Annotated in this window: 60 protein-coding genes (2 of these 60 cut by a window edge); 43 read left to right on the top strand and 17 right to left on the bottom strand. The window is 64.7% G+C overall.

Annotated features, from left to right (window positions below):
* The 5 genes in view from RD110_RS10895 to RD110_RS10875 are tightly spaced (each overlapping or abutting the next) and all read right to left on the bottom strand, a layout consistent with a single transcriptional unit that may run on beyond the window.
* On the bottom strand, positions 1-436 hold the 5' portion of the coding sequence (locus tag RD110_RS10895; RefSeq protein ID WP_076199353.1) for a hypothetical protein. The gene continues 356 nt to the left of window position 1, outside the view; only the first 436 of its 792 coding nucleotides appear in the window; it begins with the start codon at positions 434-436; its stop codon lies beyond the left edge, outside the window.
* Positions 436-1,359 (bottom strand): phosphoadenosine phosphosulfate reductase family protein, encoded by a 924-nt coding sequence (locus tag RD110_RS10890; RefSeq protein ID WP_076199351.1) that lies wholly within the window; start codon positions 1,357-1,359, stop codon positions 436-438. The genes RD110_RS10895 and RD110_RS10890 overlap by 1 nt, the downstream gene beginning before the upstream one ends.
* Positions 1,356-1,601: a hypothetical protein gene (locus RD110_RS10885; RefSeq protein ID WP_076199349.1), complete on the bottom strand. Its 246-nt coding sequence runs from the start codon at positions 1,599-1,601 to the stop codon at positions 1,356-1,358. The genes RD110_RS10890 and RD110_RS10885 overlap by 4 nt, the downstream gene beginning before the upstream one ends.
* The gene (locus RD110_RS10880) at positions 1,598-1,870 is read right to left on the bottom strand and encodes a hypothetical protein (protein ID WP_076199347.1); all 273 of its coding nucleotides are present in this window, start codon (positions 1,868-1,870) and stop codon (positions 1,598-1,600) included. The genes RD110_RS10885 and RD110_RS10880 overlap by 4 nt, the downstream gene beginning before the upstream one ends.
* Positions 1,870-2,244 (bottom strand): hypothetical protein, encoded by a 375-nt coding sequence (locus RD110_RS10875; protein WP_076199345.1) that lies wholly within the window; start codon positions 2,242-2,244, stop codon positions 1,870-1,872. Before RD110_RS10875 ends, RD110_RS10880 begins: the two co-directional genes overlap by 1 nt.
* A gap of 106 nt (positions 2,245-2,350) precedes the next feature.
* Here RD110_RS10875 and RD110_RS28540 point away from each other — a divergent pair, with 106 nt between their 5' ends.
* The 18 genes from RD110_RS28540 to RD110_RS27875 all read left to right on the top strand — a co-directional run bounded on the left by RD110_RS28540 (position 2,351) and on the right by RD110_RS27875 (position 11,795).
* Positions 2,351-3,709 (top strand): helix-turn-helix domain-containing protein, encoded by a 1,359-nt coding sequence (locus tag RD110_RS28540; RefSeq protein WP_239467215.1) that lies wholly within the window; start codon positions 2,351-2,353, stop codon positions 3,707-3,709.
* A gap of 1 nt (position 3,710) precedes the next feature.
* Positions 3,711-3,962 (top strand): hypothetical protein, encoded by a 252-nt coding sequence (locus tag RD110_RS10860; RefSeq protein WP_076199339.1) that lies wholly within the window; start codon positions 3,711-3,713, stop codon positions 3,960-3,962.
* A complete protein-coding gene (locus tag RD110_RS10855) occupies positions 3,959-4,312 on the top strand; it encodes a hypothetical protein (protein WP_157900140.1) in 354 nt (117 codons plus the stop codon). Before RD110_RS10860 ends, RD110_RS10855 begins: the two co-directional genes overlap by 4 nt.
* A 478-nt stretch (positions 4,313-4,790) precedes the next feature.
* Positions 4,791-5,096, top strand: coding sequence for a hypothetical protein (locus tag RD110_RS10845; protein WP_157900139.1), 306 nt, complete (start codon positions 4,791-4,793; stop codon positions 5,094-5,096).
* 24 nt (positions 5,097-5,120) lie between these two features.
* Positions 5,121-5,345 carry a hypothetical protein gene (locus RD110_RS10840; protein ID WP_157900138.1) on the top strand — a complete coding sequence of 75 codons (225 nt, stop codon included), beginning with the start codon at positions 5,121-5,123 and terminating at the stop codon, positions 5,343-5,345.
* 24 nt (positions 5,346-5,369) lie between these two features.
* Positions 5,370-6,698: a pentapeptide repeat-containing protein gene (locus tag RD110_RS10835; protein WP_076199329.1), complete on the top strand. Its 1,329-nt coding sequence runs from the start codon at positions 5,370-5,372 to the stop codon at positions 6,696-6,698.
* Between the two features lie 44 nt (positions 6,699-6,742).
* A complete protein-coding gene (locus RD110_RS27890) occupies positions 6,743-6,925 on the top strand; it encodes a hypothetical protein (RefSeq protein ID WP_157900137.1) in 183 nt (60 codons plus the stop codon).
* Positions 6,922-7,239, top strand: a complete 318-nt coding sequence (locus RD110_RS10830) for a hypothetical protein (RefSeq protein WP_076199327.1) — start codon at positions 6,922-6,924, stop codon at positions 7,237-7,239. Before RD110_RS27890 ends, RD110_RS10830 begins: the two co-directional genes overlap by 4 nt.
* Positions 7,236-7,421 (top strand): hypothetical protein, encoded by a 186-nt coding sequence (locus RD110_RS27885; RefSeq protein ID WP_157900136.1) that lies wholly within the window; start codon positions 7,236-7,238, stop codon positions 7,419-7,421. Before RD110_RS10830 ends, RD110_RS27885 begins: the two co-directional genes overlap by 4 nt.
* Before the next feature lie 152 nt (positions 7,422-7,573).
* On the top strand, positions 7,574-8,125 hold the full coding sequence (locus RD110_RS10825) for an ERF family protein (RefSeq protein WP_157900135.1): 552 nt from the start codon (positions 7,574-7,576) through the stop codon (positions 8,123-8,125).
* A complete protein-coding gene (locus RD110_RS10820) occupies positions 8,122-8,559 on the top strand; it encodes a single-stranded DNA-binding protein (RefSeq protein WP_076199323.1) in 438 nt (145 codons plus the stop codon). The genes RD110_RS10825 and RD110_RS10820 overlap by 4 nt, the downstream gene beginning before the upstream one ends.
* 9 nt (positions 8,560-8,568) lie before the next feature.
* Positions 8,569-9,069 (top strand): siphovirus Gp157 family protein, encoded by a 501-nt coding sequence (locus RD110_RS10815; protein ID WP_076199321.1) that lies wholly within the window; start codon positions 8,569-8,571, stop codon positions 9,067-9,069.
* Positions 9,070-9,172: 103 nt separating this feature from the next.
* Entirely contained in the window at positions 9,173-9,445 is a 273-nt protein-coding gene (locus tag RD110_RS10810) for a hypothetical protein (protein ID WP_157900134.1), read from the top strand.
* A gap of 23 nt (positions 9,446-9,468) precedes the next feature.
* Entirely contained in the window at positions 9,469-10,140 is a 672-nt protein-coding gene (locus RD110_RS10805) for a hypothetical protein (RefSeq protein WP_076199317.1), read from the top strand.
* Between the two features lie 244 nt (positions 10,141-10,384).
* A complete protein-coding gene (locus RD110_RS10800) occupies positions 10,385-10,912 on the top strand; it encodes a hypothetical protein (protein ID WP_076199315.1) in 528 nt (175 codons plus the stop codon).
* Positions 10,909-11,259 (top strand): helix-turn-helix domain-containing protein, encoded by a 351-nt coding sequence (locus RD110_RS10795; protein ID WP_157900133.1) that lies wholly within the window; start codon positions 10,909-10,911, stop codon positions 11,257-11,259. Before RD110_RS10800 ends, RD110_RS10795 begins: the two co-directional genes overlap by 4 nt.
* Before the next feature lie 60 nt (positions 11,260-11,319).
* Positions 11,320-11,580 carry a hypothetical protein gene (locus RD110_RS27880; protein WP_157900132.1) on the top strand — a complete coding sequence of 87 codons (261 nt, stop codon included), beginning with the start codon at positions 11,320-11,322 and terminating at the stop codon, positions 11,578-11,580.
* On the top strand, positions 11,577-11,795 hold the full coding sequence (locus tag RD110_RS27875) for a hypothetical protein (RefSeq protein ID WP_157900131.1): 219 nt from the start codon (positions 11,577-11,579) through the stop codon (positions 11,793-11,795). Before RD110_RS27880 ends, RD110_RS27875 begins: the two co-directional genes overlap by 4 nt.
* Before the next feature lie 3 nt (positions 11,796-11,798).
* Here RD110_RS27875 and RD110_RS10790 read toward each other — a convergent pair whose 3' ends face one another.
* On the bottom strand, positions 11,799-14,075 hold the full coding sequence (locus tag RD110_RS10790) for a DNA internalization-related competence protein ComEC/Rec2 (protein ID WP_076199311.1): 2,277 nt from the start codon (positions 14,073-14,075) through the stop codon (positions 11,799-11,801).
* A gap of 117 nt (positions 14,076-14,192) precedes the next feature.
* On the opposite strand from RD110_RS10790, the gene RD110_RS10785 reads away from it, so the two are divergent.
* The 8 genes from RD110_RS10785 to RD110_RS10750 all read left to right on the top strand — a co-directional run bounded on the left by RD110_RS10785 (position 14,193) and on the right by RD110_RS10750 (position 24,083).
* A complete protein-coding gene (locus RD110_RS10785) occupies positions 14,193-17,771 on the top strand; it encodes a transglutaminase family protein (protein ID WP_076199309.1) in 3,579 nt (1,192 codons plus the stop codon).
* Between the two features lie 168 nt (positions 17,772-17,939).
* Positions 17,940-20,561 (top strand): circularly permuted type 2 ATP-grasp protein, encoded by a 2,622-nt coding sequence (locus RD110_RS10780; protein WP_076199307.1) that lies wholly within the window; start codon positions 17,940-17,942, stop codon positions 20,559-20,561.
* Positions 20,562-20,566: 5 nt separating this feature from the next.
* The gene (locus tag RD110_RS10775) at positions 20,567-21,565 is read left to right on the top strand and encodes a transglutaminase family protein (RefSeq protein WP_076199305.1); all 999 of its coding nucleotides are present in this window, start codon (positions 20,567-20,569) and stop codon (positions 21,563-21,565) included.
* Between the two features lie 66 nt (positions 21,566-21,631).
* Positions 21,632-22,090 carry a RidA family protein gene (locus RD110_RS10770; protein ID WP_076199303.1) on the top strand — a complete coding sequence of 153 codons (459 nt, stop codon included), beginning with the start codon at positions 21,632-21,634 and terminating at the stop codon, positions 22,088-22,090.
* 406 nt (positions 22,091-22,496) lie between these two features.
* Positions 22,497-22,682, top strand: a complete 186-nt coding sequence (locus RD110_RS10765) for a hypothetical protein (RefSeq protein ID WP_076199301.1) — start codon at positions 22,497-22,499, stop codon at positions 22,680-22,682.
* A 151-nt stretch (positions 22,683-22,833) separates the two neighbouring features.
* On the top strand, positions 22,834-23,586 hold the full coding sequence (locus tag RD110_RS10760) for a Crp/Fnr family transcriptional regulator (protein ID WP_076199299.1): 753 nt from the start codon (positions 22,834-22,836) through the stop codon (positions 23,584-23,586).
* Positions 23,579-23,803, top strand: a complete 225-nt coding sequence (locus RD110_RS10755; RefSeq protein WP_076199297.1) for a hypothetical protein — start codon at positions 23,579-23,581, stop codon at positions 23,801-23,803. The genes RD110_RS10760 and RD110_RS10755 overlap by 8 nt, the downstream gene beginning before the upstream one ends.
* 19 nt (positions 23,804-23,822) lie before the next feature.
* On the top strand, positions 23,823-24,083 hold the full coding sequence (locus RD110_RS10750) for a hypothetical protein (RefSeq protein ID WP_076199295.1): 261 nt from the start codon (positions 23,823-23,825) through the stop codon (positions 24,081-24,083).
* On the opposite strand, the gene RD110_RS10745 is transcribed toward RD110_RS10750, so the two are convergent.
* The 5 genes from RD110_RS10745 to RD110_RS10725 form a co-directional block, all read right to left on the bottom strand.
* Entirely contained in the window at positions 24,084-25,247 is a 1,164-nt protein-coding gene (locus tag RD110_RS10745; RefSeq protein WP_076199293.1) for a zinc-dependent alcohol dehydrogenase, read from the bottom strand. It abuts the gene before it with no gap.
* 124 nt (positions 25,248-25,371) lie between these two features.
* Entirely contained in the window at positions 25,372-27,171 is a 1,800-nt protein-coding gene (locus RD110_RS10740; protein ID WP_076199291.1) for a methyl-accepting chemotaxis protein, read from the bottom strand.
* A gap of 148 nt (positions 27,172-27,319) precedes the next feature.
* Complete coding sequence (gene parC, locus RD110_RS10735) at positions 27,320-29,695, bottom strand: DNA topoisomerase IV subunit A (protein WP_076204808.1); 2,376 nt, start codon at positions 29,693-29,695, stop codon at positions 27,320-27,322.
* 219 nt (positions 29,696-29,914) lie between these two features.
* Entirely contained in the window at positions 29,915-30,760 is an 846-nt protein-coding gene (locus RD110_RS10730; RefSeq protein ID WP_076199289.1) for a lytic transglycosylase domain-containing protein, read from the bottom strand.
* Between the two features lie 41 nt (positions 30,761-30,801).
* The gene (locus RD110_RS10725) at positions 30,802-32,796 is read right to left on the bottom strand and encodes a DNA topoisomerase IV subunit B (protein WP_076199287.1); all 1,995 of its coding nucleotides are present in this window, start codon (positions 32,794-32,796) and stop codon (positions 30,802-30,804) included.
* Positions 32,797-32,979: 183 nt separating this feature from the next.
* Between RD110_RS10725 and RD110_RS10720 the strand changes: the two genes are divergently transcribed.
* The 6 genes from RD110_RS10720 to RD110_RS10700 all read left to right on the top strand — a co-directional run bounded on the left by RD110_RS10720 (position 32,980) and on the right by RD110_RS10700 (position 37,972).
* On the top strand, positions 32,980-34,197 hold the full coding sequence (locus tag RD110_RS10720; RefSeq protein WP_076204805.1) for an MFS transporter: 1,218 nt from the start codon (positions 32,980-32,982) through the stop codon (positions 34,195-34,197).
* A gap of 3 nt (positions 34,198-34,200) precedes the next feature.
* Entirely contained in the window at positions 34,201-34,329 is a 129-nt protein-coding gene (locus RD110_RS28830) for a hypothetical protein (protein WP_275425869.1), read from the top strand.
* A 43-nt stretch (positions 34,330-34,372) separates the two neighbouring features.
* Positions 34,373-34,909, top strand: a complete 537-nt coding sequence (locus RD110_RS10715; protein WP_204250052.1) for a class I SAM-dependent methyltransferase — start codon at positions 34,373-34,375, stop codon at positions 34,907-34,909.
* 77 nt (positions 34,910-34,986) lie between these two features.
* Positions 34,987-35,871 carry a 4-hydroxy-tetrahydrodipicolinate synthase gene (gene dapA, locus RD110_RS10710; RefSeq protein WP_076199285.1) on the top strand — a complete coding sequence of 295 codons (885 nt, stop codon included), beginning with the start codon at positions 34,987-34,989 and terminating at the stop codon, positions 35,869-35,871.
* A gap of 22 nt (positions 35,872-35,893) precedes the next feature.
* The gene (bamC, locus tag RD110_RS10705; RefSeq protein WP_076199283.1) at positions 35,894-36,970 is read left to right on the top strand and encodes an outer membrane protein assembly factor BamC; all 1,077 of its coding nucleotides are present in this window, start codon (positions 35,894-35,896) and stop codon (positions 36,968-36,970) included.
* Between the two features lie 225 nt (positions 36,971-37,195).
* A complete protein-coding gene (locus RD110_RS10700) occupies positions 37,196-37,972 on the top strand; it encodes an MBL fold metallo-hydrolase (protein WP_076199281.1) in 777 nt (258 codons plus the stop codon).
* 72 nt (positions 37,973-38,044) lie between these two features.
* Here RD110_RS10700 and RD110_RS10695 read toward each other — a convergent pair whose 3' ends face one another.
* The 3 genes from RD110_RS10695 to RD110_RS10685 form a co-directional block, all read right to left on the bottom strand.
* Entirely contained in the window at positions 38,045-38,350 is a 306-nt protein-coding gene (locus RD110_RS10695; RefSeq protein ID WP_076199279.1) for a hypothetical protein, read from the bottom strand.
* 195 nt (positions 38,351-38,545) lie between these two features.
* Positions 38,546-39,061 carry a hypothetical protein gene (locus tag RD110_RS10690; protein WP_076199277.1) on the bottom strand — a complete coding sequence of 172 codons (516 nt, stop codon included), beginning with the start codon at positions 39,059-39,061 and terminating at the stop codon, positions 38,546-38,548.
* Positions 39,062-39,087: 26 nt separating this feature from the next.
* Positions 39,088-40,212: a JmjC domain-containing protein gene (locus tag RD110_RS10685; protein WP_076199275.1), complete on the bottom strand. Its 1,125-nt coding sequence runs from the start codon at positions 40,210-40,212 to the stop codon at positions 39,088-39,090.
* Positions 40,213-40,335: 123 nt separating this feature from the next.
* Here RD110_RS10685 and RD110_RS10680 point away from each other — a divergent pair, with 123 nt between their 5' ends.
* From RD110_RS10680 to RD110_RS10645, 8 genes are all read left to right on the top strand, one after another.
* Complete coding sequence (locus RD110_RS10680) at positions 40,336-40,860, top strand: FKBP-type peptidyl-prolyl cis-trans isomerase (protein ID WP_076199273.1); 525 nt, start codon at positions 40,336-40,338, stop codon at positions 40,858-40,860.
* Between the two features lie 193 nt (positions 40,861-41,053).
* The gene (locus RD110_RS10675; protein ID WP_076199271.1) at positions 41,054-42,055 is read left to right on the top strand and encodes a LysR family transcriptional regulator; all 1,002 of its coding nucleotides are present in this window, start codon (positions 41,054-41,056) and stop codon (positions 42,053-42,055) included.
* A 128-nt stretch (positions 42,056-42,183) separates the two neighbouring features.
* Positions 42,184-42,975, top strand: coding sequence for an ABC transporter ATP-binding protein (locus tag RD110_RS10670; RefSeq protein WP_204250051.1), 792 nt, complete (start codon positions 42,184-42,186; stop codon positions 42,973-42,975).
* Between the two features lie 170 nt (positions 42,976-43,145).
* Entirely contained in the window at positions 43,146-43,943 is a 798-nt protein-coding gene (locus RD110_RS10665; RefSeq protein ID WP_076199267.1) for an ABC transporter permease, read from the top strand.
* Positions 43,944-44,005: 62 nt separating this feature from the next.
* Positions 44,006-45,007: an ABC transporter substrate-binding protein gene (locus RD110_RS10660; protein WP_076199265.1), complete on the top strand. Its 1,002-nt coding sequence runs from the start codon at positions 44,006-44,008 to the stop codon at positions 45,005-45,007.
* A 134-nt stretch (positions 45,008-45,141) separates the two neighbouring features.
* Entirely contained in the window at positions 45,142-46,419 is a 1,278-nt protein-coding gene (locus RD110_RS10655; RefSeq protein ID WP_076199263.1) for an MFS transporter, read from the top strand.
* 54 nt (positions 46,420-46,473) lie between these two features.
* Positions 46,474-47,235 carry a cysteine hydrolase family protein gene (locus RD110_RS10650; RefSeq protein WP_076199261.1) on the top strand — a complete coding sequence of 254 codons (762 nt, stop codon included), beginning with the start codon at positions 46,474-46,476 and terminating at the stop codon, positions 47,233-47,235.
* 33 nt (positions 47,236-47,268) lie between these two features.
* Complete coding sequence (locus RD110_RS10645; RefSeq protein WP_076199259.1) at positions 47,269-48,024, top strand: isochorismatase family protein; 756 nt, start codon at positions 47,269-47,271, stop codon at positions 48,022-48,024.
* Between the two features lies 1 nt (position 48,025).
* Here RD110_RS10645 and dut read toward each other — a convergent pair whose 3' ends face one another.
* Genes dut through coaBC form a run of 3 tightly spaced genes read right to left on the bottom strand, consistent with a single transcriptional unit; the run spans position 48,026 to position 50,080 of the window.
* Positions 48,026-48,472, bottom strand: coding sequence for a dUTP diphosphatase (dut, locus tag RD110_RS10640; RefSeq protein WP_076199257.1), 447 nt, complete (start codon positions 48,470-48,472; stop codon positions 48,026-48,028).
* A 43-nt stretch (positions 48,473-48,515) separates the two neighbouring features.
* Positions 48,516-48,800 carry a hypothetical protein gene (locus RD110_RS10635; protein ID WP_076199255.1) on the bottom strand — a complete coding sequence of 95 codons (285 nt, stop codon included), beginning with the start codon at positions 48,798-48,800 and terminating at the stop codon, positions 48,516-48,518.
* The gene (coaBC, locus tag RD110_RS10630) at positions 48,797-50,080 is read right to left on the bottom strand and encodes a bifunctional phosphopantothenoylcysteine decarboxylase/phosphopantothenate--cysteine ligase CoaBC (protein WP_076199253.1); all 1,284 of its coding nucleotides are present in this window, start codon (positions 50,078-50,080) and stop codon (positions 48,797-48,799) included. Before coaBC ends, RD110_RS10635 begins: the two co-directional genes overlap by 4 nt.
* 94 nt (positions 50,081-50,174) lie before the next feature.
* Between coaBC and RD110_RS10625 the strand changes: the two genes are divergently transcribed.
* The 3 genes in view from RD110_RS10625 to RD110_RS10615 are tightly spaced (each overlapping or abutting the next) and all read left to right on the top strand, a layout consistent with a single transcriptional unit that may run on beyond the window.
* Entirely contained in the window at positions 50,175-51,854 is a 1,680-nt protein-coding gene (locus RD110_RS10625; RefSeq protein ID WP_076199251.1) for a CTP synthase, read from the top strand.
* Positions 51,851-52,705, top strand: coding sequence for a 3-deoxy-8-phosphooctulonate synthase (kdsA, locus tag RD110_RS10620; RefSeq protein ID WP_076199249.1), 855 nt, complete (start codon positions 51,851-51,853; stop codon positions 52,703-52,705). Before RD110_RS10625 ends, kdsA begins: the two co-directional genes overlap by 4 nt.
* A protein-coding gene (locus RD110_RS10615; RefSeq protein ID WP_076199247.1) for a DUF1330 domain-containing protein crosses the window boundary here: on the top strand, positions 52,702-52,720 show its 5' end (the start). 272 nt of this gene lie beyond the right edge of the window; only the first 19 of its 291 coding nucleotides appear in the window; it begins with the start codon at positions 52,702-52,704; the stop codon falls past the right edge of the window. Before kdsA ends, RD110_RS10615 begins: the two co-directional genes overlap by 4 nt.

Raw genomic sequence — 52,720 nt, 5'->3', positions numbered from 1 at the left:
CGGGCAACAAGGAATCAGAGTTGAGGGAATCAGGAATCAGAGAATCAGGAATCAGGAATCCGGGATCAGCGCGAGTGCTTCCGATAAGTTCGGGCTTTGTTCCGATTTCCTCGGGATCAGGTATTTCTGACTCGGTTTCGTTCTTGTGCGGGTTCTGATGTTTCACGAACTCCAGCACGAGGATGTAGCGCTTTCCTGCGACCACATAGCGGCGAATGAAGCCCTGGTCCTGCAACCAGGTCAGCATGGCTTCGATGTCCAGGCCGTCGCGGTAAGGGAACACCTCGGCCTTGATGCGCAAAGGACGGTCTTCCAACTTGCCCGCACGGTCGGCCAGAATCCACAAGCCCTCAAAAAGAAGGCTGTACAGCGGATCGGCAACCCCAAGAATCTCGTTCTTGAAGAAGCCTGGCTTGATGTTGCGCGCTCGTGCCATCAGGCAACCTCTTCCGTTTCATAGACTTCGCACGACTCGGAGCACCCGCCATCAGTAATAGCAAGTGGGTGATAGGAGGCGCTACGCAACGCGTCCAGAAGTTCGCGGGTATCGCGGTAACCTCGCCAACGCTTGCGTGGCTCATCGACGCGAACACCGGCTATGCTGTTCGGGCCTACTGTTTTGAAGTCGTCATCAAGCTGCTGACTCCAGTCAAAAACCTCCGGTGTTGCCATGTAAACAGCCTGCAACTTGCGGTCAGACTTTTTATGGCAGTCAACACAGTTGCCATCCTGCTCGGGGATGCGCAGGTCCCAATCGAATTGCTCGAAGAACTCCAACACGTCGAGCTTCGTGGTTGGAACGAAATCAACCAACGGGTAAATCAGTCTGTTCTTGGTTGCGGACTTCGAGACGCGACGTGTTTCATCAGCACGTATACCGATGGCGACGAGTGCATCGCCAAAACCTACAGACTCCGCGAACTTGTCCATTGGGTTGGTCTTGAGTTCGCGGGTGCACAACTTGAAAGTCTGGTTCGGCAGGCCATACGCTGCACAGACCTCGCGGAAAATGGAACCGTCTTTGCGAAGTTCGCTATAACCGACAACTTTTCCGCTGCAAGCCTTGGCGGCCACTGCAGTGCGATTCACGACTGCTTCAATCAGAGTTAGTCCAAGGCCAAAAGCCTTATCGCCAGCCTCCAGAAACCGATACGTATCTGCGTGTTCGCGGCTTGTGTTGGCAAACATAAACAGGGTGTCGAAGTACGGACCAAGGTTTTCCTTGCACCACTTCGCCATGAACATCGAAGTACGTCCACCCGATACGCTTACACGCAACTTGGGGCGACATCCGTTAGCCGCCTCGTATTGCATCGCCCACGCGATCAGGGACGGCAGATCGTTCATGACGGCGCTCATGTGCCAGTCCTCGTGTTGGGGCGCAGATGCAGCCATGGATAGTTCTGCGGTGCCACGCCGTGCATCGAATTGCAGAACTTCTTCGGGTGCTCGAATTGGTAGGCCGGGTCTTTGGCGAACTTGCGGCCAACACCACCAGCGGCGTTAGGTAGCAATTCCTTCAATGGCTTGGGGCCGTAGGGTGCGGGCTGCAGGCCTACCTGTTGGCGGCCAGCGCTGTTCAATAGCTTCTTGGTGGTCATGCTGCTTGTCTCCGATCAATGGCCAGCGCCATGTCTTGTGGCGCTGGGGGAAGCTTCTGCAACCAGCTTGCGGCAAAGTCGGCAGCTACGCCGATCACGCCGCAGTCGGTCACAAGGTTGGGGGCGACACAGCGCCAGATCCGGCCGTGTTGGCTGTGCTCGCCCATCAGCGATGTCACAAGTACGGTCTTGCCGATGTTTGGACCCTTGTCGCCCAAGCTGCCGGCGATGACGAGGCAGCGGTCACCACTCTTGATGGGTTCGTTCATTACCGGCCTTTCAAAAGGGATTCGGCGTAACGCAGCCGTTCGGTGACAGATGCCAACTGCTCATTGGCAATGCGAAGATCGCGCTCCGTCTCGGTTTCCCGCTTACGCAAACTGCCCAGGTCGTAGCCACGGGAATGAAGCAACCACATCAGCGGCGCCTCGTTCCCGGCCTTGTCCATGAACTTGTTCAGCGCGTCCTGGGGAAAGTTGTGCTGGCCCGAATTCATGATTCGAGACCATTGCGCACCGTCTTTGACGATGCCGCCTACCCCTGTAAAGGCCTTGTCATCCAGCCCGCTGGTGGTCTGGCAAAGCTTCAGGGCCGAAGTCATGGATGGCTGTTTGGCAATCACATCCGCGTCGATGTCTTGCATCTTTGGCCGCAGTGGCAGGTCGTGTTGATTCGTCGGATCAGCGCGCTTCATATTTCTTGACTCGTCATGTCTCGTTGATTCAGGCAAAAAAAAGGACGATTGCGGCATGTTCAAAACTGACGCAATCGAATTGATCCAGCGCACCGCTGCCCGCAGTAGCAGGAAGGCCAGCGGCTGGGTTAGCGCCGCAAGTGCGGCTATGGAGGGCTTGGCGCATCTCGGGTTAGTCGCCGAGCCAGACGGCAACAAGAGCAAGCGCGGAGCAGAACAAGCAGCCGAGCACGAAGCCGAGTTCAAGGTCAGTCATCGACTACTCCGCTGTGGTGGCTGTGGGAGTGGCAAGCGGGATCGCTGGGCCACGGAGCTTGTTGCAGCTGCGGCAGACCGGGACAACCATCAGCGGCTTGTTGTAGTCGCGGTGGTCGTAGTCGCGGGCCGGTTTGGCGCAATCGACGCAAACTTGAGACTTAGCGCTTGGCAGTTCGCCCCGGCGAATTGCGCAATGCACTGCGTAGGAAGCGGCAGCGGCTCCAGTCTTCTTGCCCCAATGACGAGCGCACTCAAAACAGATCAGAGCGCGGCGGTCGCGTTGCGAGATGTCCGCACTGCAGAGACGGCAAAGACGAGTAGTCATTTAGATGGCCTCCGTCGTTTCGCGGGCCACACGCCGACGGCGCTTCGAGTCCGTCTCCATCAAGGCCAGCAAGCGGACCCCGAGGCTGTGGCGTGGCTCGGTAGTCTTCCCCCGAGCCAAATCACTGATGGTTGCTTGGGCGCATCCGGCCTTGGCGGCGATCTGCGGCTGGGTCAAACCGCGAACGGTTTGAATTTGGGCGATGACGTTTTTCCATTCCATGCCCCGACGATAACGTATCTCCGTTATTTATGCAACGGTTTTCAGTTACCGGAATTCCCTACAGTGCAAAAAATGGCAACTGACTACGGATCACGGCTGCGCGCGGCCCGAAAGCACGCGAAGCTCACCCAAATTCAACTGCAGGAGGCCACCGGCATCCCGCAGAGCACCATCTCGACCGCCGAGAGAATCGGGCACGGGTCGGCTGAGACTCCTGTCTACGCGAAGGCATGCGGGGTTGATGCGCACTGGCTTGCTACGGGGCTCGGAGACATGCTTGGCGGCGCCGCGCAAAACGCCAGCGAAGCTTGCGAAATGTCAAATAATCCCAATCCAAGGGAAACACCCGGATACCTGTTGATACGAATGGTTGACATACTGGGAACGCTAACATCAGGCACAAGGGGCGCGGCGGCGGAGTTGATCTCAGAGGCCATCAAGACTCCTGGCCTGGCGGAAAGCAACGCCGCGAAGTTGGAGGGAATGTTGACTTCCTCCAGTGACGTATCTCAGCCACAGCCCAGCCAATGGGCTCCGCCAAGAAAACAGACGCCACATGCCGAGATCCCAGGGAAAACAGACAAACGTAGTCGCAATACAGGGACGTGATATGCCCTACCGCCTTATCCAAGACACCGTAAGCCGAGATGTAGTCGAGGCGCTCGAAACCTTGCTTGACGGCGCCAGGCGCGGAGAAGTTACAGGCATCGCTTATGCCTGCAGCCTCAAGAAGATGCGCTATTTCACCAACATCGCAGGCCTGTGTTACAAGAATCCGACTTTTGCCCGTGGCATGGTCGGCGCGCTAACCGATGAGCTGGCGACCATCATTCACCATAGAAACGAAGGGGAAACCCGATGAAAAAGCTCCTTTGGGCTTTTGCGCCTCTCTTGCTGGCAAGTCCACTGGCTCACGCAGCGGAAGGCGTGAATGCATATGGAGTGGGTGCAAGAACTTGCGGCCAATTCTTGGAGGACATAGGCAAGGGCAACGCAGCAAACAAGGCTATCTATGCCACCTACATCTATGGCTTTTTGACTGGTTACAACGCCTACAACCAGGAGCGCCAAATATCCACAGACTTAGTTGAAGCCACCATGATCGCCTATGGAAACAAGTACTGCAGCGCCTTCCCGTTAAACCTTTTTTCGGGCGTCGCAATGGGACTGGCGGTAGACCTGGGCGGGAAGCCGGTTCCTTGGAAAAAATAGGATGAGAAGGCTGCAGTTCATGATCGCCCTTCTATCCTGTCACGCCGTGGGAATGGCGGCCCTGCCACGCGACCGAGCGGAAGTCCGCGCATTTATCAAGGAACACCCATGCCCAGCTACTGGCCGCACCCGCGGTGCCTGTCCAGGCTACCAGGTGGATCACACCATTCCTCTATGTGCGGGCGGACCTGACAAGCGCGAAAACATGTTCTGGTTGTCGGTCGAGGATCACAAGTTCAAGACTTTTACCGACGTGCGCGAGTGCCGCAAGCTGCGACAGATGGCCAGGACACCCGCCAAGTAGCGAAGCCTGTCAATTCAATCAAAGCCACCTTCGGGTGGTTTTTTTTCGCCTGTGCTTTTTCACAACATCAAAAATAAATTGAGCAGATAACGGAAACCCGTTGACGAGCGATAACGTATCCCCGATAATCCATCACACACCCAAACAAAGCCTCACCCCAACCAAAGGATGAACATGAAGCTGAACCAGAACGATCTCGAAAGCATTAAAGACCGCATGCAACGTGGCGAGCTGACAGCAGCCCAGGCAAATGTCGAAATGGTGCGGGCGCAGCGGGTTCGCTTGGTCACCAGTCGTCTGCCTGCCGACATCCGTAGCACGCTGAACGCCGCCGTGAAGGCCGGTCAACTTGGTCACATGAAGAAGGCCGGCAGCAAGCCAGAAGCCTACTTTCACCCAACCTTCGATTTCCTGGCGAAAGCGGAGCGCAACAAGGCAGCGGAAACCGCAATGCGCGCCCTATTGGCCGTGTGCGCCTAACCCCCTCCCAACCAAAGGATGAACATGAAGTACAGCATCACGCGAGATATGCCCCGCCTTGTCGCGTCAGAAGCGAAGAAGGGGGATGAGGTTCTTTGCACGAACGGGTTGGGCACGGGCTTTCTTGTTCGCGGTCGGCGGTATGTGATTTCCGAAGTCACGCCGACCGGCTACGTGCGCGTCGAGGGCAGTTCAAGCCACTACCACGCATCGGGGCGCTTTGTTTCTCTCGCCAACGCAACCGCCTAACCCCTCCCTATCAAAGGACTGAACATGAGCACTGCAACCAAGATCAAGATCGTCAACCGCTACAACAGCGAAACCGTCCTCTTCGAGTGCGATGCGCCCGAAGGCCTGGAATCCGGCCTGCATCTTCGCCACGCATTGGAGCAGGCGACGGCGGCACGCCGTGACCTGAGCGGTGCCTACCTGAGCGGTGCCAACCTGAGCGGTGCCAACCTGAGCGATGCCAACCTGAGCGATGCCTACCTGAGCGGTGCCAACCTGAGCGGTGCCTACCTGAGCGGTGCCAACCTGAGCGGTGCCAACCTGAGCGATGCCAACCTGAGCGATGCCTACCTGAGCGGTGCCAACCTGCGCGGTGCCAACCTGAGCGGTGCCAACCTGAGCGGTGCCAACCTGAGCGATGCCAACCTGAGCGATGCCAACCTGAGCGATGCCTACCTGAGCGGTGCCAACCTGAGCGGTGCCAACCTGAGCGGTGCCAACCTGCGCGGTGCCTACCTGAGCGGTGCCAACCTGAGCGGTGCCAACCTGAGCGATGCCAACCTGAGCGATGCCTACCTGAGCGGTGCCAACCTGCGCGGTGCCAACCTGAGCGGTGCCAACCTGAGCGGTGCCAACCTGAGCGATGCCAACCTGAGCGATGCCTACCTGAGCGGTGCCAACCTGAGCGGTGCCAACCTGAGCGGTGCCAACCTGCGCGGTGCCTACCTGAGCGGTGCCAACCTGAGCGGTGCCAACCTGAGCGATGCCAACCTGAGCGATGCCTACCTGAGCGGTGCCAACCTGCGCGGTGCCAACCTGAGCGGTGCCAACCTGAGCGGTGCCAACCTGAGCGATGCCAACCTGAGCGATGCCTACCTGAGCGGTGCCAACCTGAGCGATGCCAACCTGAGCGGTGCCAACCTGAGCGGTGCCAACCTGAGCGGTGCCAACCTGCGCGGTGCCAACCTGAGCGGTGCCAACCTGAGCGGTGCCAACCTGAGCGATGCCAACCTGAGCGATGCCTACCTGAGCGGTGCCAACCTGAGCGGCTTCCGCCAAGACTTTTGGGATGTTCTGCTTCGCGCCCCTGCGGAGATTGCTGGCGTGCGGGCTGCGCTGGTCGAGGGCCGCGTGGATGGCTCGACTTACGAAGGCGAATGCGCCTGCTTGGTCGGAACCATTGGCAACGTTCGCCACACCTCATATGCCAACCTGGGCAATGGCTTGAAACCCGATAGCGGCCGGCCTGCCGAGCAGTGGTTCATGGGCATCAAGAAAGGCGACACGCCCGAAACGAATCAGGCGTCAAAGCTGGCTGTGGAGTGGCTGGATGAACTCCAGGGCCTGCTGTCGCTCGCCATGGCAACCGCCTAACCCCCTCCCAATAAGCCAGCCATCAACCTAATAGGAGATTGAGCATGAGCACAGAGCAAGCGCCCGCGCAACCAAAGGTTTGCCATCACCACTTGATGACCAGCACCCGCGAAAAAGGTGTGTATTGCTGTGATTGCGGTGAGCCCTTGGTTGGGTTTTTCTGGCCATTCTCGCGTAACACGCTTGCTGGAGCGTTGCTCTATGCCATGCGCGAGGCCAACGCATGAACGCCGTCACCACCGACATGCACACCGCCTTCATCGAGGCAACGCAATCCGGCATGTACTGGCCGGTTGATTGGGCGCCACTGACGCAGATGCCCATCGGTCGCGGGCCAATGCTGCCGGTGTCAGCCAAGCGCTATCAGCTCACGCACGAAATCATGGAAGAAGCCTTGAGCTACGGCGAAGGTCCAAGCATGGCCGAGGTGATGGGCTTGATTGCAGAGCGTGCACGTCAGGGTGACAAAGAGTTTGAAGAGTTGATTGACCGCATGGCGGCAGTCTTTGCCAAGTTCAACGAGACACCGGAGGAAGAATGAATTCATCCAACTGGACCGGCCGCTTCCCTCGCACGCTAGAGCAAGCCTTTGGCCCGGGTGCTCGACTGAGCATTGAGGATGAGAGGGTTAAGACGCCATGGCATGAGCGGGTGCTGTATCTGGTGGCTGTAGTGGCTGCTGTAGTTCTGGCTGTGATGGCTGATATGGGGCAACTGCCATGAGCGCGCTCTACATCGTCGCCGTGGCCTTCATGGAATGGCTTTATGAGAAGGAAGCGCCATGAAGCTCAAGAACGCAATCTTTGACCAGCAGGAACGCGAGCTACTCGCCTTCGGTGGTTTTGACCCGGAATATTTCAAACAAGGAGTGAATGATGAAGCAAATCGCAATGGCGTTCGTGAAGGCGAAAAGGGAGTTCGGCCCAGCACTGAAGGACAAAACCAACCCCGCCTTCCGGTCCCGGTACGCTGACCTGGGCGCGTGCATCGATGCTGTTGAAGACGCGCTCCTGAACAACGGCATTGCGATGTATCAGGAGACATCCGAGGACGCTACGGGCGTGACGGTGGAAACGATCTTCCTGCACGAAACCGGCGAATCTCTGCGCTGCGGAAAGCTGCATGTTCCAGCGGCCAAGCAAGACCCGCAGGGTTACGGCTCGGCGCTCACCTACAGCAGGCGCTACAGCCTCATGACGGCGTGCGGCATTGCACCCGAGGATGACGACGGCAACGCAGCCACACGCCGGCCACAGCCTGATGTCGCAGCGATCCTGCGCGGCATCAGTGGATCTACCACCGTTGACGTACTGAAAAGCAATTTCGAGGCAGCAATCCAAATGCTCGAATCAAACCACCATCCGGCCGTGACCAAGGCCAAAAACACCCGCTACAAAGAACTCACCGCACAGAAGGAAACCGCATGAACAACATCACCATTGCCGGCCCATTGGGTAAAGATTCCGAGCTGCGCACCATCAACAGCGGCGACCAGGTTCTCTCGTTCAGCGTGGCGGACAGCGCCGGCCGCGACAAGCCCACGATTTGGTGGAACTGTCAGTTGTGGGGCAAACGTGCCGCGGCGCTGCAGCAGTACCTTGCAAAAGGCCAACAGGTCGCCGTGTCGGGCTCCGTGTCGGAGCGCGAATGGAAGGACAAGGACGGCAATCCGCGCAAGAGCCTGGAGATTCGCGTCAACGACGTGGCGCTGCAGGGCTCGAAGTCGGCGCAGGAACCAGCCGCACGACCGTCAGCGGCGCCAGCACCAGCGGGCGGCAGTGGCTTTGATGACTTCGGCGACGGAGGCGATATACCTTTTGCCGACCCCCTCCACAACCGCGCCTACTGCCTTGTCATCTAAGGAGCCACCATGACCTCGATCTCTCTGTTTCGCGCCACCGAAGATCTGCGCGATCTACTCGACCAAGTAGATGAATCGACCGGCGAATTGCCCGAAGGCCTGGGCGATGCCCGCGCCCTGGTGGTCGGCAAGGCTGTTTCCGTCACAGCGTACATCCTCAATGAGGAAGCGCAGATTGAAATGGTGAAGGCCCGCGCGAAGGACTTGCTGGACGCCGCCAAGCGTGCCGAGAAGCGCGTTACGTGGCTCAGGGCCTACCTGCAAGAGAACATGGCCGCAACGGGCATCCTGAGCATCAAGAGCGATGACGGCACTTTTTCGGCCAAGCTGGAGCGCGAGCGTGATGCATCGGTCGATGTGTTCGATGAAGCGCAGTTGCCGCAGGACTACATGACCGAGGTGCCGGCCACGTTCAAGCCTGACAAGAAGCTGATCGCCAAGGCCATCAAGGACGGGTTCACGGTGCCTGGTGCGCGCATGGTGAAGACTGACCGCTTGACCTTGAAATAGCCATGGCCACCTATCGCTGCCAAAAGTGCGGTCACGTCCATTCAGGGCCTTGCAAGCTCTGGCCGATCAACAAGATCAATCTAATCACCTTGCTGGGTACACCATGAGCCTGCCCGAAAACTCTTGCCGAACCCCATGCACGATTGAGGTGCTACTGCACTGTCATTACTGCCCTGAGCCGCATCCGCGCATGGACGCAGAGGCTGTCAAGGAGGCGTTCAGCTTCCTTGAGCATCACGGCATTATCAAGAAGTCAGTCGCCCATGACGTTTGGGGAACAACCGAACGAGGCCGTGCGCATGTCAAATTGCTATGCACCATCCCATTTCCACGCGCTGCATTTGTGGATCAGCAGGGCAATGAGATTGCCATCTAGCCCCTGCCCGATAAGGAAACAACATGAACCCCCCTACTGCATCGGATGCAGCACCAGCACTGACCGAGCGCATCACCGCCTATCTCTCGGGTGGCGGCCTCTTCAATCCCGAGCTCGCCAACCACGACGCAGTGCGCGACCTTCTGATCGACTGCCGCGCCGCTCTCTCTGCCGCATCCACTCCGGTAGCGGCAGAGCCGAGCGACTATCCCCCGTTGCCAGACATGGAATTCATCGGCACGTCGCGCTTTGGATCAATCTTTCGAGGCTTCACGGAAGAGCAGATGCATACCTATGTCGATGCTGACCGCGCGAGTCGTGCCGCGCCACCAGTACCGCCAGCAGAGGCGAGCGAGCCTGTGACGCGCGCGCAGATCAAAGCGATCTTCCTGCGCAACGGGTTCGCGGTGAAGCCTGGAGAGGTTGACCTGAAGGAATGCCTCTACAAAGCCGGCGAGCAGCTCGTGAAATTTGCGCAGGATGTGCGCCCGACGGGGCCGCTGCCTGCCCCTGTATCCAGTCAGCCGACAGGATGGCAACCGACCCGCGGTCAGTATGAAAACCTGCTTGACGATATTGCCGATTGGGGCAGGCACGTTGAAGTTGACACGGCGCCGAAGACGCTCGACCAGCATGTGCGGGACGTGTTCGCCGAACACGGTATCGCCTCAATAGTTGGAAAGGACGCGCCATGATCATAGGCAAGCCATACAAACCGCGCCGTACACCAGTCGAATCGCTGCTTCCTAAGGCGGTCTACATGCACTACCTTGATAGCACGGATCGCATCCCTGGAAATCGACCATGCATCATCTACACCACGAACAAATCAAACCCGTTCGGCCGCCCCGGAGAGGATTACTCCCCCGAGTATCCCTGGCGTTACATCAGGCTTGTTCGCGAGCCATCCTCCGCCGCCCCTGCTCCAAAGGAGGCGACATGATCGACAAAGACAAAATCCGCGCCGCCTTCGAGCAATGGATCTGCAAACGCTGGGGCGGGTGCGAGCGCGGCGAGTTGAATTGGAATGGCACCCAGTACGCCAACGACCGCGTGGATTTCGCCTGGGACGCATGGCGCGATGCCTGCACTCCATTGGCCCGCGAGATCGAGGCGCTACAGGCCAAAGACGCCCGCCTAGCCCTGCAAGCCACAGGCGACCATCCAGCACCATGCGCAGGGTCGTGTGAAGCGCAGGCGTTCAGGATCGACGCCAGGGCGTTGCGGGCCGAAATACAACGTCTTGAGCAGCGCCGGCCTCTGGATGCCGCGGAGATGAGAGAGTTCATCGGCTCAAACTTCGAGAGTGCTCTTGCTGGCAATCAGCCCCTGTCGGATTCAGTGATGACGTGGAACACAGAGGCATCCGACAATGACAAATGGACCTTGACAACGCATGATCTGCTGAGTTGCTTCGACGGCTTGGAAGATTGGATCAGGCCGGGAAAAGAAGGAAACGCACCATGAATTCAGTCCGGATTTCTCACGCTATGAAGTGGAAAATGAGCCGCCTTGAGATAAGCATGGCTGAAATGGCCAAGGCAGTAGAGATGTCGGTACAGAGCGTGCATGCGCTCATCCACAGAGACAGCAAAATCTCCACAGAGAAGGCCGCCCGGATTGCTGGCGCGCTGGGATGGACCCTGGACGAAATGCTTGCCCAGCAGCGGAAGATGGACGAGGGTTACGAGCGCGTGGCTTTGCTTGAGGAAGATCCAAAGGCCTACACGCAAGCGGTCCTCGCAATCGCCATGGCTGCGGGGCGGAAGCCAGGTCTCCCCAAGGGAAAGCTCCCCCAAGAAGGGGAGCTTTAATGAAGCCGAAAGATATCCAAAACCTACAACTTGTCGGTTTTGAGCTGAGAGGGAAGAAAAATGAGCGTCAATAACGAAGAACTAGGGGCCGCGCTACGTCTGGCGCTTGATCTGTGTCTTGAGATCAGGCCGGAGCCACGTTACAAGATGGTTCACGTCGATCATCCTTCTTTTCTCGATCCGTTCACGGAGCATTATGACCTCGGCAAACACGAGGTCATCAGAAATGACGGGAACATCTATCGAGCCACTGTGACCGCCGTTACCAAGGCGGCAAGCCATATGAGGCCAGCCAAGGGTCAGGGAGGAGGTGCACCATGAACGACTTGATGACTTTGCAAGAGATTGCCGACTTCGCGCGTTGCAGCCAGCGGCATGCCCGCGATGTGATCGTCAAGCTGCCAGGATTCCCGGCCGAAGCCCCGCTTTCGACGCCCCGGAATCGGCTATGGCTGCGGAACGAGGTGCGGGCATATGTGCAGAGAAAGCCAGCGAAACTCGCACAAATCCCGCAAATCCGGCTACAAGCCGCATAAACACTAGGCCCTGCTGCCGTGGTGCGGCACCAGCAGCACGTCGGCGTGAAGGCGCCGGGGCTCATCGGCCGCGAGGCGGGCTTCCTGGGCCTTCTCGATGTCGCCCGCGAGCAGCGCGGCATGGGCACCGTTCGAGATGCGCAGCACACAGCTGATGGCATTGGGCTTGGCATTGGCGGCGTAGTCGGCCGCTCGGGGATGCAGGATTTCGAAGTCGACGCCGTCCCAGGCCCAGCGCTGTCCGGCCAGGCAGGGCTCGATGGGCCGCACCCGGCCCAGGGGATGGGCAGCCTCGATCGACGTCAGCAACCGCGCCTGCGGCTGCATCTCGAGCACCGCCTGGGCGCCGCCGCTGTGGTCGCTGTCGCGGTGGCTCACGACCACGGTATCGACGCGTTCGCCGAGCGCCCGCAGCAGCGGCACCAGCACCAGATGGCCGGCATCGCTGTCCGGGCCGAAGCGCGGGCCGGTGTCAAAGACAAGGCTGTGGTCGGCGGTGCGCACCAGCACCGCATTGCCCTGGCCGATGTCGGCCACGAGCAACTCGAACTGTCCCGGCGCCGGCCGCGGCGATTGCCACAACAGCACCGGCAACAGCAATGGCACACCGAGCGCGCGCAACCCCCAGGGCAGGCGCAGCACCAGCAGCACGGCGCCGGCCAGGCCCGCGATGCTGGCCCCGAGCGAGGCCGCGGCGACCGAGACCGTCGCCCCCGGCAGCGCCGCCAGCCCCTGCAGGCACCAGGCGAGCCCGCCCACCGCGGCACCAGCCATGTCCCAAATTGGTGCAGCCAGCAGACCGAGCAAGGCCAGGGGCGTGACCACCAGCGTGACCCAGGGAATCGCCACCAGGTTGGCCAGCAGGCCGACCAGCGAAACCTGCTGGAACAGCAGCAGCGTCAGCGGGGTCAGCGCCAATGTCACCGTCCACTGTTCGCGCAGCATGGCGCGGGCGCGGTGTCTCAGGCCGGCCAGGCCGATGCCCGCGGCCTGCGCGCCGCCATCCGTGGCAAACAGCACGCCAACGGCCACGAAGCTGAGCCAGAAGCCCGCCTGCAGCAGCGCCCACGGGTCGATGGCCAGCACCACGGCACAGGCCAGCAGCCACACCAGCGGCCAGGGCCAGCGCAACCCGCGCCAGCGCAGCACACCGACGGTGACCAGCATCCACACCGTGCGCTGCGAAGGCACACCCCAGCCGCTGAACACGGCATAGGCCGCCGCCAGGCCAACGCCGCCGACCAGCGCCACGCGCGGCGCGGGCCAGCGCAGGCCGGCCTGCCAGCCCAGCACATCGCTGCGCCGCCAGAGCCAACCGACCAGGGCCGACGCCAGCCAGGCGAACATGGTGATGTGCAGGCCCGAGATCGATACGAGGTGCGCGACGCCGGTCGCGCGGAACACATCCCAGTCGGCGCGGTCGATGGCGTTCTGGTCGCCGACCACCAGCGCCGCCACCACGCCCGCGCGCCGTTGCTGCGTGCGCGCCTCGTCACCTTCCAGCCCCGGCGGCGCCATGCGCCGGTAGATCGCGTCGCGCACGGCCTGGCGCGCGCGCTCCACGGGCCGCCGCCAGGTATCGCCGAGCCATCCGGGCGGCGTGTCGCTCGGGCCCGCGCGCACATAGCCGGTGGCCTGCACGGCCTGCTCCCACAGCCACAGCTCGTAATCGAAGCCGCGCGGATTGCGCCCGCCATGCGGCGCCTTGAGGCGCACCGTCATCTGCCAGCGCTGACCGGCGCGCAGGTCGGGCGGTGTGGACTGCAGTTCGTCGGCCGGCTCCCCGCCCGCCGTCTCGAAGCCGATGCGGCCGCGGTACCAATGCAATTCGAGTTGCGGCGGCAAGCGCACGGCGATGCCGTCCGAGGCACGCGCCGCAGAGGCGACCGCCATGCGAAAGCGCAGCCCGCCTTCGTTGCGTTGCGGCATCGCGGCCACGAGGCCGGTGATGCGGAGGTCCACGCCTTCGAGCTCCGGCAACAGGCCGTTCTGCACGAAGGCGGCGCTGCGCAGGCCGCACAGGCTGAAAGCGCAGACCGCGGTGCAGGCCATGACGGCCAGCCCGTGCACCGCCGAGGGCCATCGCACACGCCGCGACGCTCCCGTATTCATAGCAGCAAGCGCCGATCCCAGAAGCCCCAGCGCCATGCAGCATGCATAAAGCCCTGCCGTCCACAACACCGGTTGCTGCAATTGCAGGCCCGTGCCCAGGCACCAGCCGGTCAGCGCCGGGCCAATCCAGGCGGAGCGAAGGGGTGCGGGCCATCCGGTTCGATGCATGGGCTCATGTCCAATGGCCATACGGCGGTCACGCCGATTGGCTCAGGTCTTGCTAGTATCGCGGGTAGCTTGGCGACGCCAAGTGAATTTCTCATCGAAGCCTCCAGAGACAACTACATGTCCATCCACGCAGCACTGAACCACGTCACGCACTACAAGTACGACCGCCCGGTCAACCTCGGGCCCCAAGTGATTCGGCTGCGCCCGGCACCGCACTGCCGCAGCAACGTCATCTCGTATTCGCTCAAGATCGAGCCCGCCAACCATTTCGTGAACTGGCAACAGGACCCGTTCGCCAACTACCAGGCTCGCCTGGTGTTTCCCGAAAAGACCACCGAGTTCAAGGTCACGGTGGACCTGGTGGTGGAGATGGCGGTCTACAACCCGTTCGACTACTTCCTCGAGCCCGAGGCGCAGAACTTCCCCATCAAGTACAACGACACGCTCAAGGAAGAACTCTCGCCCTACCTCGCCACCGAGCCGGTCACGCCGCTGGTGCAGGCCTATCTCGACAAGCTCGATCTAAAAAAACAACCGACCAACGACTTCCTGGTCTACATCAACCAGCAGGTGCAGAAGGACATCCGCTACCTGATCCGCATGGAGCCCGGCGTGCAGACGCCCGAGGAAACCCTGGAAAAAGCCAGCGGCTCCTGCCGCGACTCGGGCTGGTTGCTGGTGCAACTGCTGCGCCACTGCGGCATGGCCGCGCGTTTCGTCTCGGGCTACCTGATCCAGCTCACGCCCGATGTGAAGGCGCTGGACGGCCCGAGCGGCACCACGGTCGACTTCACCGACCTGCACGCCTGGTGCGAGGTGTTCCTGCCGGGCGCGGGCTGGATCGGCCTGGACGCGACCTCGGGCCTGTTCGCCGGCGAAGGCCACATCCCGCTGGCCTGCACACCGCAGCCCTCCAGCGCCGCGCCGATCGAAGGCGGCGTGGACAAGGCCGAAGTCGAATTCGCGCACCACATGAAGGTCACGCGGCTGTACGAGTCCCCACGCGTCACCAAGCCCTACACCGACGAACAGTGGGTCGACGTACTGGCGCTTGGCGAAAAGGTCGACCAGGACCTGATCGACAGCGACGTGCGCCTGACCATGGGCGGCGAGCCCACCTTCGTCGCCGTGAACGACCGCGATGCGGCCGAATGGAACACCGACGCGCTCGGACCGACGAAGCGTGGCTTTGCCACCGAGCTCACGCACAAGCTGCGCGACCAATACGGCAAAGGCGGCTTCCTGCATTTCGGCCAAGGCAAGTGGTATCCGGGCGAGCAGTTGCCGCGCTGGGCGCTCAACATCTTCTGGCGGGCCGACAAACAGCCGGTGTGGCGCAACCCCGATCTGTTCGCCGACGAACGCCTGCCTTCGCACTACTCCAGCGAAGACGCGCAGCGTTTCACCGAACGCCTGGCGCACAACCTCGGCCTGACCAGCGACTACATCGTCGCCGGCCATGAGGACGTGTGGTACTACCTGTGGCGCGAACGCCGGCTGCCGGTCAACGTGGATCCGTTCAAGTCCCGCCTCGGCGACGAGATGGAACGCGCACGGCTGCGCCGCGTGTTCGAGCAGGGCCTGGATGCCGTGGTCGGCTACGTGCTGCCGCTCAAGCCGCAGGACGGCCCGCGCCTGGCCGGCCCGGTGTGGACCACCGGCCCCTGGTTCTTCCGCGACGAGCGGATGTACCTCATGCCCGGCGATTCACCGATGGGCCTGCGCCTGCCGCTCGACTCCCTGCCCTGGGTCAGCGAAGGCGACTACCCCTACCTGGTCGAACAGGACCCGTCGATCCCACGCGGCGCGCTGCCGGATGCCAACGCCATGTTCGCGCGTTACGCCGGGGCCCGCGGCTCCGGTGCGACCACCGGCACCGGTGCGGGCGCAGGCGTCGATCCAAGCTGGGCCGAGGCCTTCGCCAAGGGCCGTCTCGGCGACCGCGCGCGCATGCCCTACACCGCGGGCGTTCCGCCCACGCCCGAGGCCGCCCGCCTGCGCCAGGACGGCACGCCCGGCGCAGCCAACGCGGCGGTCTCCAGCGCCAATGCCCGCACCGCCTCGCAGACCGAGCCGGCCGACTTCAACCGCGTGCCGTCGCGCCAGGAATCCGCGCACTGGATCACCCGCACCGCGCTGTGCGTCGAGGTGCGCGACCCGCGCCGCGCCAGCGGCCCCAAGGCCGAAGCCGTGGGCACCAAGTCCGGCGTGCTGTACGTGTTCATGCCGCCGCTGGAACTGCTGGAAGACTACCTGGAGCTGCTGGCCGCGATCGAGACCACGGCCGAACAACTGGCCGTCAAGCTGGTCATCGAAGGCTACCCGCCCCCGCGCGACCCGCGCCTGAAGCTCCTGGCCGTCACACCCGACCCCGGCGTCATCGAAGTCAACGTGCACCCCGTCACCAGTTGGGGCGAACTGGTGGACAACACCGAGTTCCTCTACAACGCGGCGTTCGAATCTCGCCTGTCGGCCGAGAAGTTCATGACCGACGGCCGCCACACCGGCACCGGCGGCGGCAACCACTTCGTGATGGGCGGCTCCACGCCGACCGACAGCCCATTCCTGCGCCGACCCGAGTTGCTGACCAGCATGCTGCTGTACTGGCACAACCACCCGTCGCTGAGCTACCTGTTCAGCGGCATGTTCGTCGGCCCGACGAGCCAGTCGCCGCGCGTGGACGAAGCCCGCAACGACCAGTTGTACGAGCTCGAGATCGCCATCGAGCAGGTCGCGAAGAACCGCGAGAAATACGGCCAGGACATGCCGCCGTGGATCGTCGACCGCACGCTGCGCAACATCCTGATCGACGCGACGGGCAACACCCACCGCAGCGAATTCTCGATCGACAAGATGTATTCGCCCGACAGCAGCACCGGCCGCCTGGGCCTGCTGGAGTTGCGCGCCTTCGAGATGCCGCCGCATGCGCGGATGAGCATCGCGCAGCAGCTGCTGCTGCGCGCCTTCGTGGCCCGCTTCTGGAAAACCCCTTACCGCGCGCCGGCCACGCGCTGGGGCACCGAGCTGCATGACCGCTTCATGCTGCCCGCCTTCATCCAGATGGACTTCAACGACATCATCGACGAGATGAACATGGCCGGCTACGCGTTCGACAAGAGCTGGTTCGCGCCGCACCTGGAGTTCCGCTTCCCGCTGGTCGGCTCGGTGCAGACTTCGGGCATGGAGCTCACCTTGCGCAACGCGCTCGAGCCCTGGCATGTGCTCGGCGAGGAAAGCTCCTCCACCGGCACCGCGCGGTATGTGGATTCGTCGCTGGAGCGCATCGAGGTCAAGGTCAACGGCATGAACCAGAGCCGCTATGTGGTCACCTGCAACGGCCAGGCGCTGCCGATGCAGTCCACCGGCGTGATGGGCGAATTCGTGGCCGGCGTACGTTACCGCGCCTGGAACCCGCCGTCGGCCCTGCACCCGACCATCGGCATCCACGCGCCGCTGACCTTCGACATCGTCGACACCTGGATGAAACATTCCGTCGGCGGCTGCCAGTACTTCGTGACCCATCCGGGCGGGCTGAGCTACGAGACCTTCCCCGTCAACGCCTACACCGCGGAGAGCCGGCGCCTGTCGCGCTTCACGCGCATGGGCCACACGCCGGGCGTGATCAACGTGCCGCCGGCCACCATCAACGTGCCGGGCAGCAAGGAATTCCCGTTCACGTTGGATCTGCGCCGCTAGACACCGCACGAGTCGGCCATCGGCATGCGCAAAGGCGCCCCGGCCCTTGCCCATGCCGATTTTTCATGCCGCCATGCCTTTGCCGCCCGTCTTTCTGGTTGCCGCCTCGTCGCAAATCGCCCACAAGGGCGCGCGTCGCGGCGCGCCGATGTGACAATGCGGTGACCCGTGGAAAAACAGAACAACTCCCTCTTCGAAGCACAAGCGCAGGAAAGCGCATCCGGCCTGGCCTCGGTCCTGGCGCGCGCGGCCCTGCCCGGGCACTTCGACGAATTGAGGGGCCAGGCACGCCCGGCGGACGATGGCCCGCTGCGCAGCGCCGCATCCCAGGCGCCGCCCACGCCGGAATGGTCAGAATTCTTCGAGCATCTCGGCCGCGAAGGCTTCAACGACCTGAATCGCCGCACCGCACAGCTGCAGCGCCAGATCCGCGACAACGGCGTCACCTACAACCTCTATGCCGACGCCGACAACCCGCAGCGGCCGTGGTCGCTCGACCTCTTCCCGCTGATCGTCTCGCCGGAAAGCTGGCAGCAGGTCGAGGCCGGCGTGCTGCAGCGCGTGCGCGTGCTCGACAGCGTGATGGCCGACATGTACGGCCCTCAGCAGTTGCTCGCGCGCGGCCTGCTGCCGCCGGCCCTGGTGCAGGGCCACCCGGGTTATCTGCGCTCCATGCACGGCGTGCAGCCGATCGGCGGCACGCACCTGCACATCGCCGCGTTCGACCTGGCACGCGGCCCCGATGGCAACTGGTGGGTGGTGTCGCAGCGCACGCAGGCCCCCAGCGGCCTGGGCTACCTGCTGGAAAACCGCCTGTCGATCTCGCGGCTGTTTCCGCAGGCCTTCGAGGCGATGCACATCCAGCGCCTGGCCGCCACCTACCGCGCGCTGATCGAAGGGCTGAAGCAGATGAGCCCGGCCGGCAAGGATTCGCACATTGCCCTGCTCACGCCGGGCCCATACAACGAAACCTATTTCGAACACGCCTACCTCGCACGCTACCTCGGCCTCACGCTCGTCGAAGGCAGCGACCTCACGGTGCGCGACCAGCATTTGTACCTGAAGACGCTCAAAGGCCTGGAGCCGGTGCACGGCCTGCTGAAGCGGCTCGACGACCAATACCTCGATCCGCTGGAGCTGCGCCCCGATTCGCGCCTGGGCGTGCCCGGCCTGCTGCAGGTGATCCGCGCCGGCAACGTGCTGGTGGCCAACGCGCCGGGCTCGGCCTTCCTCGAGTCGCCCGCGCTGCTGGGCTTCCTGCCGGCGCTGTCGCGCCATCTGCTCGGCGAAGAACTGCAGTTGCCGGCGCTGCCGACCTGGTGGTGCGGTGAGCGCGCGGCACTGGAAAGCGCCCTGCCCGACCTGGCCAACTGCGTGATCAAGCCGACTTACCGCGGCACGGCGGGGCACAACGCCTTCGAGGCCGTGCTCGGGCGCAACCTGTCGCGCCGCGAACTCGACGAATGGGCCGGCCGCATCGTGCGCCAGGGCGACGAATACACGGTGCAGGCCTATCTGCCGCTGTCGCAGATGCCGACCTGGACCAACCACCCCAACCATCCGCCGCGCATCGCGCCGCGCTCGATGATGTTGCGCGTGTTCGCCGTCTCCGACGGGCCGCGTTCCTGGCGCGTGCTGCCCGGCGGGCTGGCGCGCATGGTCAGCATGCACGACAGCATCGCCTCGATGCAGCGCGGCGGCAGCAGCGCCGACGCCTGGGTCAAGACCAAGGGCGAAGTCGACCGCACCACGCTGCTGACCCCGCGTATCTCGCCCGACACGCTGACGCAGCGCAAGCGCATGGTGACGAGCCGCGCTGCCGAAAACCTGTTCTGGCTCGGCCGATATGCCGAACGCACGGAAAACAGCATCCGCCTGGCGCGGGTGATCCTGGAAGGTCTGAACGGCGACGACCAGTCTTCCGCGCCGCTGCTGTCCTGGATGCGCAACATGGCCATCTACAACGGACTCGTGCTGCCGGCCGTGCCTTCGGCCGTGCAGGCGCGCCGCGTGTTCGAGCGTTCGCTGATCGCCGGCCTCGGCAATGCGAGCGAGGTGCCCAGCGTGGGCTACAACCTGCGCTCGATCCGCCATTCGGGCTCGGCGCTGCGCGAACGGCTGTCCAAGGAACACTGGAACGTGATCGTGCGCGCCGAGGAGGAATTCTTCGACCGCTGCGCCGAAAATACCAAGGACGGCGACTTCTCCCCGCTGGAGGCCCTGCGCCTGCTCGAAGACACCAGCACCCACATGGCGGCCATGACCGGCGCCCAGACCGACCGCATGACACGCGACGACGGCTGGCGTTTGCTCAGCATCGGCCGGCACATCGAACGCCTGGGCTTCCTGTCGTCGGCGCTGCTGCGCGGCTTCCAGGCCGGATCGATGGCCTCCACCGGCGGCTTCGAGGCGATGATCTCGCTGTTCGACAGCAGCATCACCTTCCACGCGCAATACCAGCAGAGCCGCGACATCACCGCGCTGATCGATCTGCTGGTGCTCGACCGGGACAACCCGCGCGCGCTCGGCTGGGTCGCGCACACCCTGCGCGGCCGCCTGGCCAAGCTCGCCGGCAGCGCACCCACCGAACTCAGCCCGCTGGCTCTCACGGTGGTGAATCCCTCCGCATGGGACCTGCACGAGATCAGCCAGCCCGACGCCGAAGGACGCTACAGCGCACTCGAAGAACTGCTCGACCAGACCTCCGACTGCGCCTACAACATCTCCGACGAGATCGGCTCGGTCTATTTCACGCATTCCCGGGATCTGAAACAAAGCGTCGGGGCCTGAACGCGATGCAACTGCAGATCACGCACGAGACGCACTACCGGTATTCGCCGCCGGTGGAGACTGCGCAGCACATCGCGCATCTGCGGCCTTTGACCACAGCGACGCAGCAGCTGCTGCGCCACACGTTGACGATCACGCCGACGCCCGCGCAGCAGACACAGTCGCTCGACGTGTACGGCAACATGCGCTCCTTCTTCTCGCTGCAGGCCTCGCACGACGCGCTGAGCGTGGTGGCGGACAGCCTGGTGGTCACCAGCGAGGCGCCACCGCCGCACAGCAGCATGGAGTGGGAGGACGTACGCGAACGCTTCCGCTACCGCGCGGGCGCCAGCTTCAACCCAGCGGCCGAATTCGTTTTCGCCTCGCCCTACGTGCCGCGCCACGCCGATTTCGCCGCCTATGCGCGGCCGAGCTTCGGCACCGGCGTGCCGCTGCTGATGGCCGCGCACGACCTGATGGAGCGGATCTATACCGATTTCGAATATTCCTCGGAGAGCACCGAGGTCAACACGCCCGCGGTGGAGGCCTTGGCGCTGCGCAAAGGGGTGTGCCAGGACTTCGCCCACATCATGGTTGCCTGCCTGCGCGCCATGGGCCTGCCGGCGCGCTACGTCAGCGGTTACCTGCTGACGCATCCCGCGCCCGGTCAGCCACGGCTGATCGGCAGCGACGCCTCCCACGCCTGGGCCTCGGTCTATGTGCCCGACCTGCCCGGCGGCCAGGGCTGGTGCGACTTCGACCCGACCAACAACCGCACGCCGGGCGAAGACTACGTGACCCTGGCGACGGGCCGAGACTACTCGGACGTGTCGCCGATCCGCGGCGTAATCCACGGTGGCGCGAGCCATACGCTGCGTGTGGCTGTCACCGTGATGCCGTTGGACGCGGACGGCAAGCCGATGAACGACGTGCCCAAGCCACCGGCGCCAATGCAAAGCCAAACCCAGAACCAGGGCGGCCAGAGCCAGAGCCAGACACAGCTCGGCCCGTCCACCGGCGCCTGAAGCCGTTCGCCGCCACGTCTGCGACGGCGGCACAATCGCCGTTTCGATCCTTCAAGAAAGCCTGCCATGAGCGTCTACGACAAACTGAAAGAACTCAACATCACCCTGCCACCGGTGTCCGTGCCGGCCGCGGCCTATGTGCCCTTCGTGCAGACCGGCTCGCTCGTGTTCCTGAGCGGCCACCTGGCCAAGAAGGACGGCAAGGTCTGGGTCGGACAACTCGGCAAGGACGTCGACACCGCCCAGGGCCAGGCAGCGGCGCGCAACGTCGCCATCGACCTGCTCGGCACGCTGCAGGACGCGGTCGGTGACCTGGACAAGGTCGTGCGCATCGTCAAGCTGATGTCGCTGGTCAACTCCACGCCCGACTTCACCGAGCAGCATCTGGTGACCAACGGCGCGAGCGAACTGCTGGCCGCGGTGTTCGGCGCCAAGGGCTCGCATGCGCGCAGCGCGTTCGGCGTGGCGCAGATCCCGTTGGGGTCTTGCGTGGAGATCGAGCTGATCGCGGAGGTGGCCGCCTGACCGCTCTGCCGCCCTAGAAGCGGCGCGCGCCCATCCCTGGGGCAGGTGCGGTGGCCTTGTTGGCCGTCGTCTTTTTGGCCATGTATCTCTTCCAGAGATAGCCGGCGATCGCGGTGAGGATGAGTTTGCGCATGGTTGGTTCTTTTCAACGTGTGAGAGACAGGGTGTGACCTCGCTTGACGGATGGCGCTGATGGGGCGCCATCTCATCCAGCGGGGCATGGACGCATCGAAGTTATCGCAACCAGAACGCCCGGCTTGTAGGCCGATTCCGCAGTTCCTGTCGGCCTGCGACTGATGGGCGAACGCCGTGACCGGTGCACTGTCTGCGCGCCGCGTCCACGCCTCACAGGCGGCATCGGAAACCACCTACCGCGGCCAGCGCCCACCGGGCGCATAAATGCGCCATGCTGACCCTCGTCCTGGTGCTCTTCGCGCCTATTTCCGTATTGGTGTTTCCACCCCCTTTCAACGGCATCATCGTGAGCCTGTGCATCCTGGCCATCGCCGGACTGGAGATCGCACGCGAAACCGGCCTGCTGGGCCGGCGCCGCCCGGGCCGCACACGCGGCAAGCGCAGATTCAGGCGCTGAACGCGGCTCTCCTGCCCTCTGCTTCTACGCCTGGTCGGCCCTCTTGCTCATGCACACGCCGAGCGACTTTCGAGAAATTGCCTGGAAAGTTAACCTGCGTTAATGCCAAAGTCGCGGTTCAGGCGCATCGTCACGGGAAGAACTGAATTCCATGATTTGCCAAAACATTCTTCGCCACCGCACCTGCGCATTGAGCATCCAGGAGCGCACCGTGCTCGAGGGCGCCATCACCTCGACACGTGCGCTGCCGGCCGGGCAGATCGTGGTCCGCCAGGACGAGCCGGTCCAGATCAGCATCCTGCTGGTGCAGGGGCTGATGACCCGGCACGTCGACAGCATCGACGGCCGGCGGCATCTGGTGGCGGTGCACGTGCCCGGCGATTTTGTCGACCTGCATGCGTACACGCTGAAGAAGCTGGACCATGACGTCGCCACGTTGACGGACGTGAACGTGGCCGTCTTCACACACAGCGGGCTGGAGCGCATCCAGGCCGAGCAGCCATCGCTGGTCAGACGTCTCTGGTTCTGCACGTTGCTGGACGCGGCAATGCACCGCCAATGGATCTACCGCCATGCCAGCCTCAACGCCTTGCAGCGCATGGCCCACTTCCTGTGCGAGACGAACGCACGCCTGATGGCGATCGGCATTTCGGACGGCAGATCCTTTCCGCTGCCGATGACGCAGGCCGACCTGGGCGAGGTGTGCGGGCTCACAAACGTCCACGTCAACCGGATCCTGCGCCAGTTGCGGGAAATGGGCCTGTGCGCGGTGCGCGCCGGAGAGGTGGAGATCTACGACCTGCCCGGCCTGGTCACCGCCGGCGTGTTCCAGCCCGATTACCTCTACCTTGACAGCCGAGTCGCCGCCCGTGCGATCGGCGCCGATTGGAGCTCCCATGAATGAAAACCGCACCGCCATCCAGCCTTGTGCCCAGCCGGGGCGGGCCAGCGTGGAAGACGGCTTCGTGCTGCTGGACGGCCCCGACGGCGTGGCCGTCACGATGACGGCGGACGCGGCCGCGCAGACAGCGGAAAGCCTGCGGCAAGCCGCCCTGCAGGCGAAGGAAGAGCAACCGTCCGAAGCCGGGTCCGACGAGGACCAAGTGGAAGCCAGCCCATGAAACAGCAGGGGCAAGGCCGATGACCAAGGGCATCGTCATCGCCGCAGACGCGGCACGCGGGGTCTTCGCCATCGAGACCGGTGAAGGTCAGTGCGCCGTGTTCTGCCAGTACGCGGGACCACCGGTCCAGGCCGGCGACATCCTGGAAGGCGCGGTGATCTCGCGCGGCACGCGGGTGCTCATGCACATGGACGGCCTGTGTGCCGCCGTCGGTGACAGCGGCCCGGTCACGCGCGAGGAGGCGCTGGCCCGCGTGCGTGGCCAGCGCAATCCTGCCTGATCAGGGGGTCAGCACGACCTTGCGGCAGTCCTCTTCCTTCTTCTCGAAGATCTCGTAGGCCCGGGCCGCGTCGGCGAGCTTCATCCGGTGCGTGATGATGACTTCGGGCCGCATCTTGCCGTTGCCGATGTGCTCGAGCAGCTCGGGCATGTAGCGTTGCGCGTGGGTCTGGCCCATCTTGAACGTCAAGCCCTTGTCGAACGCATCGCCGAACAGGAAGCCATGTATGAAGCCGGCATAGACGCCGGGCACGCTGACCACCCCGCCGCGCCGTGTCGCGGCGATGCATTGGCGCAGCGCCTTGCCGCTGGAGCCTTCCATCTTCATGGCGGTCAGCGCGGTTTCCAGGGCGCTGCCCTTGGCCTCGAAACCGACCGCGTCGATGGTGGCGTCGACGCCGTGGAAATCAGTCCCCTTGAGGATGGTATCGGCGGGGTCGTCGTCCTGGTCGAAGTTGATCGGGATGACACCGTAGGTCTCGCTCGCGAACCGCAGGCGGTAATCGTTGTGGTCGACCATGAAGATTTTCTCGGCCCCCAGAAATCGGGCGGACAGCGCGGCCATCAGACCGACCGGCCCCGCACCGAAGATGGCCACGGAGGAGCCCGGCCCGAGTTGCGCGTTCACCGCCGCCTGGTAGCCCGTGGGCAGGATGTCCGAGAGGAACAACACCTGTTCGTCGCTCAACACATCCGGAATCTTGAGCGGGCCGACATTGGCTTTGGGCACCCGCACATAGTCGGCCTGGCCGCCGGCGTAGCCGCCGTAGAGATGGCTGTAACCGAACAGCCCCGCGCCGGGGGTGGCCGACTTCTTGTTCATGATCGCGCCGCGGCCCGAATTGGTCGTCTCGCACGCCGCGAAAAGCGTCTTGTTGCAGTAGAAACACTGTCCGCAGGCGATCACGAAAGGAATGACCACGCGGTCCCCCTTTCGGAGGTCGGTGACCGCGGAGCCCGTCTCCGCCACCACGCCCATGAACTCGTGGCCGAGGATGTCCCCGTCCTTCATGTCCGGAATCTTGCCGCGGTAGATGTGCAGGTCGGAGCCGCAGATGGCCGTGGCCGTCACCTGCAGGATGATGTCGTCGTCGGCGAGGAGGACGGGGTCGGGAACGGTTTCGACCCGGACATCCTTGGCGCCCTGGTAAGTCAATGCTTTCATGGTGAATCCTGGTTGGCGTGAGCCGGGAGTTCACTCTATGAAGCGGCGGCGGCCACGCGCGGTGGGCCAAGCCGCATTGAAGGCGTAGGACGGAAGCCTTCGGCAGGCGCTGCCCCGACCGAGGCTAGAACGACTCCCAGTCGCCCTCGCCCCCTGCGGCAACCACCGGTTTCGCCGCCGCCAGTTTCGGCGGTGAAAGCGCATCCCGCGGCGCAGCGGAGCTGCGCGTCGCGGCCCGTGGGATGGTGGTGGGTGCCGGGACGGCCTTCGATGCCGCCGTGCGGGTCGGCGCGGGCTGGGGCTTGTACGCAGCCGGCTGGGCCACCGGCGCACGCGCTGCCGCCGACGGACTGCCCGCCAGCGCATCGAGCCCCAGGCCGCCACTCACCTTGAACACCGCCACCGCCTGGGCCAGTTGCTCCGCCTGTTCACGCAGGCTCTGCGCGGCGGCGGCGCTTTCTTCGACGAGGGCCGAGTTCTGCTGTGTCATCTGGTCCAGGTTGCTCACCGCCTGGTTCACCTCGCCGATGCCGGTGCTCTGCTCGGTGGCGGCGGAGGTGATCTCGCCGATGATGTCGGTGACGCGCTTGACCGATTGCACGATGTCGCTCATGGTGGTGCCGGCCTCGCTCACCAGGCGCGCGCCGGATTCGACCTTGTCCACCGAGTCGCCGATCAGGCCCTTGATCTCCTTGGCCGCCTGCGCGCTGCGCTGGGCCAGGCTGCGAACCTCGCTGGCCACCACCGCGAAGCCGCGGCCCTGCTCGCCGGCGCGCGCGGCTTCCACCGCGGCGTTGAGGGCGAGGATGTTGGTCTGGAAAGCGATGCCGTCGATCACGCCGATGATGTCGGCGATCTTCTTGCTGCTGTGGTTGATGTCTTCCATGGTGTTGACCACCTGGCGCACCACGTCGCCGCCCTTCTCGGCGACGGTGGAGGCACGCGCCGCGAGCTTGCTGGCCTCGTGCGAGTTGTCGGCGCTTTGCCGCACGGTGCTGGTGAGCTGCTCCATCGAGGCCGCCGTCTGCTGCAGGTTGCTCGCCGTCTGCTCGGTGCGCGCGGAGAGGTCGTTGTTGCCACTGGCGATCTCGGCACTGGCCGTGGCGATGCTGTCGGTGCTGCGCCGCACCTGCAGCACCATGCGGCCGAGCGACTGGCTCATGTGCATCAGCGAACGTAGCAGGTCACCGAATTCGTCCTTGCGGTTCGATGTCACGTGCTGGCTCAGGTCGCCCTCGGCGATGCGCGCGGCCAGGCCGTTGGCTTCGGTCAGCGGCTGCTGGATGCTGCGGATCAGCCACCAGGCGCCGGCCAGCAGCGCCAGCACGATCAGGGCGATGGCCGCGACGGAAGTGCGCGTGGTGATGGCCCGTGCCTCCAGCGTGGCCACGTCGGCGTCGGCGGCGGCCTGCTCCTGCAGCTTCACGAAGTCGCGCAGGTTGGTCAGATAGGCATTCACCGCCGGGTTGTACTGCGTGTTGATCAGGGCCGTGGCCTCGGCCACCTGGCCGTCGGCCTTGGTCTGGCGCGCCTTGCCGCGCAGGTCGATCATGGTCTTGCGGCTGGCCGCGATCTTCTCCATCTGCGCGATGTCGGCCGGCCGCAGGCCCATGCCTTCGATGCTTTTCTGCACCTGCGAAATTTCATTGGAGGTGGCGGCGATCGCGTCCTTGAAGGCCGCCTCCACCGCCGGCTCGCTGCTGAGGATCAGCGATTGCGTGCGCGCGGCATTGGTCTCAGTCAGGCCGACCCAGCGCGTGGCGGCAACCACCCGCTGGGTCATCTGCTTCTGCGTGGCGGTGTTCTCGTCCTGCACCTGGGCGGATCGCTGGCCGGCCCACAGGATCAACGCCAGGAGCGCCACGATGATGACGCTGACCGCCACCCACAGTTTGGCCGCGATGCGCAGATTGCTGAAGTTCATGGGTGCTCCCTCGAGGTTCTACAGGCAAATTTGTTTCACCTGGTTACGGTAGCACCTTGGGCAGACGCGATCAATGCAGAGAATCACCCGAAAGTGGCGCCAATCGGACGATTCAACGGCATCTCCGCCCCGAACCGCAGGGGCGGTTTCACTCCTCGCGGGTGATCTGGCTCGGCTTGAAGCCCAGGTCGGCCACCTTGCCCTTGCGGCCACGCACGGCACGGGCGTTGTTCAGCGAACGGATTTCCAGCGTCTCCTCGCGCGCCTTGCCGCCACGGCCCGTGCCGGCGATGCGCACGCTGCGGCTGTAGGCGGCCGCACCGGCCAGCGTGTCCTTGTCTTCCAGGTCCATCAGCATCAGGCCGCGGCCGCCGTTGGCCATGGCCTTCAACTCCCCGATCTCGAAGGTCAGGATCCGCCCGCCGGTCGAGGCGCAGGCCACGTGGGTGGCCGGCACCAGCGGCTGGCCGTTGGCCGTGAGGGCATTGCCGCCGCTCACGTGCGAAGGCGCACACACGGTTTCGCCCTCGCCCACGGTGATGAAACCCTTGCCGTTCTTGTTGCGGCCGAGCATGTTCTCCACGTTGGCCAGGAAGCCGTAGCCGCCCGAGCTGCTCAGCAGCAGCGTGGCACTGGCCGGGCCGGCGAAGTAATGGGCGACGTGGGTGCCGGATTCGAGGTCGATCATGGTCGTGACCGGCTGGCCGTCGCCGCGCGCGCCCGGCAGCATCGCCACCGGGATGCTGTAGACGCGGCCGACCTTGTCCTTGGCCGTGCCGAACACCAGCAGCGTGTCGACGCTGCGGCATTCGAAGGCGCCGTACAGGCCGTCGCCCGACTTGAAGCTGTATTCCGGCGCCGCACCGTTGGCGCCGGCACGGTCGCGCGCCCAACCCTTCTGCGCGCGCACCCAGCCCTTCTGCGAGACCACCACGGTCACCGGTTCGTCGATGATCTTGACTTCGACCACCGCGCGTTTTTCGGCCTGGATCAGCGTGCGGCGCGCGTCGGCAAAAATCTTCGCGTCCGCCTCGATTTCCTTGACCATCAGGCGACGCAGCGCCGCCGGGTTGCCCAGGATTTCCTCGAGCTTGCCCTGTTCCTCGCGCAGGTTCTTCAGGTCCTGCTCGATCTTGATGGCCTCCAGCCGCGCCAGTTGGCGAAGCCTGATTTCGAGGATGTCCTCGGCCTGGATCTCGCTGAGCTTGAAGCGCTCGATCAGCGCCGCCTTCGGATCCTCGGCGGCACGGATGATGGCGATGACTTCGTCGATGTTGAGCAGCACCAGTTGCCGCCCCTCCAGGATGTGGATGCGCGCCAGCACCTTGTCGAGGCGGTGCCTTGACCGGCGCTGCACCGTGGTCTGGCGAAACGCGATCCATTCGTCCAGCATCTGGCGCAGCGACTTCTGGGTGGGCCGGCCATCGAGGCCGATCATCGTCAGGTTGATCGGTGCCGAGGTCTCCAGGCTGGTGTGCGCCAGCAGTGCATTGGTGAGCTCGGCCTGCGAGATGCGGCTGGTCTTGGGCTCGAACACCAGGCGCACGGCCGCTTCCTTGTTCGACTCGTCGCGCACCACGTCGAGCACCGACAGCATCGAGGCCTTGAGCTGCGTCTGTTCCGTGCTCAGGGCCTTTTTGCCGGCCTTGATCTTCGGATTGGTGAGTTCCTCGATTTCCTCGAGCACCCGCTGGGTGCTCACGCCCGGTGGCAGTTCATTGACCACCAGTTGCCACTGGCCACGTGCGAGTTCCTCGATCTTCCAGCGTGCGCGCACCTTGAGCGAGCCGCGGCCGGTGCGGTAGGCGTCGGCGATGTCGGAAGCCGCGCTGATGATCTGGCCACCGCCCGGATAGTCGGGGCCAGGCACCAGCGTGAAGAGTTCTTCGTCGGTCAGCTTGCCGTTCGACTTGATCAGCGCCACGCAGGCATCGGCCACCTCGCGCAGGTTGTGGCTCGGGATTTCGGTGGCCAGGCCCACGGCAATGCCGCTGGCGCCATTGAGCAGGTTGAAAGGCAGGCGCGCCGGCAACTGCTTGGGTTCCTCGAAGGAACCATCGTAATTGGGGATGAAATCGACCGTGCCCTCATCCAGCTCGTCGAGCAGCAGATTGGTGATGCGCGACAGCCGGGCCTCGGTGTAGCGCATGGCCGCGGCGCCGTCGCCGTCGCGGCTGCCGAAATTGCCCTGCCCGTCGATCAGCGGATAACGCTGGCTGAAATCCTGGGCCATGCGCACCATCGCGTCGTAGGCGGCCTGGTCGCCATGCGGATGGTATTTGCCCAGCACGTCGCCGACGACACGGGCGCTTTTCACGGGCTTGGCCCCGGTGGCGCCGTTCGCGCCGCCAAAGCCCAGGCCCATGCGCGACATGGCGTACATGATGCGCCGCTGCACCGGCTTCTGGCCGTCGCAGACGTCGGGCAGCGCCCGGCCTTTGACGACGGACAGCGCGTATTCGAGGTAGGCGCGCTGGGCGTAGCCGGCCAGGCTGTCGCCGTCGCCGCCCGGGCCGCTGACCATCGGATCGGCAGGCGGTGCAGGTGGCGTAGGCGGCAGGTCGGCGGGCGGATCTTCGGGAAGATCGAGGATGGTCTGTTCACTCATGGCAAAAGGAGGCGCTCGAAAGGGAAACAAAAAAAGAAGGAAACACGGCGGGCGCCGGCACGTTGCGGCACGGCCAGGCCGCCACCGCAGCGGCGGGCACCGCGATCGAAGAAACGAAGCAGAGCTGGGCAGACCTCAGCGCACGGTGGGCTGCACGGCGTCGAGCACCGAGCTGGCGATGCCGGGAAGACCGCCCGGCAGGTTGCCGCGGCCGGCGGCGCCGCCATTGAGTTCCATGCGCACGCGCAGCGGCCGGCGGCGCAGTTCGACCACGGCATCCGGCGGTTTGAGGCCGTTGTACAAGGACAGCACGGTCTTCACATAGGCCTGGGTTTCCTTGTAGTTCGGAATGCGGTTGCCGGCGCGCTGCACTGCGCCTTCGCCGGCGTTGTAGGAGGCCACGGCCAAATCGAGCTGGCCCGGGAACATGGCGATCAGGTCGCGCAGGTAACGGGTGCCGATGCGGATGTTGGTCTTGGGATCGGTGAGCTTCTGCTCCACGCTGGCCTTGGCGTCGCCCGCCAGGCCGTAACGCTCGGCCGTGGCCGGCATGATCTGCATCAGCCCGACGGCGCCCTTGGGCGACACGGCCGTGCTGCTGAAGCCCGATTCGGTGACGATCAGCGCCTGCAGCAGTTCGTAGTCGATGCCATGGGTGGTAGCCGCCTCGCGCAAGTGGTGCTTCACCAGCTTGTAGCTCGGCGAGATGTCGAAGAACGCCAGGAGCTTCGGCGGCGCGGCGCCGATCACGGGCGCCTGGCCGGTGGACAGGAGCGGCATCTGCGCGGTGTCGAAGCTTTCGCCGCCCTTGAAGAACAGTTCGTAACGCTCGTCGACACGTTGGGTGTCGAAATGCGCCACGCCCTTGGCGTCGATGTAACCCCAGACGTCGGCCATCGCCGCCTGCTGCAGAAACAGTAGCGACAGACACAGGCCCACCCTGCGCAAGCTGCTGATTTTATGGATGATTCCTGAACCCATGACTTCAATCTCCTGAACCTGCGAGCGTGCTGAGAACCGCGTCAAATGTCAATCTCGACCGCGTCGCCATGCAATTCCATGAGCTCGCGGCGGGAGGCGGCTTCGCCCTTGCCCATGAGTTTGGTGATGAGGTTTTCTGTCGCAGCAAAATCGATGCCACCGAGCTGCACGGGCAACAGGCGGCGCGTGTCCGGATTGAGCGTGGTGTCCCACAATTGTTCCGCGTTCATTTCACCCAGCCCCTTGAAACGGCTGATGCTCCACGCGTTTTCGCGCACGCCTTCCTTGCGCAGCTTGTCGAGGATGGCCGTGAGTTCGCCTTCGTCGAGCGCATAGGCCTTGGAGGCCGGCTTCTTGCCGCGGGCCGGCGCATCCACCCGAAACAGCGGCGGACGGGCCACGAAGACGTGGCCGGCCTCGATGAGCTTGGGGAAGTGCCGGAAGAACAGCGTGAGCAGCAGCACCTGGATGTGCGAGCCGTCCACGTCCGCGTCGCTCAGGATGCAGACCTTGCCGTAGCGCAGGCCGGAGAGGTCGGGCGTGTCGTTCGGGCCGTGCGGGTCGACGCCAATGGCCACCGAGATGTCGTGGATCTCGGTGTTGGCGAAGAGGCGATCGCGCTCCACTTCCCAGGTGTTGAGCACCTTGCCGCGCAGCGGCAGGATGGCCTGGCTTTCCTTGTCGCGGCCCATCTTGGCGCTGCCGCCGGCCGAGTCGCCCTCGACCAGGAAGACCTCGTTGTGCGCGATGTCGCGGCTTTCGCAGTCGGTGAGCTTGCCGGGCAGCACGGCCACGCCCGAGCCCTTACGTTTTTCGACCTTCTGGCCGGCCTTCTGCCGCGTCTGCGCGGCCTTGATGGCGAGTTCGGCGAGCTTGCGGCCGTATTCCACGTGCTGGTTCAGCCAGAGTTCGAGCGCCGGGCGCACGTAGCTCGACACCAGGCGCACTGCGTCGCGCGAGTTCAGCCGCTCCTTGATCTGCCCCTGGAACTGCGGATCGAGCACCTTGGCCGAAAGCACATAACTGGCACGCGCGAACACGTCCTCCGGCAGCAGCTTCACGCCCTTGGGCAGCAGCGAATGCAATTCGATGAAGCTTTTCACCGCGTTGAACAGGCCGTCGCGCAGGCCGGACTCGTGGGTGCCGCCGGCACTGGTGGGAATCAGGTTGACGTAGCTTTCGCGCACCGGCTGGCCGTCTTCGGTGAAGGCCACGCACCAGGAGGCACCCTCGCCTTCGGCAAAACTCTCGTGGCCGTTGTCGGCGAAACCTTCGCCTTCGAACAGCGGGATCACCGGCTCGCCATTGAGCGTCTGCATCAGGTAGTCGCGCAGGCCGCCCTTGTAGAGCCAGGTCTGCACTTCCCTGGTCTTCTCGACCGTGAGCGTGACCGTCACGCCCGGCATCAGCACCGCCTTGCTGCGCAGCAGGTGCGTGAGCTCGTTCATCGGCAGCGCCGAGGCTTCGAAATACTTGGCGTCGGGCCAGACGCGCACGGTGGTGCCGGACTTGCGGTCGCCCTCGCCGCTGCCGTTGTTGGGGCGCGTGACCAGCGGCTCGACCACATCGCCGTCGGCGAACACCAGCTTGGCCACCGAGCCGTCGCGGTACGAAGTCGCCTCCAGCCGCTTGGCCAGCGCGTTGGTGACGCTGACGCCCACGCCGTGCAGGCCGCCCGAGAAGCTGTAGGCGCCGCCCTTGCCCTTGTCGAACTTGCCGCCCGCGTGCAGCCGCGTGAACACCAGTTCGATCACCGGCGCCTTTTCTTCGGGGTGCATGCCGAACGGGATGCCGCGGCCATCATCCTCGATGCTCACCGAGCCGTCGGCGTGCAGGGTGACCTTGATCTTCTTGCCGTGGCCGGCGAGCGCCTCGTCGGCCGAGTTGTCCAGCACTTCCTGGATGACATGCAGCGGGTTGTCGGTGCGGGTGTACATGCCCGGGCGCTGCTTGACGGGCTCCAGGCCCTTGAGCACACGGATCGAACCTTCGGAGTATTCGGGAACAGGGGGGGTGACACGGGGGGTAGTAGCCATGGGACGGGATTGTAGTGAGCAAATCACCATGGCTGGATGCACTTACAGTATGCATTGCCGAGCGGCAACGATCCGCGGCGAGACGCGGCCTGCAGCCATCCGCCGCATTGCGTAAACTGCAGGCCGCGCGGCGGCCCGCCGCGGGAGACAAGCACCGCCCTCGGCGCCAGGCCCAAAATGACCATGCAAACCCCGAACAAAACCCTTTCCATGACGCAGGTGCTCGTCTGCGGCGGCATCATCGTCACGCTGTCGATGGGCATCCGCCATGGCTTCGGCCTGTGGTTGCAGCCGATCACGCAGGCGCAGGGCTGGACCCGCGAGACCTTTGCCTTCGCCATCGCCATCCAGAACCTGGCCTGGGGCCTGTCCGGGGTGTTCGCCGGCATGCTGGCGGACCGCTTCGGCGCTTTCAAGGTGATCTTCGTCGGCGCCATCCTCTATGCACTGGGCCTGCTCGGCATGGCGCATGCACCCACGCCGATGCTGTTCACCCTGAGCGCCGGCGTGCTGATCGGCATGGCCCAGGCCGGCACCACCTATGCCGTGGTCTACGGCGTGATCGGCCGCAACGTCGCGGCAAACAAGCGTTCCTGGGCCATGGGCATCGCCGCCGCGGCCGGCTCCTTCGGCCAGTTCCTCATGGTGCCGACCGAAGGTTTCCTGATCGGCCGTTTCGGCTGGCAGGAGGCGCTGGTGATCCTTGGCGCGGCTTCGCTGCTCATGGTGCCGCTGTCGTTCTGGCTGCGCGAGCCCGGCTTCTCGGGCCAGAGCGCGAAGGCACCGCGCCAGCAGAGCATCGGCCAGGCCTTCCGCGAGGCCTTCAAATACCCGAGCTTCCAGTTGCTCATGGCCGGTTATTTCGTCTGCGGTTTCCAGGTGGTGTTCATCGGCGTGCACATGCCGAGCTACCTGAAGGACAAGGGACTCTCGCCCGAAGTGGCCGGCTACGCGCTGGCGCTGATCGGCCTGTTCAACGTGTTCGGCACCTACATCGCCGGCACGCTGGGGCAGAAACTCGCCAAGAAGAACATCCTGGCCTTCATCTACTTCGCGCGGGCCGTCGTCATCAGCGTGTTCCTGCTCGCGCCGCTGTCGCCCGTCAGCGTCTACGTCTTCGCGAGCCTCATGGGCCTGCTGTGGCTGTCCACCGTGCCACCGACGAACTCGCTGGTGGCGCAGATCTTCGGCGTGCAGCACCTGTCCATGCTCAGCGGTTTCGTGTTCTTCAGCCACCAGATCGGCTCGTTCATGGGCGTGTGGCTGGGTGGTTACCTGTACGACCGCACCGGCAGCTACGACGTGGTCTGGATGATTGCGATTGCGCTGGGTGTGTTCGCCGGCCTGGTGAATCTGCCGGTGAAGGAAAACGCGATCCATCGGCCAGCCTCGGCCCTTTGAGCCATGAAAACCCGCGTTCGCAAGACCCTGCTCTACGGCGCCGCCCTCCTGGGGCTGGCCATGGTTTTTGCGATGTACACGCGGCCCGACTTCCTCGTCAGCGTGGCGGACCAGCTTTGGGCCTGTTTTTAAGCAGAATCGAGCTCTGGCCCTGATTTCACCTGCGTCGCACGCTATGAATATCGAAGCAATCCAGGCCTCGCCCTGGGTACGACGCTGGTCGCATCTCGTGCCGCGGGCTGGCACGGTGCTCGACGTGGCCTGCGGCAGCGGCCGGCACATGCGCTGGTTCGCGGCGCGTGGCCATGCGGTGACGGGCGTGGACCGCTCGGCCGAGGCGATCGACGGCTTGAAGGCCGATTTCGAAACCGTGCTGGCCGACATCGAGGACGGTCCGTGGCCGTTCGAAGGCCGCAGCTTCGACGCGGTGGTCGTCACCAACTACCTGTGGCGCCCGCTGCTGCCGCGCATCCTCACCAGCGTTGCACCGGGCGGCGTGCTGCTCTACGAGACCTTTGCCGCCGGCAACGAAACCGTGGGAAAACCTTCGCGCCCCGACTTTCTGCTGCAGCCCGGCGAACTGCTGCAGGCCGCGGCAGGATTGCGCGTGGTGGCCTTCGAGGACGGCTTTCTCGACGCGCCGCCGCGCTTCGTGCAGCGCATCGCCGCCGTGCGCGAAACCGGTATCGCACCGGCACGCCATCCGCTGTAGCCGGCTTTACCCCAGCGTCATCGGAAGGCCCAGCCGCCTGGGTAGAATGCGCCTTTCACCCGTTCAAGACTGCGGACATGACACCCATTACTGGCAGCATCGTGGCACTCGTGACCCCGATGCATGAAGACGGCAGCGTCGACTACCCGACGCTGCGCAAGCTGATCGACTGGCACATCGCCGAAGGCACGGACTGCATCGGCGTGGTCGGCACGACCGGCGAGTCGCCGACGGTCAACGTCGAAGAGCACTGCGAGATCATCCGCGTCTCCGTGGAACAGGCCAAGGGCCGCGTGCCGATCATGGCCGGCTGCGGGGCGAACTCCACCTCCGAGGCCATCGAGCTCACACGCTTCGCCAAGAAGGTCGGCGCCGACTGCCAGCTGCAGGTGGTGCCCTACTACAACAAGCCGACCCAGGAAGGCCAGTACCAGCATTTCAAGGCCATCGCCGAAGCGGTCGGCGATCTGCCGATGATCCTGTACAACGTGCCCGGCCGCACCGTGGCCGATATGGCGCACGACACCGTGCTGCGCCTGGCCCAGGTGCCCGGCATCGTCGGCATCAAGGAAGCCACGGGCAACATCGAACGCGCGCAGTGGCTGATCCGCGACGTGCCCCAGGGTTTCGCCGTGTACTCGGGCGACGATCCGACCGCCGTGGCACTGATGCTGTGCGGCGGCCAGGGCAACGTGAGCGTCACCGCCAACATCGCCCCGCGCCTGATGCACGAGCTGTGCGTGGCCGCCATCGCCGGCGATGTGCGCACGGCCATGGAAATCCAGCGCAAGCTGATGCCGGTGCACAAGCACCTTTTCGTGGAAGCCAACCCGATTCCCCTCAAATGGGCCATGGCCCGCATGAAGTTGTGCGGCGGCACCATGCGCCTGCCGATGACACCGCTATCACCGGCTTTCGAGCCCGTGGTGGAAGCGGCGCTGAAGAGCGGCGGCCTGATCTGACAGACTTCAATAGGACGAATACGTGAATCAATTTGCAAGACTGGCCCTGGTCGGGCTGACCATGGCGCTCGGCGCCTGCTCGGTGCTCGAAGGCGACAAGATCGATTACAAGAGCGCAGCCAAGGGCACCTCGCTCGAAGTGCCTCCCGACCTGACGCAACTCAACCGCGACACCCGGTACGTCGTGCCCGGCAGCGCGGTCACCGCCAGCAACTACCAGATCGGCCAGGCCGCTCCCACCACACCGACGGCCGCCACCGCCATCGGCGACGCACGCATCGAGCGCTCGGGCAACCAGCGCTGGCTGGTGATCGCCCGTCCGGCCGATCAGCTGTGGGGGCCGGTCCGCGACTTCTGGCAGGAGAACGGCTTCCTGCTGGTGCAGGACCAGGCCGACCTCGGCATCATGGAAACCGACTGGGCCGAAAACCGCGCCAAGATCCCGCAGGATTTCATCCGCAACACCATCGGCAAGGTCTTCGATTCGCTCTATTCCACCAGCGAACGCGACAAGTTCCGCACCCGGCTGGAACGCAACGCCAATGGCGGCACCGAGATCTACATCACGCACCGCGGCATGGTCGAGGTCTACAACAGCACGCAGAAGGACCAGACGGTCTGGCAGCCCCGCCCGGCTGACCCCGAACTCGAAGCCGAGTTCCTGCGCCGCCTGATGGTGCGCCTGGGCGGCACCAACGAGCAGGCCCAGGCCGCGATCGTTGCCGCCGCCGCACCGGCCAGCAGCCGCGTGGCCACGGTCGACAACCAACCCGTGGTGCAGATGGACGATGGCTTCGACCGCGCCTGGCGCCGTGTCGGGCTGACGCTGGACCGCACCGGCTTCACCGTGGAAGACCGCGACCGAAGCCAGGGCGTGTATTTCGTGCGCTACGTGGCACCGAACGCCGACAAGAAGGAGCCCGGCTTCTTCAGCAAGCTGTTCAGCTCGGCGGCCAACACGCCACCGCTCAAATACCGCATCGCGGTGCGCAGCCAGGGCCAGTCGACGACGGTGTCGGTGCTGAACGCGAATGGCGCCCCCGAGTCTTCGGCCAACGCCCAACGCATCGTTCAGGTCATCGCGGACGACTTGAAATAGGCACACCCCCAGGTTGCTCGCTTCGTGTAGCGCCCACCCCTCCTTCGACAAGCTCAGGACAGGCTTGCAGGGGGCAACACCTGCGGCCTGGCAAAGGCTCTCCTGAGCTTGTCGAAGGGCCAGTTCCGCGGTATCCCTGGCGTAAGACACGCTCGCCACCTACGCCGTTCGTGCTGAGCTTGTCGAAGCACCAGGCCCATGCGTTCCCAACATGCCTTAGACCGGATGATCCGCTTTAAAAATCTCGGCAGCGGCAGCACGGGCAACGCCACCGTCATCGAAGCTGGCAATGGCCTCCAGACGAAGCGACTGCTCGTCGACTGCGGCCTCGGCATCCGCCAACTCGATTTCCGCCTGAACCAGGCCGGCCTGCAGGCCGACGAGATCGACGCGATCTTCATCACCCACGAACACAGCGACCACATCGGCTGCGTGCGCCAGATGGCATTGCGTTACCGCATCCCGGTGTGGATGAGCCAGGGCACCCACCTCGGCATGGGACTCGCCGATTTCGACGGCCTGCTGCACGTCGCGCGCGACAGCCAGCCCATCGACCTGGGCGAATTGCAGGTGCTGCCGTTCACCGTGCCGCACGATGCGCGCGAGCCGTTGCAACTCAGCTGCACCGATGGCGCCGGACGGATGGGCGTGTTGACCGACCTCGGCCATGCCAGCAGCCACGTGCTGGAGCATGTGGCCGGCTGTCACACCCTGCTGCTCGAATGCAACCATGACCCGGAACTGCTCAGTGCCTCGCGGTATCCGCCCTTCCTCAAGCGGCGCGTCGCCGGGCCCTATGGCCACCTAGCCAACCAAGCCGCGGCCGAGATTGCCGAAGCCGTCGCAGGCACCGGCCTGCGCAAGATCGTGGCCGCCCATCTGAGCCAGCAGAACAACCGGCCCGATCTGGCGCTGGCCGCGCTGGCCGGGGTGTCCGCCTGCGCGGCCGTGGAGATGCTGGTGGCGCATCCGGTCGACGGCACGGATTGGCTGGCCGTGTAGGCGGATCGCGGACCTCCTCGCCAGACGAAAAAAAGCCACCTCGCGGTGGCTTTTTGGAGAGCGCTTGAAGAATTACTTCTTGGCAGCGTCGGCCGCAGCCTTGGCAGCGTCGCCGGCGGCCTTGGCCGCATCGCCAGCGGCGGAAGCGGCGTCGGTGGCCGCAGCGCCAGCGGAGGCAGCAGCAGCGCCAGCGGAGGAAGCGGCGTCGGTGGCAGCGGAAGCGGCGGCTTCAGGAGCCGGTGCGGGTGCCGGTGCGGCTGCAGGAGCCGGTGCTTCGACAGGCGCAGGTGCTGGCGCAGGAGCCGGCTCTTCTTTTTTACCACAGGCGGCCAGGGCAGCGGCGGCAACCAGGGCTGCCAGTACAAGCGATTTGTTCATTGCAAAAATTCCTTTTATTTAGGGAAAACAATTTCCGGAAACTGTCACCGCAACCCTGTTGTGATGACCGAGAGAAAGCACTCGAGCTCTTTCAACTCAGCCCGAAATTATAACCGGCGGCCCTGGCAATGATTGTTAACCCTTAGTGAAGCCGCCGCGGCGCGCCCTGCTCTGGTGCGCAAAAGCCACATGTCGCTACAGCCCGAGCACCGTTGCGGGGAACGCCGGGCTGCTGCGGCGCAGCCATTCGTTGAGGCTTTCCTGCAGATCGACGCGCCGACGCGGCTCGTCGCCACTGATGCCGGTGCAGTGCTCCAGATCGAGCCGGCGCATCACCCAGGACGGCCCGATCAGGCAACTCGGCAGGCTCGACGGATCGGCGCGGCGCGCATGGCCCGGTACGGCGCGGCAGTCGATCAGGTGCGACCAGGTACGGCGCCAGTTCACGAAGCGCGGGTGGCGCCTGGTGACGGCATCGAAACTGTCGGCGAGCATGGTCCACTTGCGGCCCGATCCGGCCCAGGCCTGCAGGGCGTCGACCACGGCGCGCTCGCCGAGCGGCCAGTCCTCGAAGTTCGAATCGCAGACGGTGATCTCGCGCCAGCCCTGATGGGCAGCCTGGCACAGCGCGTCGCGCAGCAGTTGCTGAAAGGCTGCGCGGCCCTCGAAGCGGCCATTGGGCAGCGGCGTGGAAAGTGATGCCTCGTCCATGCGAACTCCTTGACGTTCCTTGAGGTTTACCGGGTCGCGTGCGCCCATCCCGATGCACACCACGAGGCCAGCAATTCGCGGGCATCGTCGCTGGCGCGCACCAGGTCGGCAGCGGTCAGCAGCCGCCGATCGGCGAGCCGGCGCATCAGGCTGGCGTCGCGGCCGCCCGCGCGGTAACTCTCGCCGTTGATGAACACGTGCTGCGCGTCATACATCATGCGGGTGCGGCGGTCCAGGGTCAAACCCGAGGCGACGTCGACCGGCTCGTCGCCGCCGTCGAACCACAGGTTGGCCTTGGGCTCGGTCAGGACTTCACCCAGCGCGCAGGCCAGCGCCAGCGGATCGGCCAGCAGCGCCTCGAGCGTGCCGCGCGCGAAGCCCTGCAGGGCCTCGGGAATCGCAGCCGGCGCGTCCACGGCCGGCTGCGCCGGGTCCCTGTACAGGACCTCGCCCAGCACCTCGTCGGCCTCGTCGCCCATGCGCTGCAGCAGTTCACGCGCGAGTTCGCCGCGCTTGGGCGCGCGGAATCCGATGGAATACGTCATGCATTCGCCTTCGGCCACGCCGTCGTGGGCATAACGCGGCGGCAGGTAGAGCATGTCACCGGGCTCGAGCACGAATTCCTGCTCGGGCTCGAAATTGGCCAGGATCTTCAGCGGCGCGCCGTCGACCAGGCTCAGGTCCTTCTGTCGGCCGATGCGCCAGCGCCGCCGTCCGTGGGCCTGCAGCAGGAAGACGTCGTAGCTGTCGAAATGCGGGCCGACGCCGCCGCCGTCGCTGGCGTAGCTGATCATCAGGTCGTCGAGCCGCGCGTCGGGCGCGAAGCGAAACTGCTGCAGCAGCGCGTGCACCGCATCGACGTGCTGGTCCACGCCCTGCACCAGCAGCGTCCAGCCGGGCTGCTTCACCGGCGGCAACGCGCGCCGCATGAATGGGCCCTGGCGCAGCTTCCAGCTGGTGCCCACCTGCTGCACCAGGCGCGACTCCACCGCCTCATCGCCGGCCAGGTCGAACAGGGCCGCGCGGTCGAGCAGCGGCTTGAGGCCGGGCACGGCCTGGCGGATCAGCAGCGGCTTCTTCTGCCAATGGCGCTTCATGAACTGCTGCGGGCTCAGGCCGCCGAGCAGCGGCAGGCCGGTTGAGATATCCATGGGATCGTTCTGCTTTCTTTTTGTCGATGAACGGCCGATTCTCCCTCCTGCCGCCGGCCACGGCCGCGCTGCCTACAATCGGGACAACTCGTTCAACGCGCCGCCTCCGCGGCCATTCCCGTTATGGAAATCACCCCTCAATGTGTCGTGGCCCTGACCTGGACACTCAAAGACACCCTCGGCGAAGACCTCGACGTGCTCAACGACCCGGTGGAATTCGTGGTCGGCGGCGATGACCTGCTGAAGAAGGTCGAGGAGGCGCTACAGGGCCACGTGGTGGGCGACCAGCTCGACCTGCACCTCGAACCCGAAGACGCGTTCGGCGATTTCAACGACCAGTTGATCTTCCTCGAGGCGCGCGCGCTGTTTCCGGCCGTGCTCGAGGAAGGCATGAGTTTCGACGGCCAGGCCCTGCCTCAGGGCGTGAATCCCGACATCCCGAAAGACCGCCTGTACGTCGTGACGGACATCTATCCCGAACACGTGGTACTCGACGGCAACCATCCGCTTTCGGGCATCGCGCTGCGGCTGCACCTCACGGTAAACGGCGTGCGCGAAGCCACCGAAGAGGAAATCGGCAGCGGCACGGCGGGCACGGGCTTCTTCAAGGTGCAGACGGGCACACCGGCCAGCGGCACGCTGCACTGACGCCTGCACAGCGAAGGCCGGCGTTGGCCGGGGCCATGTGACGCAGCGCGACGATGGCCCGCATCCGATCGCCGATGGCGCGTTTTTTGCGTCCCGGCCGTGTCGCTTGCGAAACGGACCCGCATACCGGCGGGCCCCGCACCGACGGTACGGACGCCCTTTTATGCATGTTGATGAAGTGAATCTTCCGAGCGTGGACCTTAACCTGCTCAAAGTGTTCGTCACGGTCATGAACGAAAAAAGCATCACGGCCGCTGGCGCCCGGCTGGGCCTGACGCAATCCGCCACCAGCAATGCGTTGAACCGTCTGCGCACCCATTGCCAGGACCCGCTGTTCGTGCGCACCTCGAATGGCATGGAGCCGACTTCTTTCGCGCTCGATCTGTTCACCCCGGTCTCCGAAGCGCTGAACACCATCAAGGAGACCTTCGAGCAGCGCGCTTCGTTCGAGCCGGCCACCTCGTCGCGCACCTTTCGTGTGATGCAGACGACCTTCGGTGAACTGCAGTTCCTGCCGGACCTAATCGGAACGCTCCAACGACTGGCACCCCAGGTGAAGGTGGTGGCGCTGACCCTGCCGCGCGAGCAATACCGCGAAGCGCTCGAAGACAACACCGCCGACCTGGCCATCGGCCGCCTGCCATCGGGCCAGTTCGTGCAGCGGCACCTCTACGACGACTCTCTGGTCTGCATCATGCGGCGCGGACATCCGATGGTCGGCCCGCTGAGCATGGACCAGTTTCTTGCCACACCGCAGTTGGCCTTCGCCGAGACCTTCCAAAGCGAGATGCTGGTGCGGCGCGCCTTGCTCAAGAAGGCCTCCGAGCGGCCCATCGTGCTCAAAGTCTCCAGCACCGCATCCGTCGCAGCCACGCTGGAGAAGACCAACCTCATCGCCGCCGTGCCCATGAGCTGGTACCAGCGTCTGCCGCACCGCCGCGCCTTCCGCATCTGCGCCTTGCCCTTCGAGACGGGGCGCCTGCATGTGCACCAGTTCTGGCATGAACGCAACCAGCACGACCCCGGCCACCGCTGGCTGCGCAACCAGATCGCCGGACTGTTCACCGACTTCGCACAGCGCATGGCAGCGACCAGCGCGGTAGAAGCCGCCAATGAGCCGGGCGACGACCTCGGCCATGGTGCGGCCGATGTGTTGGGCGATAGCCCGATCCCCGGCGGACCTCTATTTATTTGATGAATTGAGCCTATACATTTTCGAGCGTTGCCGCGCCAAGAGCCCCTGCCTACGATGAAGCCATGCCCGGTGCGAGACCGCATGAACCCATGCGGGACACCGGTGCAGACTCATTCTTCGGAGATGGTGTGGCACAGATCAAAGTCGAACTCAGCGGCGTTTCGCAGCAGTTTCCCCGGCCGGATGGCGGCATCTTCACCGCGCTCGAAAAGGTCACGATACGGATCGAGGCCGGCAAATTCATCAGCCTGATCGGCCCCTCGGGCTGCGGCAAAAGCACCATCTTCAATATCGTCGCCGGCTTGCAGCAGCCGTCCGATGGCGAGGTCATCATCAACGGCCGCGAATCCACCGGCATGGTCGGTGCGGTTGGCTACATGCTGCAGAAAGACCTGCTGTTCCCCTGGCGCACCGTGATCGACAACATCGTGCTCGGGCTGGAGGTGCGCGGCGTCGCGCGCAAAGAGGCCAGGAACTACGCCATGCCCTTCCTCGAGAAATACGGCCTCGGCGGCTTTGCCGACGCCTATCCCGGCACGTTGTCGGGCGGTATGCGCCAGCGGGCCGCGCTGTTGCGCACCCTGTTGTTCGACAGCGACGTGATCCTGCTCGACGAACCTTTTGGCGCGCTCGACGCGCAGACCCGTTCCCACATGCAGGAATGGCTGCTGCAGATCTGGCAGGACTTCCAGAAGACGGTGATCTTCGTCACGCACGACGTGGAAGAAGCCGTCTATCTCTCCGACGAGATCTACGTGATGGCCGCCCGCCCGGGCCGGGTGATCTCGCATCTCAACGTGCCCATCGAGCGGCCACGCCCGCGCTCGATCACGCTGAGCCGCGATTTCCGCGAGATGAAGTCCGAATGCCTCAATCTGCTCGGCCACTTCGAGGATGAGGCCGAGGTTCAGTCGCACTGAGCCGCCCGCGGCCGACCTCATCGAAGACGCGCGCTCCACAAACTCCAAGGTATCTCATCGCCATGAATGTTGCTGACCCCTCACTGCTCGCCGTCGGTGCCCACGCGGCCGTCCCCGCCCCGCCCAAGCTTGCCTCCGCGCCGCAGCATCAGCCCCCGCCCAAACCGAAGATGGCTCAGATCAGGCTGCGCAAGCTGCCGGCCGAGCGGGTCTGGCCGGCCTGGTTTTCCGTCGCGCTCCAGCTCGTCACGCTGGTGGCTGCGCTCGGCTTCTGGGAACTGGCCACCATCCAGAAATGGCTGGACCCGTTTTTCTGGTCCAAGCCCACCGACATCTACGCCATGCTGAAGATCTTCTTCACCGCTGGCGACGCCTGGACCGACATCTGGTTCACCTTCCGCGCTGCCATCGTCGGCTTCGTCCTCGGCACCAGCGCCGGCAGCCTGATCGGCCTGTCCTTCTGGTGGTCGCGCAACTACGCCAACTTCGCGCAGCCCTACATCATCTGCTTCGAGTCCATACCCAAGCTGGCGCTGGCGCCGCTGATCATCCTGATGTTCGGCATCGGCGTATCGTCCAAGATCGCCATCGCCGTGGCACTGACTGTCGTCGTCTCCACCTTGACCACCTTTTCCGGCGTGAAGTCGGTCGATGCGGACCTCACGCGGCTGATGTATTCCATGGGCGCCTCGCGTTGGCAGGTGTTTCGCAACGTCGTCGTGCCGTCCGTGCTGCCCTGGGGCATCTCGGTGCTGCGCGTGAACATCGGCCTGGCGCTGACTGGCGCCATCGTCGGCGAATTCATCTCCTCGCAACACGGCCTGGGCCGCGCCATTCTGTACGCCGGCCAGACCTACGAGATCGCCCTCGTCTGGGTCGCCGTACTGGTGTTGTCGTGCCTTTCGATCGCCATGTACCTCGCCGTGTCGTGGCTCGAAAAGGTGCTGCTCAAACACGTCAAGCGCTGAAGCCGAACGCCATCCCTGCGACCTTTCCTTTCGCCATCTCATCACCTTCCAGGAACATCACCATGCACAACATCAGCCGCCGCCGTTTCGCTCAGCACACGCTCGGAGGCTCACTGGGCCTGGCCGCCGCCGTCGCCCTGCCGGGCCTGGCCCGCGCCCAGTCCGGCATGACCGAGCTCGTCGTGGCCGAGCCCGTCCACTCCACCGGTTACCTGCCGCTCTACGTGGCGCTCAACCAGGGCTACTTCACCGAAGAGAAGATCAACCTGAAGGTCCTCACCGTGGAAAGCGGCTCCGGCCATACCAACGCCGTGCTGACCAAGCAGGCCTTCGCCTTCATCGGCGGCCCGGAACACAACGCCTTCGCCAAGGCCAAGGGTGCCGAGCTGCGTGCGGTCGTCAACGTGGTGAATCGTGGCAACGTCTACCTCGTTGCGCGCAAGGGCACAAGCCCCAAGGACAAGAACTACGGCGCCTACATGAAGGGCAAGCGCATCGCGACCGGCTTCTATGGCGGCACACCCAATTCCATCACGCGTTACCTGATCAAGGAATGGGGCCTGCAGGCCACGGATGTCGAATTGCAGGAACTCAGTGTCGCCGCGGGCCTGGCCGCCATCAAGGCCGGCGCTGCTGACGTGGCCGTAGTGACCGAGCCGCTGCTCACGCGCGGCGTGCGCGAAGGCCTGTGGGACGAACCCTTCTTCAACATCCCGATGGAGCTCGGCGACTACGCCTACTCCACCCTGAACGTGCGCAAGGAGTCCATCGACACCGAACCGCAGGTCGTCGCCGGCTTCGTGCGCGCCGTTGTCAAAGGCCTGAAGGCCACCTATGCCAACCCGGCCATGGCGGCCGAAATCGCCAAAAAGGAATTCCCCACCATGGCCCTGGACGACATGAAGGCCACCATCGACCGCTCGTTCGCCGACAGCATCTGGAGCAAGGACGGCAGGATCGCCCCTGGCGCCTGGACCACCGGCTCCAAGGTCGTGCGCGCGGCCAACATCCTGAAGACCGATGTCGCCTACACCGAGATCATCGACATGCGCTTCGTGAGCTGAACGCGCCCGCATGAGCCGCAGGCAGGCGCGCTGACCAAGTCGGTCATCCGCGCCTGCCCATCTGCCCCTGACCCCTCCTTTCCCTTGCGGCCCCACCGGGGCGGCAAGGCCCCGCCACGCCCAAACGTCCCAGCATGCCGTCCAGCTTTTCCGTACCACCAGACCCCAGCGCCACCACCTACCGCCAGATCCTGCGCGCGCAGCCGGCCCTCGTGGTCGTCATGCTGAGCGTCGCCGGCCACATGGTCATGAACGGCGCGATGGCACCCATGCTCTCCCTCTACGCCAGCTCCTTCGGCGTCAGCGAGATCGCCATCGGCTTCGTCATCACCGTCTTCGGCATCGGCCGCCTGCTGGCCGACATTCCCGCGGGCTTGCTCGCCGAAAAACAGGGCCGGCGCCTGTGGCTATGGCTCGGGCCGCTCGCCGCCGGCATCGCGTCGGTCGGCGCCGCATTGACCCACGACTTCGATACGCTCGTGGCGTTCCGTTTCGTGCAGGGCATCGGCTCCGGCATCTACATGACGGTGGCCGCCATCGTCTGCGCCGACATCTCCACGCCCGCCACGCGCGGCCGCGTCATGGCGCTGTACCAGGCCGCCGTGCTGACCGGTGGCGGCCTCGGCCCGGCCATCGGCGGCGTGAGCGCCGACCTGTGGGGCCCGCGCTTCACCTTCTGGATTTCAGCCGCCATCGCACTGGGCACCGCGGCCTATGTGCTGCTGCGCATGCCCGAGACGCACGGCCGACATCCCCACCCACAAATCACACACCCCGCAGTGCGTGCTTCGGCCCACGGTCTCGGCGCGCTGGTCGCGGTCATCTCCATGCTGCCGTTGCTGATGCTCTTCGCGGTCAACTTCGCCATCTTCTTCTCGCGCTCCGGCGGGCAGTGGACGGTGCTGCCGCTGCTCGGCAGCAGCCGCTTCGGCCTGAGCGCGAGCCAGATCGGCGCTGCGCTCGCACTTTCTTCGCTCATCAACCTGCTGGTGCTGCCCTGGGTCGGCACACTTGGCGACCGCTTCGGCAACGCCCGCATCATCCTGGCCTCCTCGGCCCTGACTGCCGGCGCACTGGTCACGGTGGCGACGGCGCCCACGGTGCCCGTTTTCTGGCTGGGCACGGCGCTGTTGGGCATCGCCGGTAGCTTCGTCGCGCCGGCCGTGGCGGCCCATGCCGCCAACCATGCACCGGGCGGTCAGTTCGGCGCGACCATGGGCGCGCTGCGTTTCGGCGGCGACCTCGGCTTCGTCTGCGGGCCGGTCTTCCTCGGCGGCGTCATCCAGCTTTTGCGCACCGGCCATGGCAGCGCGCTGATGGTCAACGCCGCCCTCGTCGCACTCGCAGCGCTGGCCTTCGCATGGGCCATGCAACGCACGGCACGAACCGCCAGCGCCACGGCCGCGCCCTGACTTTCCCAATCCCCTTCGCCCCTTCCCTCCTCCTCAACTCAACGAAAGCCTCCAATGACTGAACGCATCTGGGACAAATTTCTGACCGAACAGGACAAGGCCGTATTCAAGGCCTCCGGCTACGGTGCCCTCGCTGCCTGGGGCAAGCGCCCGGCGCTGCTGGTCATCGACGTGAGCTACGCCTTCGCCGGCGAGGAGCCCATGCCGATTCTCGAATCCATCAAGAAGTGGCGCACCGCCTGCGGCGAGGACGGCTGGGAGGCCATGCCCGTGCTGCAAAAGCTCATCGAGGTCAGCCGCGCCAAGGGCATTCCCGTCATCTACACCACCGGCACCAGCCGCGCCGACGGCTGGACGGCCGGCTCCTGGGCCTGGAAGAACGGCCGCCGCAAGGAAGCCCCGCCCAAGACCGCACTCGGCCTGGACGGCAACACCATCGTCGAGGAGATCAAGCCTGGCCCGCGCGACCTGGTGCTGCGCAAGGAGAAGCCGTCCGGCTTCTACGGCACGCCGCTGGAAAGCTATCTGCAACTGCTCGGCTGCGACTCCATCATCGTCACCGGCACCACCACTTCGGGCTGTGTGCGCGCCACCGTGCTCGATGCCTTCTCGCTGAATTTCCGCAGCACCGTGGTCGAAGACGCCTGCTTCGACCGCTCCCAGGCCAGCCACGCCATCAACCTGTGCGACATGAACGCCAAATACGCCAACGTGCTGCATTCGAATCAGGTGCTGGACCATCTGGCCAGTTATCCCGAAGGCCAGTTCGACCTGCCTACCGGCGAAGGCATCGACACCAACACCGTCTGGTACTGAACACCAGCCCGCCACCCCCAACAAGGCAACACCATGGACCACAGCGAACTCTGGACCCCTTTTCTCACCGAGCGTGACCGCGAAGTCTTCAAGGCCTCCGGCTTCGGCGCCGTCGGCGGCTTCGGCAAACGTCCCGCCTTCCTCGTCATCGACGTCTCCTGGGCCTTCTGCGGCCAAAAGGCCGAGCCGGTGCTCGAATCCATCAAGACTTGGCCCAACTCCTGTGGCGCCGTGGCCTGGGACGCGATTCCCGTCATCGACAAGGTCGCCCAGGCCTGCCGCGCCAAAGGCCTGCCGGTGATCTACACCACCGGCGTCGTGCGCGACGACAAATGGGACATGGGCAGCTGGGGCTGGAAGAACGAACGCGTCGACGAAGCCAACAAATCCGTCGTCGAGCAGGCCAGCGCGGGCTTGCCGGACGGCAACGAAATCGTCAGCGCGATCGCACCGCAGGCGCAGGACATCGTCGTGCTGAAACAGAAGCCCTCCGGCTTCTTCGGCACCAACCTGCACGCCTATCTGCAATTGCTCGGCTGCGACTCCGTCTACGTCGTCGGCACCACCACCTCGGGCTGCGTACGCGCCACAGTCATCGACGCCTTCAGCCGCAATTTCCGCGTCGCCGTGATCGCCGACGGCTGTTTCGACCGCGCCCAGGCCAACCATGCCGTGAACCTGGCCGACATGCATGCCAAATACGCCGACGTGGTTTCGCACGAGGATGTGCTCGCACACATCGCCAGCCTGGAAACCGGCATGTTCAAGCTGCCCAAGGGCGCGGTCTGATTCAGGCCTTGCCCGTGGAACCGTAGCCGCCCTCGCCGCGCTGCGAGGCGGCGAATTCGTTGACCACGTTGAACTCAGCCTGCACCACCGGCACGATCACCAGTTGCGCCAGCCTTTCCATCGGTTCGATGGTGAAGGCCGTGGGGCTGCGGTTCCAGGCGCTTACCATCAACTGGCCCTGGTAGTCGCTGTCGATCAGCCCGACCAGGTTGCCCAGCACGATGCCGTGCTTATGGCCCAGGCCGGAGCGCGGCAGGATCAGCGCGGCATAACCTGGATCCTTGAGGTAGATGGCGATGCCGGTGGGCACGAGCTGCCAGGCGTTGGGCGCCAGCGTGAGCGGCGCGTCCAGGCAGGCGCGCAGGTCGAGGCCGGCGCTGCCGGGTGTGGCATAGGCGGGTAGTTGGTCCGCCATGCGGGCGTCCAGGATCTTCACGTCGATTTTCATGCTTCGGATTTTCAGTCATCGCCCGCAGGCGATCGGTTGGGTGTCAGCGGTGTTGCTGCTTCTTGGCCGCGGCCGCGAGCGCCTGCTCCAGCCGCTGCAGCAAAGGCAGGGCCAGGTTGCGCACGGCCGGCGACTGTCGCAGGGCCGCGGTTTTCAGGTTGGCCAGCGGCTCGGCGGCAACGGCGCGCGGCCGGCCCCGCGGCACGGCGTCAGGGTTGGCTTCGGCGACTGTCGGGCGCAGGGCCTGGTAGGCCGGCGAACTCCGCTCCAGCGCTTCGAGGTAACGCACGAAGTCGCCATCGGGCGGTGTTTCGGCGGAGAGCTTCATGCGGCGCGCTCCGCGTTCGAGGCCCGCGACCGGGGCGGCTCGACGTGCAGGCGCGCGGCGATTTGTGCCACCAGCGCCTGCGCCAGGCTGCGTTTGCTCGCGCGCGGCAATTCCTGCGCGCCCTGGGCATCGACCAGCAGCAAGGCATTGTCGTCCTGCCCGAAAGTGGCCGGGCCGATGTTGCCCACCAGCAGCGGCACGTCCTTGCGCGCGCGTTTGGCCTGGGCGTTGGCCAGCAGATTCTGGCTTTCGGCGGCGAAGCCGACGCAGAACAAGGCGCCGCTCTGCGCGCGTGCCGACTGCGCCACGGTGGCCAGGATGTCGGTGTTCTCGACAAATTGCAGTTCGGGCGGCCGGCCCGAGCCGTCCTTCTTGATCTTCTGCTCGGCCGGGTTGGCGGGCCGCCAGTCGGCCACGGCTGCGGCCGCTATGAAGACCGTAGCAGCCGACGCAGCATGCATCACCGCTGCGAGCATGTTTTGTGCTGATTTCACGTCCACGCGCTTGACACCACGCGGCGTCGGCAAACCGACCGGGCCCGCCACCAGCGTCACCTGGGCACCGGCTTCCACGGCCGCGCGCGCGATGGCAAAGCCCATCTTGCCGCTCGAGAGGTTGGTGATGCCGCGCACCGGGTCGATGGCCTCGTAGGTCGGTCCGGCGGTGACCAGCACATGCTGGCCCGCGAGCGGCTTGGGCGCGAAGAAGGCGATGAGGTCATCGAGCAACTGCGCCGGCTCGAGCATGCGGCCGTCGCCGGTCTCGCCGCAGGCCTGCAGGCCGCTGCCCACGCCGAGCAGCACCGCGCCGTCGGCCTGCAGCTGTGCCAGGTTGCGCTGCGTGGCCGGGTGCGCCCACATCTCGCGGTTCATAGCGGGTGCGATCAACAGCGGCACCTGGTCGATCGGCCGCGCCAGGCACAGCAGGCTCAGCAACTCGTCGGAGCGGCCCTGCGCCAAACGCGCCGCGAAATCGGCACTGCACGGCGCGATGAGGATGGCGTCGGCCTCGCGGCTGAGGTTGATGTGCGGCATGTTGTTCGGCTCGCGCGCATCCCACTGCGAGCCGTACACCGTGCGCAGGCTCAGCGCCTGCATGGTCACGGCCGTGATGAACTGCTCGGCGGCCTCGGTCATCACCACCTGCACCGTTGCGCCCTGCTTGATCAGCAGCCGGCACAGCTCGGCCGACTTGTAGCAGGCGATGCCGCCGGAGAGGCCGAGCACGATGTGCCGGCCCGCGAGGTCGCCGGCCACCGCCGGAAGATTGTTCGTATCCATTCGCCGCAATGTAGCCTACCTGCGAAGAAGGGCCTTGACGGCCCCCTATAATCTCCGTTTACCACCTCCTTGGGATTGATTCCCGACCCCCGACATGACCAAATTTGTCTTCGTCACCGGCGGTGTGGTGTCTTCCCTGGGCAAGGGAATCGCCTCAGCCTCCCTCGCTGCGATTTTGGAGTCGCGAGGCCTCAAAGTCACTTTGATCAAGCTGGACCCGTACCTCAACGTGGATCCGGGCACCATGTCGCCGCTGCAGCATGGCGAAGTCTTCGTCACCGACGACGGCGCCGAGACCGACCTCGATCTGGGCCACTACGAGCGTTTCGTCGAAACGCGCATGCGTCGCAGCAACAACTTCACCACCGGCCAGATCTACCAGAGCGTGCTCGACAAGGAGCGCCGCGGCGACTACCTCGGCAAGACCGTGCAGGTGATCCCGCACGTGACCAACGAGATCCAGGAATTCATCAAGCGCGGCGCGCGCGTGGGTGAACCCGATGCGGTCGACGTGGCCATCGTCGAGATCGGCGGCACGGTCGGCGACATCGAGTCCCTGCCCTTCCTGGAGGCCGTGCGCCAGATGAGCCTGAAGCTCGGCCCGAACAACACGGCCTTCGTGCACCTGAGCTACCTGCCGTGGATCGCCGCGGCCGGCGAACTCAAGACCAAGCCGACCCAGCACACGGCCAAGCAGCTGCGCGAGATCGGCATCCAGGCCGACGCGCTGATCTGCCGCGCCGACCGCCCCGTGCCGCAGGACGAACGCTCCAAGATCTCTCTGTTCTCCAACGTCCCCGAATGGGGCGTGATCTCGATGTGGGACGTGGACACCATCTACAAGGTGCCGCGCATCCTGCACGAGCAAGGCCTGGACGGGCTGATCTGCGACAAGCTGCGGCTGAACACGCCGCCGGCCAACCTCAAGCGCTGGGACGCGCTGGTCTACGAGACCGAACACCCGCAGGGCCAGGTCAGCATCGCCATGGTCGGCAAGTACGTGGACCTGTCGGACAGCTACAAGTCGCTCAACGAAGCGCTGCGCCACGCTGGCATGAAGAACCACGTCAAGGTCAAGATCGAATACATCGATTCGGAGACCATCACGCCGCAAAGCGTGTCGCGGCTCGACCAGTTCGATGCGATTCTGGTGCCCGGCGGCTTCGGCAAGCGCGGCATCGAAGGCAAGATCTGCGCGGCACGCTTCGCCCGCGAGCACAAGATGCCCTACCTCGGCATCTGCCTGGGCATGCAGGTCGCCACCATCGAATTCGCCCGCCACGTGGCCGGCCTGAAGGACGCCAACAGCACCGAGTTCGAACCGGACACGCCGAACCCCGTCATCGCCCTCATCACCGAGTGGAAGGATGCCGACGGCACGATCAAGACCCGCAACGAGAAGTCCGACCTCGGCGGCACCATGCGCCTGGGCGCGCAGAGCTCCGACGTCGCCCCCAACACCCTGGCCCACAGCATCTACGGCGACGTGGTCACCGAGCGCCACCGCCACCGTTACGAGGCCAACGTGAACTACCTCGACCGCCTGCGCAGCGCAGGCCTGGTGATCTCGGCGCTCACGCAGCGCGAACAGCTCACCGAGATGGTGGAGTTGCCGCAAAGCCTGCATCCGTGGTTCGTCGGCGTGCAGTTCCACCCCGAGTTCAAGTCCACGCCATGGGACGGCCACCCGCTGTTCAACGCCTTCATTCGCGCTTCGCTCGATCATCAGAAGCAAGCCACGGCGCTGCCGGCCGTCGAGGTCGTCACAGCATGAAGCTTTGTGGTTTCGACATCGGCCTGGACAAGCCTTTCTTCCTCATCGCGGGCCCGTGTGTCATCGAGTCCGAACAGTTGCAAATGGACGTGGCCGGAACGCTCAAGGAAATCACCTCGGCCCTCAGCATCCCGTTCATCTTCAAGAGCAGCTTCGACAAGGCCAACCGCAGCAGCGGCAACACCTTCCGCGGCCCGGGCATCGACCGTGGCCTGGAGATCCTGGCCAAGGTGAAGCGCGAACTCGGCGTGCCGGTGCTGACCGACATCCACGACGAATCGCAGATCGCGCAGGTTTCCGGCGTGGTCGACGTGCTGCAGACGCCCGCCTTCCTGTGCCGCCAGACCGATTTCATCCGTGCCGTGGCCCAGTCGGGCCTGCCGGTGAACATCAAGAAGGGCCAGTTCCTCGCGCCGCACGACATGAAGAACGTGATCGACAAGGCCCGCGCCGCCGCGCGCGAAAAAGGCCTGAACGAGGACAACTTCATGGCCTGCGAACGCGGCGCCAGCTTCGGCTACAACAACCTGGTGAGCGACATGCGCAGCCTGTCCATCATGCGCGAGACGAACGCACCGGTGGTCTTCGACGCCACGCATTCGGTGCAGCTGCCCGGCGGCCAGGGCACGAGTTCCGGTGGCCAGCGCGAGATGGTGCCGGTGCTGGCGCGTGCGGCCGTGGCCGTGGGCGTGGCCGGGCTGTTCATGGAAACCCATCCCAACCCCGCGGTGGCGATGAGCGACGGCCCGAACGCCGTGCCCTTGAAACACATGAAGGCGCTGCTCGAAACCCTGGTGGCGCTCGATGCCGTGACGAAAAAGACCCCGTTCCTGGAGACCAACTTCGAATGACCAGCGCCTACATCA

Source organism: Rhodoferax koreense (assembly GCF_001955695.1).
Taxonomy (GTDB): domain Bacteria; phylum Pseudomonadota; class Gammaproteobacteria; order Burkholderiales; family Burkholderiaceae_C; genus Rhodoferax_B; species Rhodoferax_B koreensis.
Note: the sequence above shows the minus strand (reverse complement) of the source record. Positions and strands in the feature narration are given on the sequence as shown.

What these genes read in the sequence shown, in the direction of transcription:
- RD110_RS10820 (WP_076199323.1), top strand. Translation starts at nt 8,122, where the DNA reads ATGAACAACATCACCATTGCCGGCCCATTGGGTAAAGATTCCGAGCTG.
- RD110_RS10805 (WP_076199317.1), top strand. Translation starts at nt 9,469, where the DNA reads ATGAACCCCCCTACTGCATCGGATGCAGCACCAGCACTGACCGAGCGC.
- RD110_RS27875 (WP_157900131.1), top strand. Translation starts at nt 11,577, where the DNA reads ATGAACGACTTGATGACTTTGCAAGAGATTGCCGACTTCGCGCGTTGC.
- RD110_RS10660 (WP_076199265.1), top strand. Translation starts at nt 44,006, where the DNA reads ATGCACAACATCAGCCGCCGCCGTTTCGCTCAGCACACGCTCGGAGGC.
- RD110_RS10645 (WP_076199259.1), top strand. Translation starts at nt 47,269, where the DNA reads ATGGACCACAGCGAACTCTGGACCCCTTTTCTCACCGAGCGTGACCGC.
- RD110_RS10680 (WP_076199273.1), top strand. Translation starts at nt 40,336, where the DNA reads ATGGAAATCACCCCTCAATGTGTCGTGGCCCTGACCTGGACACTCAAA.
- RD110_RS10650 (WP_076199261.1), top strand. Translation starts at nt 46,474, where the DNA reads ATGACTGAACGCATCTGGGACAAATTTCTGACCGAACAGGACAAGGCC.
- RD110_RS10720 (WP_076204805.1), top strand. Translation starts at nt 32,980, where the DNA reads ATGCAAACCCCGAACAAAACCCTTTCCATGACGCAGGTGCTCGTCTGC.
- RD110_RS10815 (WP_076199321.1), top strand. Translation starts at nt 8,569, where the DNA reads ATGACCTCGATCTCTCTGTTTCGCGCCACCGAAGATCTGCGCGATCTA.
- RD110_RS10725 (WP_076199287.1), bottom strand. Translation starts at nt 32,796, where the DNA reads ATGGCTACTACCCCCCGTGTCACCCCCCCTGTTCCCGAATACTCCGAA.
- kdsA (WP_076199249.1), top strand. Translation starts at nt 51,851, where the DNA reads ATGAAGCTTTGTGGTTTCGACATCGGCCTGGACAAGCCTTTCTTCCTC.
- RD110_RS10825 (WP_157900135.1), top strand. Translation starts at nt 7,574, where the DNA reads ATGAAGCAAATCGCAATGGCGTTCGTGAAGGCGAAAAGGGAGTTCGGC.
- RD110_RS27885 (WP_157900136.1), top strand. Translation starts at nt 7,236, where the DNA reads ATGAATTCATCCAACTGGACCGGCCGCTTCCCTCGCACGCTAGAGCAA.
- RD110_RS28540 (WP_239467215.1), top strand. Translation starts at nt 2,351, where the DNA reads ATGTTCAAAACTGACGCAATCGAATTGATCCAGCGCACCGCTGCCCGC.
- coaBC (WP_076199253.1), bottom strand. Translation starts at nt 50,080, where the DNA reads ATGGATACGAACAATCTTCCGGCGGTGGCCGGCGACCTCGCGGGCCGG.
- RD110_RS10800 (WP_076199315.1), top strand. Translation starts at nt 10,385, where the DNA reads ATGATCGACAAAGACAAAATCCGCGCCGCCTTCGAGCAATGGATCTGC.
- RD110_RS27880 (WP_157900132.1), top strand. Translation starts at nt 11,320, where the DNA reads ATGAGCGTCAATAACGAAGAACTAGGGGCCGCGCTACGTCTGGCGCTT.
- RD110_RS10810 (WP_157900134.1), top strand. Translation starts at nt 9,173, where the DNA reads ATGAGCCTGCCCGAAAACTCTTGCCGAACCCCATGCACGATTGAGGTG.
- RD110_RS10655 (WP_076199263.1), top strand. Translation starts at nt 45,142, where the DNA reads ATGCCGTCCAGCTTTTCCGTACCACCAGACCCCAGCGCCACCACCTAC.
- RD110_RS10745 (WP_076199293.1), bottom strand. Translation starts at nt 25,247, where the DNA reads ATGAAAGCATTGACTTACCAGGGCGCCAAGGATGTCCGGGTCGAAACC.
- RD110_RS10830 (WP_076199327.1), top strand. Translation starts at nt 6,922, where the DNA reads ATGAACGCCGTCACCACCGACATGCACACCGCCTTCATCGAGGCAACG.
- RD110_RS10685 (WP_076199275.1), bottom strand. Translation starts at nt 40,212, where the DNA reads ATGGATATCTCAACCGGCCTGCCGCTGCTCGGCGGCCTGAGCCCGCAG.
- RD110_RS10875 (WP_076199345.1), bottom strand. Translation starts at nt 2,244, where the DNA reads ATGCAAGACATCGACGCGGATGTGATTGCCAAACAGCCATCCATGACT.
- RD110_RS10860 (WP_076199339.1), top strand. Translation starts at nt 3,711, where the DNA reads ATGCCCTACCGCCTTATCCAAGACACCGTAAGCCGAGATGTAGTCGAG.
- parC (WP_076204808.1), bottom strand. Translation starts at nt 29,695, where the DNA reads ATGGTCAGCGGCCCGGGCGGCGACGGCGACAGCCTGGCCGGCTACGCC.
- RD110_RS10835 (WP_076199329.1), top strand. Translation starts at nt 5,370, where the DNA reads ATGAGCACTGCAACCAAGATCAAGATCGTCAACCGCTACAACAGCGAA.
- RD110_RS10760 (WP_076199299.1), top strand. Translation starts at nt 22,834, where the DNA reads ATGATTTGCCAAAACATTCTTCGCCACCGCACCTGCGCATTGAGCATC.
- RD110_RS10625 (WP_076199251.1), top strand. Translation starts at nt 50,175, where the DNA reads ATGACCAAATTTGTCTTCGTCACCGGCGGTGTGGTGTCTTCCCTGGGC.
- RD110_RS10690 (WP_076199277.1), bottom strand. Translation starts at nt 39,061, where the DNA reads ATGGACGAGGCATCACTTTCCACGCCGCTGCCCAATGGCCGCTTCGAG.
- RD110_RS10765 (WP_076199301.1), top strand. Translation starts at nt 22,497, where the DNA reads ATGCTGACCCTCGTCCTGGTGCTCTTCGCGCCTATTTCCGTATTGGTG.
- RD110_RS10635 (WP_076199255.1), bottom strand. Translation starts at nt 48,800, where the DNA reads ATGAAGCTCTCCGCCGAAACACCGCCCGATGGCGACTTCGTGCGTTAC.
- RD110_RS10790 (WP_076199311.1), bottom strand. Translation starts at nt 14,075, where the DNA reads ATGCATCGAACCGGATGGCCCGCACCCCTTCGCTCCGCCTGGATTGGC.
- RD110_RS28830 (WP_275425869.1), top strand. Translation starts at nt 34,201, where the DNA reads ATGAAAACCCGCGTTCGCAAGACCCTGCTCTACGGCGCCGCCCTCCTG.
- RD110_RS10740 (WP_076199291.1), bottom strand. Translation starts at nt 27,171, where the DNA reads ATGAACTTCAGCAATCTGCGCATCGCGGCCAAACTGTGGGTGGCGGTC.
- RD110_RS10785 (WP_076199309.1), top strand. Translation starts at nt 14,193, where the DNA reads ATGTCCATCCACGCAGCACTGAACCACGTCACGCACTACAAGTACGAC.
- RD110_RS10840 (WP_157900138.1), top strand. Translation starts at nt 5,121, where the DNA reads ATGAAGTACAGCATCACGCGAGATATGCCCCGCCTTGTCGCGTCAGAA.
- dut (WP_076199257.1), bottom strand. Translation starts at nt 48,472, where the DNA reads ATGAAAATCGACGTGAAGATCCTGGACGCCCGCATGGCGGACCAACTA.
- RD110_RS10700 (WP_076199281.1), top strand. Translation starts at nt 37,196, where the DNA reads ATGATCCGCTTTAAAAATCTCGGCAGCGGCAGCACGGGCAACGCCACC.
- RD110_RS10775 (WP_076199305.1), top strand. Translation starts at nt 20,567, where the DNA reads ATGCAACTGCAGATCACGCACGAGACGCACTACCGGTATTCGCCGCCG.
- RD110_RS10880 (WP_076199347.1), bottom strand. Translation starts at nt 1,870, where the DNA reads ATGAACGAACCCATCAAGAGTGGTGACCGCTGCCTCGTCATCGCCGGC.
- RD110_RS10730 (WP_076199289.1), bottom strand. Translation starts at nt 30,760, where the DNA reads ATGGGTTCAGGAATCATCCATAAAATCAGCAGCTTGCGCAGGGTGGGC.
- RD110_RS10755 (WP_076199297.1), top strand. Translation starts at nt 23,579, where the DNA reads ATGAATGAAAACCGCACCGCCATCCAGCCTTGTGCCCAGCCGGGGCGG.
- RD110_RS10665 (WP_076199267.1), top strand. Translation starts at nt 43,146, where the DNA reads ATGGCTCAGATCAGGCTGCGCAAGCTGCCGGCCGAGCGGGTCTGGCCG.
- RD110_RS10695 (WP_076199279.1), bottom strand. Translation starts at nt 38,350, where the DNA reads ATGAACAAATCGCTTGTACTGGCAGCCCTGGTTGCCGCCGCTGCCCTG.
- RD110_RS27890 (WP_157900137.1), top strand. Translation starts at nt 6,743, where the DNA reads ATGAGCACAGAGCAAGCGCCCGCGCAACCAAAGGTTTGCCATCACCAC.
- RD110_RS10795 (WP_157900133.1), top strand. Translation starts at nt 10,909, where the DNA reads ATGAATTCAGTCCGGATTTCTCACGCTATGAAGTGGAAAATGAGCCGC.
- RD110_RS10845 (WP_157900139.1), top strand. Translation starts at nt 4,791, where the DNA reads ATGAAGCTGAACCAGAACGATCTCGAAAGCATTAAAGACCGCATGCAA.
- RD110_RS10715 (WP_204250052.1), top strand. Translation starts at nt 34,373, where the DNA reads ATGAATATCGAAGCAATCCAGGCCTCGCCCTGGGTACGACGCTGGTCG.
- RD110_RS10885 (WP_076199349.1), bottom strand. Translation starts at nt 1,601, where the DNA reads ATGACCACCAAGAAGCTATTGAACAGCGCTGGCCGCCAACAGGTAGGC.
- RD110_RS10890 (WP_076199351.1), bottom strand. Translation starts at nt 1,359, where the DNA reads ATGAGCGCCGTCATGAACGATCTGCCGTCCCTGATCGCGTGGGCGATG.
- dapA (WP_076199285.1), top strand. Translation starts at nt 34,987, where the DNA reads ATGACACCCATTACTGGCAGCATCGTGGCACTCGTGACCCCGATGCAT.
- RD110_RS10750 (WP_076199295.1), top strand. Translation starts at nt 23,823, where the DNA reads ATGACCAAGGGCATCGTCATCGCCGCAGACGCGGCACGCGGGGTCTTC.
- RD110_RS10855 (WP_157900140.1), top strand. Translation starts at nt 3,959, where the DNA reads ATGAAAAAGCTCCTTTGGGCTTTTGCGCCTCTCTTGCTGGCAAGTCCA.
- RD110_RS10770 (WP_076199303.1), top strand. Translation starts at nt 21,632, where the DNA reads ATGAGCGTCTACGACAAACTGAAAGAACTCAACATCACCCTGCCACCG.